General features: G+C 51.3%; 36 protein-coding genes, 1 tRNA gene, 13 pseudogenes and 1 riboswitch (1 of these 51 only partly in view). Of the genes and pseudogenes, 25 read left to right on the plus strand and 25 right to left on the minus strand.

The window, feature by feature from the left end; all coding sequences use genetic code 11:
* Nucleotides 1-204: the 5' end (the start) of a septum site-determining protein MinD gene (minD, locus tag CS369_RS10445; RefSeq protein ID WP_196907031.1), read on the minus strand. 609 nt of this gene lie to the left of the window's left edge; 204 of the gene's 813 nt are visible here — the first part of the coding sequence; the start codon lies at nt 202-204; its stop codon lies beyond the left edge, outside the window.
* Between the two features lie 22 nt (nt 205-226).
* The gene (gene minC, locus CS369_RS10450; protein WP_196907032.1) at nt 227-913 is read right to left on the minus strand and encodes a septum site-determining protein MinC; all 687 of its coding nucleotides are present in this window, start codon (nt 911-913) and stop codon (nt 227-229) included.
* Nucleotides 914-1046: 133 nt separating this feature from the next.
* On the opposite strand from minC, the gene CS369_RS10455 reads away from it, so the two are divergent.
* The 4 genes and pseudogenes from CS369_RS10455 (at nt 1047) to CS369_RS10470 (ending at nt 4429) form a co-directional block, all read left to right on the plus strand.
* Complete coding sequence (locus CS369_RS10455) at nt 1047-1316, plus strand: YcgL domain-containing protein (RefSeq protein ID WP_196907033.1); 270 nt, start codon at nt 1047-1049, stop codon at nt 1314-1316.
* A 278-nt stretch (nt 1317-1594) separates the two neighbouring features.
* Nucleotides 1595-2251 (plus strand): annotated as a pseudogene (locus tag CS369_RS10460) (fumarylacetoacetate hydrolase family protein).
* A 340-nt stretch (nt 2252-2591) separates the two neighbouring features.
* Nucleotides 2592-3038 (plus strand): YcgN family cysteine cluster protein, encoded by a 447-nt coding sequence (locus tag CS369_RS10465; RefSeq protein ID WP_196907034.1) that lies wholly within the window; start codon nt 2592-2594, stop codon nt 3036-3038.
* An 893-nt stretch (nt 3039-3931) separates the two neighbouring features.
* Entirely contained in the window at nt 3932-4429 is a 498-nt protein-coding gene (locus tag CS369_RS10470) for an RICIN domain-containing protein (RefSeq protein ID WP_196907035.1), read from the plus strand.
* 399 nt (nt 4430-4828) lie between these two features.
* On the opposite strand, the gene CS369_RS10475 is transcribed toward CS369_RS10470, so the two are convergent.
* The 3 genes and pseudogenes from CS369_RS10475 to CS369_RS25165 all read right to left on the minus strand — a co-directional run.
* Nucleotides 4829-5299: a hypothetical protein gene (locus CS369_RS10475; RefSeq protein ID WP_196907036.1), complete on the minus strand. Its 471-nt coding sequence runs from the start codon at nt 5297-5299 to the stop codon at nt 4829-4831.
* A 421-nt stretch (nt 5300-5720) separates the two neighbouring features.
* On the minus strand, nt 5721-6206 hold the full coding sequence (locus CS369_RS10480) for a hypothetical protein (protein ID WP_244664931.1): 486 nt from the start codon (nt 6204-6206) through the stop codon (nt 5721-5723).
* A gap of 30 nt (nt 6207-6236) precedes the next feature.
* Nucleotides 6237-6296: pseudogene (locus CS369_RS25165) on the minus strand (leucine-rich repeat domain-containing protein); the annotation flags it as partial.
* 361 nt (nt 6297-6657) lie between these two features.
* Here CS369_RS25165 and CS369_RS23500 point away from each other — a divergent pair.
* A complete protein-coding gene (locus tag CS369_RS23500) occupies nt 6658-6927 on the plus strand; it encodes a hypothetical protein (protein ID WP_244664936.1) in 270 nt (89 codons plus the stop codon).
* 72 nt (nt 6928-6999) lie between these two features.
* Here the strand turns inward: CS369_RS23500 and dsbB are convergent, their stop codons facing one another.
* Nucleotides 7000-7530 carry a disulfide bond formation protein DsbB gene (dsbB, locus tag CS369_RS10485; RefSeq protein ID WP_196907037.1) on the minus strand — a complete coding sequence of 177 codons (531 nt, stop codon included), beginning with the start codon at nt 7528-7530 and terminating at the stop codon, nt 7000-7002.
* 220 nt (nt 7531-7750) lie between these two features.
* Nucleotides 7751-9288 (minus strand): annotated as a pseudogene (nhaB, locus tag CS369_RS10490) (sodium/proton antiporter NhaB).
* Nucleotides 9289-9519: 231 nt separating this feature from the next.
* Between nhaB and fadR the strand changes: the two are divergent.
* On the plus strand, nt 9520-10239 hold the full coding sequence (fadR, locus tag CS369_RS10495; RefSeq protein WP_196907038.1) for a fatty acid metabolism transcriptional regulator FadR: 720 nt from the start codon (nt 9520-9522) through the stop codon (nt 10237-10239).
* Nucleotides 10240-10291: 52 nt separating this feature from the next.
* Here the strand turns inward: fadR and CS369_RS10500 are convergent, their stop codons facing one another.
* Nucleotides 10292-11833 (minus strand): SpoVR family protein, encoded by a 1542-nt coding sequence (locus CS369_RS10500; RefSeq protein ID WP_196907039.1) that lies wholly within the window; start codon nt 11831-11833, stop codon nt 10292-10294.
* 281 nt (nt 11834-12114) lie between these two features.
* Here CS369_RS10500 and CS369_RS10505 point away from each other — a divergent pair.
* Nucleotides 12115-13353: pseudogene (locus CS369_RS10505) on the plus strand (D-amino acid dehydrogenase).
* 2 nt (nt 13354-13355) lie between these two features.
* Here CS369_RS10505 and CS369_RS10510 read toward each other — a convergent pair.
* The 5 genes and pseudogenes from CS369_RS10510 to CS369_RS10530 all read right to left on the minus strand — a co-directional run bounded on the left by CS369_RS10510 (nt 13356) and on the right by CS369_RS10530 (nt 19704).
* The gene (locus CS369_RS10510) at nt 13356-14588 is read right to left on the minus strand and encodes a multidrug effflux MFS transporter (RefSeq protein ID WP_196907064.1); all 1233 of its coding nucleotides are present in this window, start codon (nt 14586-14588) and stop codon (nt 13356-13358) included.
* Between the two features lie 246 nt (nt 14589-14834).
* A pseudogene (locus CS369_RS10515) lies at nt 14835-16575 on the minus strand (ABC transporter permease subunit).
* Nucleotides 16572-18068: pseudogene (locus tag CS369_RS10520) on the minus strand (ABC transporter substrate-binding protein). Before CS369_RS10520 ends, CS369_RS10515 begins: the two co-directional pseudogenes overlap by 4 nt.
* Before the next feature lie 23 nt (nt 18069-18091).
* Nucleotides 18092-18916, minus strand: a complete 825-nt coding sequence (locus tag CS369_RS10525) for an ABC transporter ATP-binding protein (protein WP_196907040.1) — start codon at nt 18914-18916, stop codon at nt 18092-18094.
* Entirely contained in the window at nt 18856-19704 is an 849-nt protein-coding gene (locus tag CS369_RS10530) for an ABC transporter ATP-binding protein (protein ID WP_196907041.1), read from the minus strand. Before CS369_RS10530 ends, CS369_RS10525 begins: the two co-directional genes overlap by 61 nt.
* 204 nt (nt 19705-19908) lie before the next feature.
* Between CS369_RS10530 and CS369_RS10535 the strand changes: the two genes are divergently transcribed.
* Complete coding sequence (locus tag CS369_RS10535; RefSeq protein ID WP_196907042.1) at nt 19909-20451, plus strand: GNAT family N-acetyltransferase; 543 nt, start codon at nt 19909-19911, stop codon at nt 20449-20451.
* Nucleotides 20452-20499: 48 nt separating this feature from the next.
* Here the strand turns inward: CS369_RS10535 and CS369_RS10540 are convergent.
* Nucleotides 20500-21764, minus strand: a pseudogene (locus tag CS369_RS10540) (YeaH/YhbH family protein).
* 36 nt (nt 21765-21800) lie between these two features.
* Nucleotides 21801-23718 (minus strand): annotated as a pseudogene (locus tag CS369_RS10545) (PrkA family serine protein kinase).
* 516 nt (nt 23719-24234) lie between these two features.
* On the opposite strand from CS369_RS10545, the gene CS369_RS10550 reads away from it, so the two are divergent.
* Nucleotides 24235-24984, plus strand: a complete 750-nt coding sequence (locus CS369_RS10550) for a MipA/OmpV family protein (RefSeq protein ID WP_196907043.1) — start codon at nt 24235-24237, stop codon at nt 24982-24984.
* A 121-nt stretch (nt 24985-25105) separates the two neighbouring features.
* Nucleotides 25106-25960 (plus strand): annotated as a pseudogene (locus tag CS369_RS10555) (aldo/keto reductase).
* Between the two features lie 106 nt (nt 25961-26066).
* On the opposite strand, the pseudogene CS369_RS10560 reads toward CS369_RS10555, so the two are convergent.
* Together CS369_RS10560 and gapA are read right to left on the minus strand one after the other, a co-directional pair.
* Nucleotides 26067-26935: pseudogene (locus CS369_RS10560) on the minus strand (D-hexose-6-phosphate mutarotase).
* 107 nt (nt 26936-27042) lie between these two features.
* A complete protein-coding gene (gene gapA, locus CS369_RS10565; protein WP_196907044.1) occupies nt 27043-28038 on the minus strand; it encodes a glyceraldehyde-3-phosphate dehydrogenase in 996 nt (331 codons plus the stop codon).
* A 349-nt stretch (nt 28039-28387) separates the two neighbouring features.
* Here gapA and msrB point away from each other — a divergent pair, with 349 nt between their 5' ends.
* Nucleotides 28388-28807: a peptide-methionine (R)-S-oxide reductase MsrB gene (gene msrB, locus CS369_RS10570; protein WP_244664933.1), complete on the plus strand. Its 420-nt coding sequence runs from the start codon at nt 28388-28390 to the stop codon at nt 28805-28807.
* A gap of 95 nt (nt 28808-28902) precedes the next feature.
* Nucleotides 28903-29184: pseudogene (locus CS369_RS10575) on the plus strand (YeaC family protein).
* Between the two features lie 31 nt (nt 29185-29215).
* Here CS369_RS10575 and pncA read toward each other — a convergent pair.
* From pncA to sppA, 3 genes and pseudogenes are all read right to left on the minus strand, one after another.
* The gene (gene pncA, locus CS369_RS10580; RefSeq protein WP_196907066.1) at nt 29216-29869 is read right to left on the minus strand and encodes a bifunctional nicotinamidase/pyrazinamidase; all 654 of its coding nucleotides are present in this window, start codon (nt 29867-29869) and stop codon (nt 29216-29218) included.
* A gap of 38 nt (nt 29870-29907) precedes the next feature.
* A pseudogene (ansA, locus tag CS369_RS10585) lies at nt 29908-30923 on the minus strand (asparaginase).
* 72 nt (nt 30924-30995) lie between these two features.
* Nucleotides 30996-32846 carry a signal peptide peptidase SppA gene (gene sppA, locus CS369_RS10590; protein ID WP_196907045.1) on the minus strand — a complete coding sequence of 617 codons (1851 nt, stop codon included), beginning with the start codon at nt 32844-32846 and terminating at the stop codon, nt 30996-30998.
* A 630-nt stretch (nt 32847-33476) separates the two neighbouring features.
* Here sppA and CS369_RS10595 point away from each other — a divergent pair.
* The 5 genes from CS369_RS10595 to CS369_RS10615 all read left to right on the plus strand — a co-directional run bounded on the left by CS369_RS10595 (nt 33477) and on the right by CS369_RS10615 (nt 37331).
* Nucleotides 33477-33950 carry a hypothetical protein gene (locus CS369_RS10595; protein WP_196907046.1) on the plus strand — a complete coding sequence of 158 codons (474 nt, stop codon included), beginning with the start codon at nt 33477-33479 and terminating at the stop codon, nt 33948-33950.
* Between the two features lie 31 nt (nt 33951-33981).
* A complete protein-coding gene (locus CS369_RS10600) occupies nt 33982-34269 on the plus strand; it encodes a hypothetical protein (RefSeq protein ID WP_196907047.1) in 288 nt (95 codons plus the stop codon).
* A gap of 265 nt (nt 34270-34534) precedes the next feature.
* Nucleotides 34535-35086 (plus strand): NAD(P)H nitroreductase, encoded by a 552-nt coding sequence (locus CS369_RS10605; RefSeq protein ID WP_196907067.1) that lies wholly within the window; start codon nt 34535-34537, stop codon nt 35084-35086.
* A gap of 2 nt (nt 35087-35088) precedes the next feature.
* Nucleotides 35089-37017, plus strand: a complete 1929-nt coding sequence (locus CS369_RS10610) for a DNA topoisomerase III (protein ID WP_196907048.1) — start codon at nt 35089-35091, stop codon at nt 37015-37017.
* Entirely contained in the window at nt 37014-37331 is a 318-nt protein-coding gene (locus CS369_RS10615; RefSeq protein WP_244664934.1) for a DUF1496 domain-containing protein, read from the plus strand. Before CS369_RS10610 ends, CS369_RS10615 begins: the two co-directional genes overlap by 4 nt.
* A gap of 46 nt (nt 37332-37377) precedes the next feature.
* On the opposite strand, the pseudogene xthA reads toward CS369_RS10615, so the two are convergent.
* Nucleotides 37378-38187: pseudogene (gene xthA, locus CS369_RS10620) on the minus strand (exodeoxyribonuclease III).
* Between the two features lie 233 nt (nt 38188-38420).
* A riboswitch (glycine riboswitch) is annotated at nt 38421-38533 on the plus strand.
* Nucleotides 38534-38554: 21 nt separating this feature from the next.
* On the opposite strand from xthA, the gene CS369_RS10625 reads away from it, so the two are divergent.
* The 3 genes from CS369_RS10625 to CS369_RS10635 all read left to right on the plus strand — a co-directional run bounded on the left by CS369_RS10625 (nt 38555) and on the right by CS369_RS10635 (nt 40490).
* Nucleotides 38555-39181, plus strand: a complete 627-nt coding sequence (locus CS369_RS10625; protein ID WP_196907049.1) for a trimeric intracellular cation channel family protein — start codon at nt 38555-38557, stop codon at nt 39179-39181.
* Nucleotides 39182-39285: 104 nt separating this feature from the next.
* On the plus strand, nt 39286-40311 hold the full coding sequence (locus CS369_RS10630) for an MFS transporter (RefSeq protein ID WP_196907050.1): 1026 nt from the start codon (nt 39286-39288) through the stop codon (nt 40309-40311).
* Nucleotides 40275-40490, plus strand: coding sequence for a hypothetical protein (locus tag CS369_RS10635; RefSeq protein WP_210769487.1), 216 nt, complete (start codon nt 40275-40277; stop codon nt 40488-40490). Before CS369_RS10630 ends, CS369_RS10635 begins: the two co-directional genes overlap by 37 nt.
* 80 nt (nt 40491-40570) lie before the next feature.
* Here the strand turns inward: CS369_RS10635 and CS369_RS10640 are convergent.
* The 3 genes from CS369_RS10640 to CS369_RS10650 form a co-directional block, all read right to left on the minus strand.
* A tRNA-Tyr gene (locus tag CS369_RS10640) sits at nt 40571-40655 on the minus strand.
* A gap of 156 nt (nt 40656-40811) precedes the next feature.
* The gene (gene purU, locus CS369_RS10645; protein WP_196907069.1) at nt 40812-41660 is read right to left on the minus strand and encodes a formyltetrahydrofolate deformylase; all 849 of its coding nucleotides are present in this window, start codon (nt 41658-41660) and stop codon (nt 40812-40814) included.
* 140 nt (nt 41661-41800) lie between these two features.
* On the minus strand, nt 41801-42271 hold the full coding sequence (locus tag CS369_RS10650) for a YchJ family protein (RefSeq protein ID WP_196907052.1): 471 nt from the start codon (nt 42269-42271) through the stop codon (nt 41801-41803).
* Between the two features lie 151 nt (nt 42272-42422).
* Between CS369_RS10650 and rssA the strand changes: the two genes are divergently transcribed.
* From rssA to galU, 3 genes are all read left to right on the plus strand, one after another.
* Nucleotides 42423-43337 (plus strand): patatin-like phospholipase RssA, encoded by a 915-nt coding sequence (gene rssA, locus CS369_RS10655; RefSeq protein WP_196907053.1) that lies wholly within the window; start codon nt 42423-42425, stop codon nt 43335-43337.
* Between the two features lie 110 nt (nt 43338-43447).
* Entirely contained in the window at nt 43448-44464 is a 1017-nt protein-coding gene (gene rssB, locus CS369_RS10660; RefSeq protein ID WP_196907054.1) for a two-component system response regulator RssB, read from the plus strand.
* Nucleotides 44465-44700: 236 nt separating this feature from the next.
* Nucleotides 44701-45603, plus strand: coding sequence for a UTP--glucose-1-phosphate uridylyltransferase GalU (gene galU / locus CS369_RS10665; protein WP_196907055.1), 903 nt, complete (start codon nt 44701-44703; stop codon nt 45601-45603).
* Nucleotides 45604-45718: 115 nt separating this feature from the next.
* Here the strand turns inward: galU and hns are convergent, their stop codons facing one another.
* Nucleotides 45719-46126 (minus strand): histone-like nucleoid-structuring protein H-NS, encoded by a 408-nt coding sequence (gene hns, locus CS369_RS10670; protein ID WP_196907056.1) that lies wholly within the window; start codon nt 46124-46126, stop codon nt 45719-45721.
* 425 nt (nt 46127-46551) lie between these two features.
* Between hns and CS369_RS10675 the strand changes: the two genes are divergently transcribed.
* Both CS369_RS10675 and CS369_RS10680 read left to right on the plus strand, forming a co-directional pair.
* Nucleotides 46552-46812, plus strand: coding sequence for a hypothetical protein (locus CS369_RS10675; protein ID WP_196907070.1), 261 nt, complete (start codon nt 46552-46554; stop codon nt 46810-46812).
* Nucleotides 46739-47347, plus strand: a complete 609-nt coding sequence (locus tag CS369_RS10680; RefSeq protein WP_196907057.1) for a thymidine kinase — start codon at nt 46739-46741, stop codon at nt 47345-47347. Before CS369_RS10675 ends, CS369_RS10680 begins: the two co-directional genes overlap by 74 nt.
* The last annotated feature ends 70 nt before the right edge of the window (nt 47348-47417 follow it).

The following is a 47417-nucleotide window of genomic DNA, read 5'->3' on the forward strand; positions in this document are numbered from 1 at the left end:
GGCATCTCCTTGAATCACATTGACGAAATCGTAGACCACGCGGCGCTCGCATCCCATGATGAGATCGAGGTTACGCAGCCCAATATCGAAGTCGATAACAACCGTCTTTTTACCTTTCTGGGCTAAACCGGTAGCAATGGCCGCGCTTGAAGTAGTCTTACCAACGCCCCCTTTACCCGATGTAACAACAATAATGCGTGCCATAAATAGTTCCTTGTTAAAGGGCTTAGTCTAGAGGTTGTATGGTTAAATCGTTTGCGAGTTGGTCGAGCTTCAGACGCACGGCCTTCCCGAAATGGGCCGCTGGGATCTTGTCACTGAGCCAGTAGAGCCCGGCGATGGATACCAGTTCGGCTGCAAGATGCGTACAGAAGATTTGGCTCTGCACATCACCCGAGACGCCCGCCAGCGCTCGTCCCCGCATCATGCCGTAAATATGGATATTGCCATCGGCGATCACTTCTGCACCTGCGCTGACGCTGCTCAGTACGATTAAGTCGCCCTCTCTGGCATAAATCTGCTGGCCGGAACGAACCGGCGCGGTAATCACTTTGGTTTTGGCTATTGCAGGTGAAACGGGAATAGGTTCAGGTGCCCGAAGCGGCGACTTGCCTTCATTTAACAGCGGCAATCTCGCCTTGATAATGGCTTTTTTAAGTACCTCGTCCTTACATCCGCTCACACCCACCACGTGTAATCCTGTAGAAATAATAGCGTGCTGGATAGATAACCAGTCTATTTCGTCCGTCAGGGCGGCAACATTAATAACCACAGGTGCATTTTTTAAAAATGCGGGAGCCTGCTCGATCTTTTCCTGTAATGCTTTAATAATTACCTCGGGTTGCGACTCATACAAATGAACAACCGATAAGGTAAAATTGCTGCCTTTTAACTCAATTGGCGTTTGTGACATCTATCCTGACTCTGTTTCAGCCTGTTAAATCCCTAGATTTGCATGGTAACATGATATTCCAGAGTGCTGTAAGCATGTTATAGTCACAATTATATATAGGCAAGATGACATTCCCATCTAATCGAGTAAAAAAATGTTTTGTGTGATCTATCGAAGCGCCAAACGCGATCAAACCTACCTCTATGTTGATAAAAAAGACGATTTTTCCCGCGTGCCGGAAGCGCTGATGAAAAGTTTTGGCACTCCGCAGTTGGTGATGCAATTACCGCTTGATGGCAGCAAAAAATTAGCGTCAGCCGACATTGAAAAAGTAAAGCAGGCGCTTAAGGACGAAGGTTTTTATCTGCAAATACCGCCGCCTCCTGAGAATTTGTTATCTGTTCATCACAACGTCAGCAAATAATGTGGCGCCGTGTTTGGGATGAAAATTCGGTTTTTTCTTAACCGGTTGTCGCACCTAATTGCGTCGCTCAGGCGTCGTGCTCGTGCCTAACGGCGCTTAAAAAGTATGATCTGGCGTTGAATTCTTTACTTATATTTTTCCGCATTACCGCCTATAGGCTTGTTTTATCGGCGCAGAGACGTATAAATAAACGCCCTGGCGTAAATGGATACCTACCTGTTTACCTGATGTACTGGGTATCTGAGCGTGATTTTCAACTGACAGGGCAGGAGATATCCATGAACCAACACAGAGACTGGCAGGGCGCACTGCTCGATTTCCCGGTAAATAAAGTGGTTTGTGTCGGCAGTAACTACGCAGACCACATCAAAGAAATGGGAAACTCGGTCGCCCCTGAACCCGTGCTATTTATCAAACCTGAGACCGCACTATGCGATCTGCGCCAACCGGTGGCTATTCCGAAAAACCTGGGCTCGGTGCATCACGAAGTTGAATTGGCGGTGCTGATTGGCACGCCGCTTAAGCAGGCGAATGAAGAGCGCGTGGCGCGCGCGATTGCCGGTTACGGTGTCGTGCTGGATTTGACGCTGCGTGACATTCAGTCCGAATGCAAAAAGGCCGGTCGCCCATGGGAAAAGGCCAAAGGGTTTGATGGCGCTTGCCCGATTTCGGGGTTTATTCCCGTCGTCGAGTTTGGCGATCCGCAGCAGACGGATTTAGGCGTGAAAGTGAATGATTAAATCCGCCAACAGGGCAACACGCGCGATATGATCACGCCCATTATGCCATTGATTGCTTATATGAGCCGCTTTTTCACGCTGCGCGGGGGTGATGTGATCCTGACCGGAACCCCAGCAGGCGTTGGCCCGATTGTATCCGGCGATATGCTGACCATCACCATCAACGATCGCAGTCTCTCCACGCGGATTATCTGATCTTTCTCTGACCCGTTCCCGTTGGGAACGGGTAAAGAGCTTGCTTCACCTCTCTAAATCCGTTATATACCCGTCATACTTTAAGTTGCAAATGCGTTGGCTACGCTCACTCACCCGAATCACTTACTTGAGTAAGCTCATCGGGTTTCCTCACTTGCTGCGTTACGAGACTCATAAATGAGCCTCGCCCTAAAGGGCCAGCGCAAGCGCTGTTCAAAACGTAAACGTTTTGTCCTGCAACTCGAATTATTTAGGGTATACCCCTCCTGCACGTTGCAGGTGTGGTTGGCGGGGCATTTGTGCGTTGCCAGATAACATAAAGATTGATGAGATACTGTGCATGAGCGAACGTGATTTTTGGCAGCAAAAAACCTTGTCTGAAATGTCCGATCAAGAGTGGGAGTCTCTGTGTGATGGCTGCGGTCAGTGCTGTTTGCATAAACTCATTGATGAAGACACGGAAGAACTCTACTTCACCAACGTCGCCTGTAATCAGTTAAACATCAAAACCTGCCAATGCCGCAACTATGAGAGGCGATTTGAGTATAAGCCGGATTGCATCAAACTAACGCGGGAAAACCTGCTCTCATTCGACTGGTTGCCCGCTACCTGCGCTTATCGATTGATTGACGAAGGCAAGGGCCTACCCGACTGGCATCCGCTGCGATCAGGTAACAAAGCGCTGATGCACAGTGAACGCATCTCCGTGCGTCACATTGCGGTGTGTGAAACTGAGGTTGTCGATTGGCAGGATCATATCCTGAATAAACCGGAGTGGGCGCGGTAAGTATTGTTGTGCTGCGTTTTTGATTGTTGTTATTAACAATCTCCAATTCCTGTAAACGCTGCATATCATTTGCGCTGCGGTGAAGGATTCCGGCACGTTTTGAAATCTCGTTCCCTGCTTCACTGAGAGAGCCTGGGGCTTACCCATCGCTTACTTTACCATTCCTCGCCGTCAGCCGCGACATAAAACGATCGGTGCGTATTCTGACAAACTCACGCAGGTGGACATCATTCTGACGCTGTTTACCCATCCCGTATAAGCCCTCTGGCTTTTCAATGTCTGAATCACCGCTTGTGTGAACGTAGTGGCTTCTTTGCCACACTCCGTTATAGGCAGACGTTGCAGGAGTTGAGAGGTGGGTTTGCTTATTATGTCAGTTCATATAATGATCCGACTACCGCCGTGAGAAATAAGAACTATGTCATAAGGAACCATATTTTTTTCTTGATAATAACGATGATGGTTTCTGGATGCGCTGTCGAAAATTTTGATCCGAATAAATCCCGTATCAATCGATCTTCCGGGGTAATGCCTGGTCAATACGAAAAGCTAACTAAATCGCAATGGGCGGCCATCATGTCAGGAGAACGACCTGATTGGGATACGGGATATGAGGGCTCATCGTATTTTCGTTGGTAAATTTCATTTTTGAATCGTATGGTCCGATACGAAAACCCGACAGCAGTGCCGGTTTTAGCGTTTCTGTCTTCGGGCTACATTTCCCCTGCCTGAATCCTATGGCGCATGATTCTAATTACGGGCAGTAATTCGTGGTTCAGTGACTTGTCGTTGTGGTGAATGAAGTATCTTTCTCAATCTAAGACCTGGCGAGCTAGGCCAGCGTCAGGATGGCGCTGTGGTATCAAGACTATTGAATCGACACGAGGAATAGTATGAAAAACGCAAAGGTATGCAGCCGGTTAGCCGTTGTTCTTGCTCTAATGGCCAGTTCAACATCATTGATGGGAGCGGGCAAGAACACAGTCAGTGAGCAGGATCTTGCTCAGGCGTCTGTCATTACGCTGAACGCCACGACGGTTAACGGTTTTGTGAGTATCGCCAGAGGCCGTAATTGTGTAGTTCAGGGGGAAAATGATGTTCCCACCCTGTTACCGTGCCCCGAGGCATCAAAAACTGCACCCATTACTACGACCTTCAATATCATTGAACTCAGTCAGGATTGGTGCCTGGCTGATAACGGGATTGGCCCTGTGGTTAAGCGATGCGATCTTAAGGATCCCGCTCAGCATTGGGATGCGCTGACCGCGGGACCTACCCACGTTAAAAATATTGAGACAAAAAGATGCCTGACGTCAGTGGGACTTGATAAACAACTTAAATTGCAAAGCTGCACGGGTTCTTTTGCGCAGACATGGGCTCTGCCAAAGTAAGCAACTGAGGTCAAGTTTACATTTAGGCTCACTTCGGTGGGCTTTTTCTTTTCCTGTAAATCTAACCACTGCCGGAACGTCGCCAAAGGCGTGGCAGTCAGATGAAAAATAGTGTAGAGCGGTTATTAAAGGAAAAATGTTATTAAAGCCTGTGCGTGCTCATACATAAAAAAATCAAATAAATATATAGCAGTTGGGGTTGTGTAGAACACGTTGTAATCTCTGTATCGTTTGTTCGTTGAGCGGATTTTTTTCAATATGGATTACCGTGTTTCTCGGTAACCATGTAATGCATGCCAGTAATGTTTGTAAGTTGTTATTGCTCAAATCCAAATATTTAATACTTTTTGGTAAATAGTCAGGTAAAGTGATTAATTAATTGTGTCCGAGGTTAAGGTATTAAATGGAGTCAGGGAATTCGCAGGATCTTGATTTCAGTTTGTTATTGTTTAAATTTAGATTCTGAGAAAGTTTTGGTAATTCATCTGGTATTATATCAATTTTATTGTTGCTTAGATCTATGTGGTGAAGGTTGGCAGGAAGGATTCTAACCTCAACTTCTATCTGATTGTAACTAACGTCTAGCCGTGTAATCGACAACGGTAAGTTTTCCGGAAACGCTTTTAAGCTGTTACCAGACAAAATCAAGTCAGACAGGTCTTCAGGAAAATGAGTGGGTAGACGATAGATTTCATTATTACAAGCATGCAGTTGCCGAAGGTTTGTTGGTAAGTGTTTAGGTAACCAGGCAATTTTATTATTATTTAAGGTAAGTACTGTAATGTGTTCAGGGAGAATATCGGGCATTGAGCTGAGGTTAAGGTTGCTCAAGTCAAGGGCGTTAGCATTTATTTCCAAACAATCTTGCATTCTTACCACCGCAATGTCCCTTTGTTCCCCTTCTCCTTGCGCTGCGCCTTTCTCCTATGCTGACCAGATGGTATGGTACTGGTTTTTGCTAGGCGGAATTGATGTAATTTGAGATGTGTGACCTGAATAAATGGGATCAATAGACTGCGTGGGGTCTGATTGTAAAACCGAATGCTGGGGATTACTGCTACTGGCTGGTATCATGATTCACTCTACTATCTAAGGTAGTTAAAGGTGTTATTCGAAGAAAGTAAAAGATTGCTGATTTTTATGTGTTTTTAATAAAAAAACTTAGGGCCGATATGGTTAGTTTTATTGACGGTTTTATTCAGTTTCAGTATGGTTTTTACAGATAAAGGATTTTGGTTGAGATGAATCTCTGTGTCTTTCGACATGTCAAAAATATTTTTTTGCAGCGACTCTAACCAATTTTTTTTAGGTTTATATACTGAATAAATGTCGGCAGTTTTTTTGGTAGTTTAACTATTTTGTTATCATTTAATGAGATGTATTTTATGGAGTGTGGTAAGCGCGTTGATAAACCCTTTAATGCATTTTCACTTAAATCTAAATACACTAGGGACGTGGGCACGTTACTAACTTGACCTTCCATTCCGTTATCACTGATATCCAATTTTGATATATAGGGGGGTAGATTCTGTGGAAATTCTTTTATAACATTATTAGCTAAGAAAAGCTCGGATAGCGTCTCTGGAATATTTCTAGGTAACGTGGTCAACTTATTGTCATGTGCGTATAATTTGTGAAGATTTTTTGGTAAGTTTTCAGGTAACCAATCAATTTTGTTTTTGTCTAAGTGTAACTCCGCAATGTGCTCGGAAATAAAATCTGGTAGCGAACTGAGATTGAGTTTACTTAAGTTAAGGGAGACAGCATTTCTTTCCAAACAATCTTGCATTCTTACAACTGAGATATCTCTTTTTTCTTCTTCGCCATGTGGGGCATTTTTCTCCCATGCTGACCAAACAGTATGATATTCTTCAGGATTTTAAGGTAGTGTTATAGTTTGAGTAGATACGCTTGAATGTGTGGTAGGCATCACTGATGCTGCATTTATCAGCGCTGCTGAACATGAATAGTTGTCATCTTTTATAGTAAACATATTAATTACTCTTTTAAGTGAATTATTTTTATTATGTTCTCCTATAAGGGGGATGCATGATATCAAATAATAGGAATTACGGTATTACGTGTACATGTTGCTGCCTAACCTGAATCGACGCGACCGTGCGCGCTAATGCAGCCAGTGTAGCGTTAATTTATCCTAGTAAACTTGCTGGTATGCGCGAGCGTTAACTACATTTTCAGTTTATGTTATTAACGGTGAGTGAGGCGTGATGCTTTGGTTAGAACAAGGGTTATATCTACGAATTCATGAGTTGGACAATGGCCCTCGACCGCTACCGCTGCAAAGAGGATTTTCGGTGGGGACGGCGTACCGTGTGCTGGGGTGCTTTAATCCTTCTGAAACCTCAGATGCCTATTACATACTGGCAAACGATCGCGATGAAATATGGTTTATTTGCAATCGGCATGTACGCGTTGTGGCGTTGGACGCATCGTATAAAGGTGTCAGGTATCCGCTAGACCTCTCGCTTCACCACTGAGGTCGCACACGGCCGACGCGATCTTAGGCTATTGTGTTGCCAGATGGCGCAGGCCATCTGGCAACAACAGGATTAGCGGCTAAACAGATTGCGACGTTTAGGCTTGAACTGCTGGGCAATCAGCACCAGTACACCCATCACCAGAAACGCACCAAAAATGACCAACATCCACTGCGGCATGACCAGTGACAGGAACTGCCATTGGCGCTCTGCACAGTCACCAGAGGCGACGAAGACCGAGGGCAGCCATTTGTCCAGCGGCAGCCATGACGGGAAGTTGACAAAGAAATCACACACAGCAAACGGTGAAGGATGCAGCATGACATTGGTGTGCTCCCAGGCGAGCTTTAATCCTTCGACAGTGCTGTAGATCCATAGGAAAATTGCTGGATAGCGCAGCAGCGTTGCAGGGGCGATAGCACCCAGCAACCCGGCTCCCATCACGCCGAACAGTGCGCTACGCTGGTAAATACAGAGCACACAAGGTTTGAGCAACATGACATGCTGAAAATAAAGTGCGACCAATTCAAAGGCAAACGCCGTCAAAGCCATTAACAGCCAGGCACCGCGCCCACGTGAGCAGCGGTTAAGAAATCGCAACATAACGAATATTCCATGCTAAAAAAATGATCGATTTGGCGGCAAAGACGGTACAGGCAATGCCGCCATCATTTCACTGAGCAAAACGTAACAATCTATTTATTTGATACTCTATTTATATATCATTTCTGCGATTGCCATCCTTTGACAGATAGCACGCTACGGCTAAGCGTTGTAACCCGTTCACTATACTCGATAGTTGTGCGTAGCGATGCGTCTGTGTTTACAGTTTTAGTAGCGCTATCCACTGCCATTCAGTAAGCAGTTCTGTTGCAGGCACTAACGCGAATGCAACGCATAGCCAGCCTACCAGCGTCATTACTATCGTATAGGGCAGTGCCATAACCACCATTTTGCCATAAGAAAGCCGAATGAGCGGGGCCAGGGCCGAAGTTAGCAAAAAGAGAAAGGCGGCCTGTCCATTGGGCGTTGCGACTTAAGGCAGGTTAGTACCTGTATTGATCGCTACCGCCAACAGCTCAAACTGCTTCTGTGAGATGCGGCCTTGTACAAAGGCCTGATGCGCCTCGTTGATATAAATAGAGCCGACGAACACATTGTCGGAAATAGAAGAGAGCAGGCCGTTAAACAGATAAAACAGCGTAAGCTGGTTTTGCGCCGAACCCTGAAGCACAAACTGAATCAGCGGTGTGAACAGTTGCTGGTCAATAATCACCGCGACGATGGCGAAGAACACGGTAAGCAGTGCCGTAAAAGGCATCGCATCCTGAAAAGCTTTGCCAATGGCGTGTTCTTCGGTGATGCCGCAAAACGACGTAACCAGAATAATAACGCTCAGTCCGATTAAACCCACTTCCGCAAGATGAAACGCCAAGGCTGCAATCAACCAGATGCCAATAACGCCCTGAATCCATAGCATAACGCGTTCTTGCGGTGCTCGTTCGGCACTCGTCTTACGTCCGTAATCCTCCAGTACCTGACGCACAGTGTCCGGCAGTGTGGCACCGTATCCGCAAATTTTTACACGCTCTACCAGAATGCAGGTAGCAATACCGCACAGGAAGACTGGGACGGTAACCGCAGACATACGCAAGAAAAAGCTGGCAAAATCCCAGCCAGCAGTTTTGGCAATAATCAGGTTTTGTGGTTCACCCACCATGGTCATCACGCCGCCGAGGGCCGTGCCCACGCCCGCGTGCATCAACAGACTGCGTAGAAAGGCGCGAAATTGTTCCAACGTTTGTGCATGCTCATTGGTGATGGACCCGGCCTGTTGATCCAACTCGGTAATGTACCGGTGGTAAATATCGTAAAACCCGGTGGCGACGCCAATCACCACAGCAATGACGGTCAAGGCATCCAGAAAAGCCGACAGAAATGCAGCCGCCAGAAAGAAGGCGAGTGAAAGCAAGGTCTTGGATCGGATACGCAGCAACAGTCGCGTGAACACGAACAGTAGCAGCGTCTTCATAAATAGATACCCGCAACCATAAACATCAGCAGCGTGATGACGGGAATATTGCGAGAAACCTCATGCCAGATCTGCTCTAGACTTGTCATGCCGATAAACACCGCTTGCAGAGCCAGTAACCCGCCAGGTTGAAGCGGGTAGCATTTCAGGGCAATGCCCAAAGCGAAAATAAACTCGGCGACCAGTAACCAGCCCGCTAAAAAAGGGCTTACCCAAAAAAACACCAGAGGATTGAGGATGAGGAAACCCAGCAGGGTTAATTTATACCAACCCGGGCATTGCCCCAGAAAATTATTTTGCAGTGCGCGTCTTATCGACATGTTCGTCATTTTCTTTGCGGTTCCCTTATTGTCTAACGGTGTAAGATCTGATTTACCGTTCACTGACGGTAAACGATGTGGTCAATACTAAGCCCAATGCGGTGACTTTTAAATAAATCAGCTTGTGAAGTGTCACAGTTTCTGTCGGAATTCTGTTTTTGTCTCCCTGCCACGCTATGTGATAGCGGACTGCTCTGGTATGATGAGTCCGCTTTTATATCGCAATGGAACATCACACATATGGTTATCAAGGCGCAAAGTCCTGCTGGATTCGCGGAAGAATATATTATCGAAAGCATTTGGAATAATCGTTTTCCTCCCGGTTCTATCTTACCTGCGGAACGTGAATTATCGGAGCTGATCGGGGTAACCCGTACCACGTTACGCGAGGTGTTACAGCGCCTGGCTCGTGATGGCTGGCTGACGATTCAGCATGGTAAACCCACGAAAATTAATAATTTTTGGGAAACATCAGGGCTAAATATCCTGGAAACGCTGGCACGACTCGATCATGACAGCGTGCCGCAACTGATTGATAATCTGCTGGCCGTGCGCACCAACATTGCTGCGATCTTTATTCGTACCGCCCTGCGTCAACACCCTGATAAGAGTCAGGAAGTATTAATACAGCGTGCCAGTGTCGAAGATAACGCCGATGCCTTTGCGCAACTGGATTATGCTGTTTTCCGCGGATTGGCGTTTGTTTCTGGCAACCCGATTTATGGATTAATCCTTAACGGGCTGAAAGGGCTGTATATGCGGGTTGGGCGTTACTACTTCTCCAACCCGGATGCGCGTAAGCTGGCTATTGATTTTTATGCTTGTCTGGAAACAATCGCGAAAGAAGGGCAACACGAGCGTGTGATGGATGCGGTGCGTAGCTACGGAAAAGAGAGCGGTGCTATCTGGCACAGCATGCAAAACCAGATCCCGCGCGATATTGCTGAGGTTCGTCGCTAATTAACGCCGCCACGTGTCGCGCACTGTGTGAGCGCGACACGTGACATGGGCTTCAGTTGACCCCTGGATTACGCGGGGGACAGCGTTCAACCAACTCTACGCTGCCATCTGCATTCTGTTGCTTCAGATAAACATCAAATCCCCACAGTCGGTGTACATGTTTCATCACATCGTGGCTGCTCTTGTCGAGCGGTGCGCGGTGGTGAGGAACATAGCGCAGCGTCAGCGAGCGGTTACCGCGCAGATCCACATTCCAGACCTGAATATTTGGCTCCTGATTGCTGAGGTTATACTGCTCGGACAGCTCCTGACGGATCATCCGGTAGCCTTCCTCATCGTGGATCGCGGCAATTTCCAGATAATTGTTATGGTCATCATCCAGCACGGTAAATAGCCGGAAATCGCGCATCACCTTGGGTGACAAGAACTGGCTGATAAAGCTTTCGTCCTTGAAGTTTTGCATGGCGAAATGCAGAGTTTCCAGCCAGTCCTTGCCTGCTATATCAGGGAACCAGTAGCGGTCCTCTTCCGTTGGTATCTGGCAAATACGCTTGATATCCTGAAACATGGCGAACCCGAGCGCATAAGGGTTAATGCCATTGTAATAAGGGCTGTTGTACGGAGTCTGATAGACCACATTGGTGTGGCTGTGCAGGAACTCCATCATAAAGCGCTCGGTCACTTTCCCTTCATCGTAGAGATGATTGAGAATGGTGTAGTGCCAAAACGTTGCCCAGCCCTCGTTCATGACCTGAGTCTGTTTTTGTGGGTAAAAATATTGACTGACCTTACGCACAATGCGCAGTACTTCGTGCTGCCAGGGTTCCAGTAACGGCGCATTCTTCTCCATAAAATAGAGAATATTTTCCTGCGGCTCGCGCGGGAAACGACGCGCCGCTTCGAGCGAAACCTCGGGATCGCGACGTGGCAGGGTGCGCCACAGTTCATTGACCTGACTTTGCAAATAGGACTCACGGCTTTTCTGACGCAGTTTTTCCTCTTCCAGCGAAATCTTTTGCGGGCGTTTGTAGCGATCGACACCGTAATTCATCAGCGCATGGCAGGAGTCAAGCAGTTGCTCGACCTCTTCTACACCATAACGCTCTTCGCATTGGGCGATGTATTGACGGGCAAAAATCAGGTAGTCAACGATGGAGCCTGTATCGGTCCAACTTCGAAACAAATAGTTACCTTTAAAAAAGGAGTTGTGACCATAACAGGCCTGGGCCATCACCAAGGCTTGCATAGTGATGGTGTTTTCTTCCATAAGATAGGCGATACAGGGATCGGAGTTGATAACGATCTCATAGGCCAGCCCTTGCTGACCGTGCTTATAGCGCTGTTCGGTTTCGATAAACCGCTTACCAAAAGACCAATGGAAATAATTGATGGGCATGCCGATGCTCGAATAGGCATCCATCATTTGCTCAGAGGTGATGACCTCGATTTGATGTGGGTAGGTTTCGAGGCGATAGTGCTTCGTCACCTGATCAATCTCCTCAAGGTAGGTTTGCAGCAAATCGAACGTCCAGTCTGGTCCATCATTCAAACGTGTCTCAGCTTGCGGTACTCGAGTCTTTGTTTTTGTCACCATCAGCGCGCCCCCACAGTGCCTTCTACACGCTTTCGTGCAGACTCTATTAATCGTAGCTCACTCTGATAAAAGTGCCGTGAAAACCAGTGTTTGGCAGAAAAGATTGCGGCGAAAACAGCAGCATAAAACGGCACTTCATCTGCGTAATAATAGATAAATAGTATGTTAGCCAAGCGTGACAACGGTAAATCACGTGTTACATTAGCTTTTTATTTTGGGTAGTGGCGATTCAGGCAGCATATTGCGCGGCAAATGGCGAGTTATCACGGAGATAAGTCAACATGCGGGTTGTAATTTTAGGCAGTGGCGTTATTGGCGTCAGCACGGCGTGGTATTTGTGTCAGGCAGGGCATGACGTCACGGTCGTTGACCGACAGCCTGCACCGGCCTTGGAAACCAGTGCGGGCAACGCTGGGCAAATTTCCCCCCGGTTATTCAGTGCCTTGGGCCGCGCCCGGCATCCCCTTGAAAGCCATAAAGTGGCTATTCCAGCGCCATGCGCCGTTAGCTATCTGGCCCGATTGCTCCAGTGACCAGTTGCGTTGGATGTGGCAGATGCTGATGAACTGCGATTCCGCGCATTATCAGGTCAACAAGGCACGTATAGTGCGCTTGGCAGAATACAGCCTTGACTGTTTACAGGCACTGCGCTCGCACACGTCGATTCAGTACGAATGACGCCAGGGCGGGACGCTGCAACTGTTTCGCAGCGAGCAGAAGTATGACAATGCCAGCCGCGACATTGCCGTTCTGCGTGATGCTGGCGTGCCGTACCAGTTGTTGACCTCGCAGGAACTGGTGACCGTGGAGCCTGCGCTCGCTTCGGTGGCGCATAAGCTCAGCGGTGGGCTGCGTTTACCCCATGATGAAACGGGCGACTGCCAACTGTTTACTCAGCGCCTGGCTGAAATGGCGCAGGCGGCGGGTGTGGTTTTTCGTTTTGGCGAATCCGTCGAACAGTTGCAGGTGGCTGGCGATCGCGTCACTGAGGTGCGCTGTAATGGGCAAACAGTAACCGCTGGTGCCTATGTGGTGGCCTGCTGTTCCTACTCGACGGCGTTGGTACGTCAGTGGATGCACCTGCCGGTCTATCCCCTGAAAGGCTATTCATTAACGCTGCCGCACCGGTTTCAACGATGCTTGATGAGACGTTTAAAGTGGCCGTGACGCGCTTCGACCGTCGTATTCGTGTTGGAGGCATGGCAGAAATCGTTGACTTTGACACAGCCCTCAACCCTAAACGCCGAGAAACGTTGGAAATGGTGGTTCGCGATCTTTACCCTGATGCTGGGCCGGTAGAGCAGGCGACGTTCTGGACCGGGTTGCGCCCGATGACACCTGATGGCACGCCGCTGGTAGGCCGTTCACCGCTCGCCAATCTTTATCTTAATACAGGACACGGTACCTTAGGTTGGACGATAGCGTGCGGTTCAGGGCAACTGCTGGCGGATATCATTTCTGGTAAGACGCCTGACATTGGCCATGACGATTTGTCGATATTTCGTTACGCCAGCGCGTAAATCTACCGGGTTGTCGCGCACGATCGCAGCGCTCGCTGCGAGCAACTGAGCGCCCTAATCGTGCCGCGCGTCTTTGCGCTTAAACGCTGGGCGCGCAGCGCCAACAGCGTCGCGCACAGCATGGCAAGCGCCAGCGTGCTCTGTGGTAAGAGGGGTAGCGCCATCACCGCCAGCCCAACACACGCACCGCCTGCCATTTGCACGAATCCTACCAGCGCCGATGCCGTACCCGCTTCATTCGCATAAGGTTCCAGTGCATAGCTGGTGGCTGGGCCGATGGCAAACGCCAGGCCAGCAAACGCCACCACCACCGGAGCCATAAAGATCCACCAACGTGCCTGTAGCGCCTCGGGCAGCCACAGGATGATGGCGCACAGTAACAAAAAACCGCTATCAATCAATATCACGCTGATCGTCAGGCAAGCGGGGCGGCCAATTTTTACGATCGCGCGTGTCGCCAGCAGGCTCATTGCCATCACCCAAAAGCCGTTTGCGCCGAACACCAGTGGGAACTGTAACGGTGACAAACCGCCATGTACCATCAAGACCACTGATGCCACTGACAGATAGGTCAGGGCCATCCCCATAATGCCCGCATTGCAGCCAGCAAAGCCGATGAAGCGAGGGGTAAAAAGGATTCGCGCGTATTGTTTGATGGGCAAACCCGGCAGGCGCAGGGTGTCAGCCGGGCGGGTTTCTGGCAGATAGCGCAGGGTGAGCAGCAAAACCACGCTGGCATATAGCGTCAAAAACCAGAAGCAGGCTCGCCAACCGAATGCGGCGGACAGTAAGCCGCCAAAAAATGGCGCCAGAGCAGGCATGATATTCAATGTACCGTTAAGAAAACCGAAAGTGCGTGCGGCATCATCACCGTTTAACCGGTCACGCACGGCGCTAAACACCACCACGTCGGTGCAACACACGGCAACGCTTTGCAGTACGCGGGAAGCAATAAACACCGACCTACTGGTCGCCAGCGCTGCCGTGATGGCACCCACAATGTAAATCACGGTCCCGATCAGTGCCATTAGGCGGCGTCCTATGCGGTCAACCAGAGGACCAGCCACCAATTGTCCCCATCCCATAATCATGATAAACAAAGAAATGGTTGATTGAATGGTCGCGTTATCGCTGTTCAGACCTTGTGAGATGGCAGGGATCACCGGAAGGTAAAGATCGATGGCTAATGGGCCGAGCAGCACTAGCATAAATAACAACAGCACAAATCTTTGTATGGTCATGGCAAGGTGAATTCCGTTCCCTGGCAAGTGAATGAATAATGTAGTGCTTGCCTTTGGTCATCGTCAGGAAAGGCGGGTTACATAACCACACTGTAGCGAATGGTACGACACAATGGGCGTGCTTTACCACGATAGAAGCGTTTTTTGGTGTTTTGCGGCGATCCGGTGGCTTACGCTGGGGGTGATCGTAGTGCCACATCCATCGACAGTTTGTCTGGTCAGTGATTTTTAGTGACGCTGTCACTTTAAACCTTTTGCACTATGAGTCATTTGCCCCAATGAGACCGCCAACATTGCCAGCAGCATCAGCGTGGTAACCGGGGTCAGTACCGCCCAGGGAGCGCGTTCAATATACGGCATGCCTTCAGCGACAATCCGTCCCCATTCAGGGTATGGCGGTTGTTGTCCCAATCCGAGAAAACCTAACGTCGTCAATGCCAGGGTGATACCGGGAAAACGCACTAAGGCGTGACGCGTGACGGGGCCAACCAGCGCAGGCAGCACATAGCCCGTGAAGCGATGCCAGCGCCCAACCCCCAGCAGTGGGGTGATGCGCACGTAAGGACGCGCAAGTATCTCTTCAACCAGTGCGGCAGTATGCGCTGCCAGTGGTGCCCAACTTACCAGCATCACCGCCAGTGCTGCACCATAGGTAGAGGGCCCGGTCAGGGCTACAACGATAAGGCCCGCCATCATCGGTGGTAACGCATTGGCTATCTCCATCGGACCAATAAACAGGCGCGGGAAAAGTCCAAACAGAATACCGAGAAGCAAACAGGCAGCGCTGACGCCGGTGGCGGTGATAAGCGTGGCAAACGCACCGTGCGCCACGCGTGCCAGCAGATCGCGCCCGGTGGCATCTGCGCCCAACGGCAACGCGAGGCTGGGGGGTTGTAAGCGAAGGAAATCCGATGCCAGCGGATCGCGGGTCAGTCCGATCGCGATCAGCAGTACCAACGCCAGTGCAATCGTCATTGGGAAGGCATAATGCGGACGCCTCGTTGGGCTGATGCTTGGGGCGGGCAAGGATCCGCTGCGCAGTGCACGTCCCAGTATCAACTGGCGTAGCAGGTTGCCAAGATTACCGCTCAGTGTTGCAATCAACAATAACAGTAGAACGCCGCATTGTAGGGCGGGCAGATCCTGTGCAGCTGAGGCCCCAAGCGTGGCACGCCTCAAACCGGGGATAGCAAAGATCTTTTCTACCGCCACTGCCCCCCCGTCAGCCCTACGGTGATCAAGCCAATCTGTGGCAGTAACGCAGGCAGTGCGCGCCGCAGAACCGCAATGGCGCAATCAAATTGGCTCACGCCCGCCACGCGCCAGGTGATAAGCCACGGCTCGGCGAAGGTGCTGCGCAGTGCATCCGCCAGCAAGCGTGCCAGTAATCCCCCTGCGGGCAGCCCCAACGATAGCGCAGGCAGCACCATATGCTGTATGCTGTGCCAGCCATACGGAGGAAACAGCGGCAGCCAGACTGCCCCGACCATCAGCAGCAGGGACGCCAGCAAATATTCTGGCAAGGTAATGAACGCCATCGCCCAAGCACCGTGGCTGCTGTCCGCCTTACCACTCAGCCCAGTGCGCAGCGTGGAAACGCACAGCAGCGTAGCAACCAGTATGGCCAGCGTTAATGCCGCCCCCATCAGCGTCAGTGATACGCCGGCCGCGTCTAACATGGCGGGCAATATTGGCTTGCCAGAGATCCAGGAGTGCCCGGCATCCCCTGTAATATACCGCGCCACCATTGCCACAGCAGCGCTATCGGGCCTTGGTCGAGACCGAGTTGGCTGCGAATGGCCTGCAACGCCTCGGGGGTTGCCTCTTGTTCGGCGGATTTGGCGCGTAGTACGCTGAGCGCGGGATCGCTGCCGGAAAGCCACGGCAACAAACCAATGAGCGCGATGACCGCAAAGGCGCTCAGGGCACGGGATATCAGCGGAGTGATAACTGCTACGAGGCGTAGGGGAGATGCGATCATGGTTGGTGCATCTGCCCGGTGATGTGTGTTTGTGGCGTAACCAGCATCCGTTCACGCGGATCGCGTGCTGCCTGACGTACACCAGTCGCTTCGCCCTGAATCACCCGTTCGTGCAGCAAGGGGATCGCCGCATCTGTGGAGAGAATACGCTGTTCGGCTGCCATGATTGCCTTACGCCGCACTTCTCCGGCGGGTATAGCGGTCGCGGTGAGCAACGCCTCATCGACAGCTGGGTCGCACAGCTGAGAGAGATTAAACGACCCTTTGCAACTGAAATCGCTGTAGATATAAGCTACCGGATCGCCGGAATCCAGCACCGTGGCGCACTACAGGATAAAGGCATCAAACTTTCCGGCTAACGCATCGGCTTCAATCTGGGCATATTCACGCACTTCTTGTTGAACGGTAAACCCGGCTGCAGTTAACTGTTGTGCCAGATAAACGGCAACTTCCGGTAGCTCCGAACGATCACTGAAGGTAGCCAGTTTGATAACCTCTCCCTGTGGATGGCGTGCGGGGGTCGGCTGGTCTACCGCATGGCGCAGCGCCGGGCCGAGCAACCCGCGGGCGATATCCGCCCGGTTCTCATACACGTTCTTTACCAGCATGTCCCGCTGAACGGCGTCGCGTACAGCGGCACGCAGTCCGGCATCACGCAGTGGGCCGAGGCGGGTGTTGAGATACAGGGTATTAGTGCGCGGCATAGGCACCTCATGGATCAGCGCCGGATCGATCAAGGGCGCTTGCGCCACCGGCACGGCTTCCACAATATCCGCGCTGCCGCTTCGCAGCGCGGCGGCGCGAGCTGTTCCGTCTGGAACGAAATCAACATCAAGACCTGAAGCTTGCGCAGGCGTGCCCCAGTAGCCATCAAAGCGCTCAAGGGTAGCGTGACTGGTGCCCTGAACGACGGTTAACACAAAGGGGCCACTGCCGTGGCGGATCGGGTCAACGCGGCCTTCCTGATACGCATTGGGTGAAAGGATAGCCAATTGTGGGCTAGAGAGCCGCTGGGGCAACAAGGGATCGGGGGTTGCGGTAGTTACCCGCACCGCGTTGTCGCCGTCAGCACTGATGTGTAACGTAACGCCATCCAGAATGCACGGCTTGGGGGCGGCACGCGTCGCCGCACTGAGTGCATTGACCACGGCGGCCGGGGCCAGCGGTTCACCGTCGTGGAAATGCACATCGGGACGCAGGGTGAAGCGCCAGGTGGTGTCGTTTATCGACTGCCAGGACGTCGCCAGCGCTGGCTGTGCATCACCATTCTCATCCAGCGCGATCAGCGTTTCGCTGGTGCTCCACCGCTAAAGCTTAAAGGCGTCATCGCTGAGGGGGGTCAGGCCCGCACGGGGAGGTTGCAGCATCGCGATGCGAATACGATCGCAGGGAACTTCCGGTGTGGTTTTTTCTTCGCTGCCAAAGCAGCCAGTAAGTCCGGCACTGCCAACGACCAACAGTAAAGGGAAGATTCGACGATAGACTAACAACATAACAGCGTCCTTAAAGGGAAAAATTAGCAATAATAATCAGGGTGTGTCGGGATGGCTGCCAGCAGCGCCCGCGTATGAGGATGGGCAGGCGTGGAGAGCAACGCGTTACACGGCCTATCCTCGATAATTTGCCCCTCATGCATGACCAATAGGCGTTGGCACAGGGTCGCCACGGTGGAGATATCATGGGAGACCAATAGCATTCCCATATCGTAGTGCTGGGCGAGTTGGTCAAATAATGCCGTTATCTGCTCGCGTAACGGTAAATCCAAACCGTTTACTGGTTCATCAGCGATCAGGAAAGCCGGTCGCAAGGCCAGAGCACGCGCAATGGCTACCCACTGTGCTTGCCCACCAGAAAGTGTTCCCACGTGTTGGTGCAGCAGTGATGCTGGCAAGGCGACATCGTCAAGGGCGCGTTGCAATGCCGATATCGACGGTGCGCCATAGCCTAAAAAATGCAGTGGCTCGGCAATAGACTGCGCTACGGTTTTATGGGGGGCCAGCGTGGAGGCGGGGTCTTGGGGAACATACTGTACCAACTGACGATACCAGCGCATTGCAGCGGTGGAAGCTGGAAGAACGGGACGGCCCTGACAGCTCACACTTCCTGAATAGGGCGTTTCTAATCCCAATAAAATCTTCAGCAGCGTTGATTTTCCGGCACCCGATGCACCGACTAAGCCAACATGCTCACCTTTGTTAAGTGACAGTGTCATGTTTTCTATTGCGCAATGATACGGCGTGGCTTGCCAGAAGCGTGTGCCTGGTAGCGGATACCGATGTGTTACCTGACGCATCGCCAGAAAAGGGGGCGCTGTGGCTCCGTGCAATGCAGAAGCACACATCTTACCTTACCCCGCAGTGCTAACGTGTTCTGAGATACCTGCTGACGCTGTTGACGTGCAGTCGTCATCAGCGCAACGGTGTAAGGGTGTTGCGGGTGACGCACTAGCGCATCGATGGTGCCTTGTTCAACGATCTTGCCATCGTACAGAATCAACGCCCGCTGGCAAAGCGCAGCGGCCACGGCGATATCGTGGGTAATAAACAGCAAGGCGCGTTCAGGTGCACGGCTGGTATAGGCTTTTAGCGCTTGTAACACCTGAGCCTGGGTGATGACGTCCAGTGCGGTGGTGGGTTCATCCGCAATCAACAAAGCGCTTTGACTGGCGAGTGCCAGCGCGATACAGACCCGCTGACGTTGCCCGCCAGAAAGCTCATCGGGATAGCGATAGGCGATGTGCTCTGGCTGAGAAAATCCGACGGTAGCCAGTAACCTGACTCCCGCCTTCCATGCGGCGCGCGCGGATGTTGCGCCGCTAGCGCGCAGCGTCAGTACCAACTGTTTTCCGACGCCGATCAGCGGATGCAGCGCCGCCGAGGTATCCTGGAAAATGGCGGCAATGCGCGGTTGCTGTGCTACTCTATTTTGCCCAGAAAAATGAATGTCACCACTCATCGTCGAGCCTGCAAGGGGCAGCCCTAACAGGGCGCGTGCATTAAGCGATTTTCCAGAACCCGATGCTCCGAGGAGTGCGACACGCACACCGGGATGCAGGGAAAAACTGATGTTGTCGAGTTTTGTTATGCCATTAAGGGGGAGAGTGAGGTTGTTGACGGTCAGCAACGCCATGCAGGCAGATCCCTGTGGTGCAGTAAAGTTACATTATAATGTATCACATGATATAATATAACGTAACATTTAGTGTGCGCGTTCAGATGAAAAGGCGTAACGCCACGGTCTTTCATTGGTGCTATACGGTTTATTCATGTAGGTGGGTATCAGCCTTGGCGGATTTCACGTAGCCTGTGATCGGTTTATTGTGGGAGTGAAACCGTGGACATTATTGCAGCAGAAGAACAACACATTAGCGCTATTCAGAAAATTTATGCCCATCACGTTATCCATGGGACTGCATCGTTTGAAACAGAGCCACCGGATATCAACGAGATGCGCGCCCGATTGAAGAAAAACCTCGATGCCAGTCTTCCCTGGTTTGTCGCCAGTAAAAATGGCCGCATAACCGGGTATTGTTATCTGTCACGCTACCGTGAGCGCAAGGCTTACCAGTATACGCTTGAAGATTCGATCTATGTTGATCCGCAATGCCAGCAGCAGGGGGTGGGAAAAGCGCTCCTTGCCCACGCTATTGAGTGGGCGGAGCAACGCGGTTTTCGCCAGTTGATCGCGATTGTGGGTAACAGTGAAAACGAGGGTTCGCTGCATTTACACCGTCAGGCCGGTTTCTCACTGGTAGGAACGCTGGCAAGCGTAGGGTTAAAACACGGACGCTGGCTGGACACGGTAATGCTGCAACGTGCGCTGGGTGAAGAAGATTCGACTTTGCCAGAATCTACGCCGCGCTTTGACGCGAATTGATACGGGGCTGGTTTCCGCCAGCGCGAAGGCTGGCGGAAGATTGAGCGGTTAACTGTTAACGGTTTGCTTGCGGAACAATTCGCGAAATACCGGGTAAATATCGTCCTGATCGCGAATATGTTGCATCGCAAAATTGGGGTAGGCATCACGCAGCGCTTCATACTCGCGCCACAGGGTTTGGTGTGAGCGACGCGTGATTTCGATGTAGCTGTAGTAACGCACAAAGGGCAACAGCTGGTTAGCCAGAATATCGTGACACAGCGGTGAGTCATCGGCCCAATTATCGCCATCGGAGGCTTGCGCCGCATAAATATTCCACTGTGACGGGTTATAGCGCGCTTTAACCACTTCCTCCATCAGCTTCAATGCGCTGGACACAATGGTGCCGCCAGTCTCCTGTGAGTAGAAAAACTCCTGTTCATCGACCTTTTTGGCTTGAGTATGGTGGCGAATGTAAACCACGTCCACGTTCTTATAATTCCGGCTCAAAAACAAATAGAGTAAAATATAAAAACGTTTCGCCATGTCCTTGGTGGCCTGATCTATCGAGCCGGAAACGTTCATCAGGCAAAACATCATTGCCTGACTGGACGGTTCGGCCCGGCGTTCATAGTTCTTGAAACGCAGGTCGAAAGTATCGATAAAGGGCACGCGCGCAATCTTCTCGCGCAGCGCCGCAATCTCGTGACGTAACCGATCCTCTTCGAGCAATTGGGCTGGCTCGGTGTGCTCGAGCTCTGCCAGATCTTCCTCGAGTTGGTGCAGTTCGCGTCGTTTCCCTGTCGTCATGGCCATACGCCGCGCCAGAGAGTTTTGCAGCGAGCGTACCACGCTGATGTTGGCGGGCACACCGTTAGCGGTGTAACCCGCACGGTGCGTTTTGTACTCGTTCATTTGGTGCTGCTGGGTCTTTTTCAGGTTAGGCAGCGCCAGATCCTCGAACAGCAGATCGAGATATTCATCCTTGGAGATTTGAAACACAAACTCGTCCTGGCCTTCGCCATCTTTACTGGCGTTGCCCTGGCCGCCACCGCTGCCGCCACCTGCTCGATGCGATCGTTGGTAACAAAATGGTCGTTGCCGGGGTGGACGCGATGCCGCTTCCCGCCGCGCCCCTGATGGAACATCGGTTCGCTAATGTCGCCCTGAGGGATCGATACAGACTCCCCGCTGTCTATGTAGGTTACCGAACGCTTGTTGATGGCCTCGGAAATCGACTGTTTTATTTGCGACTTATAGCGGCGTAAAAAGCGCTGGCGGTTCACCAGGCTTTTGTTCTTGCCGTTCAGCCGTCGATCAATGAAATAGGCCATGATTTCCCCGCATGACGTCGCCAAGCTGCCCGTACGTTATGATGATTTCCTGACACGCAGATACCATTCGCACAGCAAGCGTACCTGATTGCGGGTGTAGCCTTTCTACATCATACGATCGACAAAGTCGTCATGTTTTTTCTGCTCATCTGTCGAGGTTTTGGTGTTGAACGAAATCACCGGTAACAGCTCTTCCGTATTGAAGAACATTTTCTTCTCAATCACAGTGTGCAGTTTTTCGTAACTGGTCCAGTTCGGGTTGTGGCCACTGTAGCTGGCGCGTGCGCGCAGCACAAAGTTGACGATTTCGTTACGGAAATCTTTGGGGTTGCTGATGCCAGCTGGTTTCTCGATTTTCTCCAGTTCGGCATTCAGCGATTCCCTGTCAAACAGTTGACCGGTGTCCGAATCGCGATACTCTTGATCCTAAATCCAGAAATCCGCGTAAGTGACATAGCGATCGAAAATGTTTTGCCCGTACTCGGAGTAGGACTCCAGGTAGGCGGTCTGAATCTCTTTGCCGATAAATTCGGCGTATTTGGGGATCAGATAGCCTTTCAGGTGCTCGACATATTTTTCCGCCGCTTCTTGCGGGAACTGCTCACGTTCGACTTGCTGTTCCAGTACGTAGAACAGGTGCACCGGGTTGGCGGCAACTTCACTGTGGTCGAAGTTGAACACGCGCGAGAGGATCTTGAAGGCGAAACGGGTGGACAAACCGCTCATCCCTTCATCGATGCCCGCGTAATCACGGTACTCCTGATAGGATTTTGCCTTGGGATCGGTATCTTTCAGGCTTTCCCCATCGTACACGCGCATTTTGGAGTGGATGCTGGAGTTTTCCGGATCCTTCAGGCGTGAAAAGATTGAGAAGAGTGCCGGGCGCGCAGGGGACGTGTGACAACTCGCTGTGATCGACCAGTTTTTCGTAAATCTTCACCTCTTCAGAGACGCGCAGGCAGTAGGGCACCTTAACGATGTACACGCGGTCCAAAAAGGCTTCGTTGTTTTTGTTATTGCGGAATTGCACCCATTCTGATTCGTTAGAGTAGGCCAGAATGATACCGTTGAACGGCAGGGCGGCAATGCCTTCGGTGCCGTTATAATTTCCTTCCTGTGTGGCGGTCAACAGGGGATGCAGGACTTTGATCGGGGCTTTGAACATTTCCACAAATTCCATGATGCCCTGGTTGGCACGGCACAGCGCGCCGGAATAGCCGTAGGCATCAGGATCGTTTTGGGCAAAATGCTCCAGTTTGCTGATATCCACTTTCCCGACCAGCGCGGAGATATCCTGATTGTTTTCGTCGCCCGGTTCGGTTTTGGCGATCGCGACCTGCGCCAGAATGGAAGGCCACACTTTGATAACTTTGAATTTGGTGATGTCACCGCCGAAATCGCGCAGGCGTTTGGCTGCCCAGGGCTACATGATCGTGCCCAGATAACGGCGTGGTACCGCGTACTCTTTTTCAAGAATCTCAGCATCTTCCTGCGGGTTGAACAGGCACAGTGGGTGGTCGTTGACCGGGCTACGCTCACCGTTGGCGCTCAGCACATAAATTGGCACGCGTTGCATTAAAGCTTTTAGCCGCTCAGCCAGCGACGATTTCCCGCCGCCCAACGGACCGAGCAGGTAGAGGATCTGTTTCTTCTCTTCCAGCCCTTGAGCGGCGTGTTTCAGGTAAGCGACAATCTGCTCTATGGCATCTTCCATGCCGTAGAACTCTTCAAAGGCCGGATACCGTGCAATCACCCGGTTGGAGAATAAACGGGAAAGGCGATACTCATGGGCAGTTTCTACCATCACAGGTTTACCGATCGCTATTAACAATCGTTCGGCAGCACTCGCATAGGCACTGCGATCCTGCTGACAGATGTTAAGAAATTCCTGCAACGTGAATTCTTCGTCCTTGGCAGCGTCATAACGCTGACGGTAATGATCAAATATGTTCATAGCGATGCCCGTCCTTCGTCGATTAGCACAGATTTAGAGAGCCTGTTAAATAATGTGCGGCGTTATTTATGCGGTCATAGATGTGTAGCCCTCTGGCAGATGATTTCCCTGAATACAGCAACCCTTATGCCAAATTCGCAGCAGTGTGGATGTTATTACACTGACAAGGCGCGTTTTCCTTCACCCACACAGGGTGAGGTCGGAAGGCTGGTGAACGCGCTTACGCTAACCCGCGAACTCAGGAACATTCATCTCCCTGTCATTAAGCGTAGTTGGCATCTGCAAAATTTCCTCATTGGTGAAAACATCTTTTTAAGATATTTCAATAACTCACTCTGCGAAGTATGCCGCTACAATAGCGGTAGCCACTGGGCATTCATGCCTTTGGCTCATCTGGAACGACGATAGGTGCAGCATGTGGTTTAATGCCATGCGGTTTGCACATTTAACGATTATGATTGATATGAACAAAATACGATTTTGATAATTCATATCAGTAATAGGAATAATAACGTTATGAAAAAATCATCTGTGATTTATACCTCTTTGCTGTTGGCAGGGTCGCTGGCGGCAACAACGGCAGTTGCGGCGGATTTCTCATTGGGAGCAGGGGTCTTAGGTTCCATCAGCCCGTATCGCGGGGGCGATAACGCACTGTATCCGGTGCCAATGGTGACCTATGAAAGTGACAACTTTTATTTTCGCGGGCTGGGCGGGGGGTATTACCTGTGGAATGACGGACAAAACCGCCTGTCGGTAACGGCACTCTATTCTCCGCTGGGATTCAAACCGAGTGATAACGACGATGCGCAGATGAAGCAACTGGATAAGCGCCGTGGCACGCTGATGGCGGGTCTGGCCTATTCTCACTCCGCGTCCTGGGGGATTTTGCGCACCTCTGTGGTGGCCGATACTCTGGGCTACAGCGACGGTTATCTGTGGGACAACACCTACCTGTATCGCTTCGAATTGGGTGACTGGTCATTGACGCCGGGCGTCGGTGTGACCTGGAGCAGCGAAAGACTCAACCTCTATTACTTTGGTATCAGTGGCAAAGAAGCATCCCGCTCAGGGTTAGGGGCTTACAGTCCGGATGGTGACTGGTCGCCGTACGCCGAGTTGAGCACCAACTACCGTATCAACGATAGCTGGAGCGCATGGGCCACCGGACGCTATGTGCGCCTGGCGGATGAAGTGAAAGAGAGCCCGATGGTCGATCGCAGCTATAACATGGTGTTTGGCGCGGGTGTGAGCTATCGCTTCTAACACCTGATGCGCTAAAACAGGGCAAGTGCCGCACAATAATGGGGTGATTTCACCCCATTTGCACGTTTAGGGCGCGCGACGGCTCAGCTATGGTATTAAACAGGATGCAAGGAGGATAGCGATGGCAACCCGACAGATTCGATTTCCTGATGGTTCAACGCTGCCCGCTGTTGGGCAGGGCACGTGGTTTATGGGGGAAGCGGCCAGTGAGAAGGCACGTTAAATAAAAGCCTTGCAGGCGGGGCTTGATCTCGGACTTAGGCTTATCGATACCGCAGAAATGTACGCCGACGGCGGTGTGGAGAGCGTGGTGGGTGCAGCACTGCGCGGGCGGCGCGACGAAGCATTTCTGGTCTCCAAGGTTTATCCCCACAATGCGGGCGGCACGCGTGCGATTGAAGCCTGTGAACGCAGCCTGAAACGGTTGCAAACCGAAGTGTTGGATTTATACCTGCTGCACTGGCGCGGCGGTATCCCGTTGGAAGAGACCATCACGGCGATGGAAGCGCTGCAACAGGCAGGCAAGACTCGTCAGTGGGGTGTGTCCAATTTGGACGTGGCGGACATGAATGAACTCTGGTCCTTGTCAGGCGGTGAGCGCTGCATGACTAATCAGGTGCTTTATCACGTTGCTTCGCGCGGTATCGAGTTTGATTTGCTGCCCTGGTGTCAGGCACGCGCTGTGCTGGTGATGGCTTACTGTCCATTAGCACAAGCAGGTACGCTGCGCCGCAACCTGTTTTCTCATCCGGTGATAATGCGCATGGCGGACAAATACCAGGCGACGTCCGCACAAATTATGCTAGCATGGGTATTGCGACAACCCGGCGTGATTGCGATTCCGAAAGCGAGTTCGGTAGCCCACGTTGAAGAAAACGCACGCGCGCTCACGTTGGAATTGGATAGTGGTGATATCGCTGCGCTGGATGCCGCTTTTCCCGCACCGACCAGTAAGCAGCCGTTGGATGTTGTGTAGAGGGATAGGGCAGTTAAGTATTACGGGTTAGCGCTATGTGGTTAGCGCCGCCCGCAAGCCTGCGAGCGGCGATTTCGGATCTATCGAGGCAACCCCGTTTCGCTGATCAATGTTTTACGCTAATCACCGTGGTCAAACGCGCTGGTGCGGCGGGGGTGGCAACAAACGGCTGAGTCACACGAGCCGTTTCCACGCAGACAAAGGTTTTATAACCGTCATCCGGCATGTCGGCGATGGTTTTAGACAGTTCCGCCGCCGGGTTCCAGGAAACCGCATCGCTGTGGTGCGTGTGGTGCACGTCGATAGTGCGTTTCAGCGTTGGGTCCACGATGTTGCTCACTGCTTCTGGATGCGTATAGATGCGGTCGGTGCGTTCAGTGAACGTCAGATCGCCACCTTGCGTCGTCAACTTGCCTTGATTGACCTTATCGATAAAGGTATCGCACAAACCGCTAACGCGGATATGGTCAATGTCACCAATCTGGAAGTAGGTGTGCAGGGCGCTGGTGATGCTGTAATCACCCTGCGCTTCTAACTCGATTGTGCAGGTTTTACCCAGTTTATAGCGTGCGGTCAGCGTAAAAGCGTGTGGCCAGCTTGCCAGCGTCTCCGGCGTATCACGCAGGGTGAAGGTCAATTCAACGCCGTCGGCACTTCACGGTGCGCGGTGAATTCCCACGGCAGTAAACGGGCAAAACCGTGGTTAGGTTCCGCGAATGGGCCAAACCACGGGAAGCAGATCGGTACACCACCGCGGATGGCGACGCCTTCTGCGAACGGCGTGTTGTCGCTCAACCACAGCACGGGGGCTTCCCCTTGAGGCTGCCAGTGCAGCAGATGGGCGCCTTGCCGCGTGACGGCTGCGCATACCTGCGGATGATCAACGACAATAACTGGCAGTTGGTCTACCTGGCGTTGACTGAGCGTGAATGAAATTTCAGATTTGATGAGAAGTAAAAAATTTTTATCGTTCATGATGTTATCTTGTTTTATTTGTATTTCGTGTTTGCATCATGGCGGAACGCCGCTAATAAAAAGGGCGACATCATGTCGCCCCTTGCATCGCTTATCGCACCGTCGCCTTATTTGGAGATGTGGGCGATCAGGTCCAGTACTTTGTTGGAGTAGCCGGTTTCGTTGTCATACCAGGAAACCAGTTTCACAAAGTTGTCGTTCAGCGCGATACCAGCTTTGGCATCGAACACAGACGTCAGAATTTCGCCGTTGAAATCGGTGGAAACCACGTCATCTTCAACGTAGCCCAGAACGCCTTTCAGCTCACCTTCATAAGCGGCTTTGATGGCTTTCTTGATTTCTTCGTAAGTTGCTGCTTTTTCCAGACGAACAGTCAGGTCAACCACAGAAACGTTCGGGGTCGGAACACGGAACGCCATACCGGTCAGTTTACCGTTCAGTTCTGGCAGAACTTTACCTACAGCCTTGGCTGCGCCAGTAGAGGACGGGATGATGTTCTGACATGCGCCGCGGCCGCCGCGCCAGTCTTTGTGAGACGGGCCATCAACAGTTTTCTGGGTAGCAGTAGTGGCGTGAACAGTGGTCATCAGACCTTCGATGATGCCGAAGTTGTCGTTGATCACTTTTGCCAGCGGTGCCAGGCAGTTAGTGGTGCAAGATGCGTTGGAAACGATATCTTGTCCGGCATATTTGTCAAAGTTGGCACCACGAACGAACATCGGGGTGTTGTCTTTGGACGGGCCAGTCAGAACCACTTTTTTCGCGCCAGCGGTGATGTGCTTACGTGCAGTTTCGTCAGTCAGGAAGATACCGGTTGCTTCTGCAACCACGTCAACACCAACTTCGTCCCACTTCAGGTTAGCCGGATCTCTTTCTGCGGTAACGCGGATTTTTTTGCCGTTAACAATCAGCTGACCGCCTTTCACTTCAACGGTGCCGTCAAAACGGCCGTGAGTTGAGTCGTATTTCAGCATGTAAGCCATGTAGTCAGCGTCCAACAGGTCGTTGATTGCAACGATCTCAATGTCAGAACGTTTCTGAGCAGCACGGAAAACAATGCGGCCGATGCGGCCAAAACCGTTGATACCTACTTTGATCGTCATATATTCCACCAGCTATGGTTTGTGAATAATGGTTAGTGAATAAAGGTTGGTTGTAAAATTACAAAAACCTTGCTGAGCGTCAAGCGGAATCGTGTCAATAGTTGCGGCAAGTCAAATCTGATGCACAAAGGTTGCACGAAAAAGCGTCGTAATGAAACTTAGGAACATCTTTCCCTTAAATGGGAGCGTTTGCACCAATATAAAGCCCGCAGGCCCGATAAATGTGATGGGTATCACAATTGCTAGGGGCTTGGTCGGTTACTCATCATTTTAGTCGGAAAAAAACGTTATGAGGATGTTAATTCTTGTTAAACTAAGTCATGTCAAACAAAAATGTGACGAGACAATCATGGATAAGCCAGCTTCAACGTCTGCAATGGCAGGCAAGGGAACGTTGACGGAGATGCAACAATACGTGACGCAGCAGTGCGGCACTGAGCCTGCCTATTCAGGCAAACTGTTGCATAATAAACGCACTGGGGTATATCACTGCCTGTGCTGCCAAAGAGCGCTGTTTTACTCCGACAACAAATATGACTCTGGATGCGGTTGGCCCAGCTTTGATCGGCCCGTGGCGAAGGGCGCAATCCGCTATCTGGAAGATTTTTCGCATAACATGCACCGTATCGAAATTCGCTGCGGTAAATGCGATGCCCATTTGGGGCATGTGTTCCCCGATGGTCCGCAAACCACCGGCGAGCGTTACTGTGTTAACTCGGCCTCGTTAAGCTTTATCGATGGCAGCGACGGTGAGAAAGTGGATGGTTGACGGTTAAGAATAATAACTGTAGCTAAAACGTTTCAGCCTGCTGGGTTTTGATGAAAATAGCAATGGCAAATAGCAATGACAGGATGGCAACGACGATGCTTGACAAACAGCTTGATTACGTTGTGACGGCGCTGACGCCTGATATATACCAACGCCTGGCAACCGCCGTGGAACTGGGAAAATGACCTGATGGCGTGCCATTGACGCCGGAGCAAAAAGAAAATTGCCTGCAACTGGTGATGTTATGGCAATCACGCCACAATGTCGATGCGGAACACATGACCATCAATACCGACGGAGAGTTGGTGATGAAAAGTAAGCAAGAGCTGAAGCAGGCGTTTGCCATCGACAACCTGATTCAGCGAGAACGCCAGTAACCGAGGCTCCTCAATGCACTGGGGCTCGGTGTTATACGGGATGGTGTGCTGATACCGCGATAAAGTTGGCCAGGCCAATACGGCGTGCTCCGTGAACCACCATGTCGGCCAGCGTTGCTTCGCTATCATCTGGTTGGAGATTCACCCCACGACAGCCCTCTTCAACGATCTGCACGTCATACCCGAGTTCCAATGCATCTAGCACGGTAAATTTTACGCAGTAGTCCGTTGCCAGCCCCATGATGGTCAAACGCGTGATGCCACGTTGGTGTAACAGGCTATCCAGTGTGGTGGCGGCGCGTTTGCCGTTGTTGAAAAAAGCGCTGTAGCTGTCAATGTCATGCTGAGTGCCTTTCTGTATCACCGCATCAAACGCCTCACGATTAAGGCGCGGGTGAAACTCCGCACCTCGCGTGCCCTGTACGCAGTGCACTGGCCACCATGTTTGCGCTAATCCGGCCAGTTCACTACGCTCTCCCACGACAGCGTCCGAGTTATTGGCGGCGAAGCTCAGATGATTGGCCGGGTGCCAGTCCTGGCTGGCGATGACGGGTATCCCAGCTTTCTGTGCTGCCGCTATTGCTACGTTGTCAACATCGATGGTGACATCGCCCTGTGCGACAGGCAGTGCGCCGTTCGGACAAAAATCATTCTGCAAATAAACCAACAGCAGGGCATGGTTTATGACAGTATGGTTCATGGCAACTCGCTCCAGCATCCGGGTTATGCGTCCTGGGTCAATTCGCCGCGCAGGTCTTGTTGCATTAGCTGGCGAATGATATCAGGGGTTAAATCAGGTTGGCTCAGAAGATAATGCAGTTTAGTCAGCTCGGCTTCCACTGTCATATCAAAACCACTGATCACGCCAGCCTGCGCCAGCGCATTGCCGGTGGCGTAGCCCTCCATATTCACCCGTCCGGAAATACACTGGGTGAGGTTAACCACCACAATACCCCGCTCCGATGCCTGACGCAGTTCGTCCAGTAGCGCTGGGCTTTGCGGGGAGTTACCCACACCATAAGAACGCAATATCAGCGCCTTGACCGGCTGGCGCAGGAAGTTACGCACTACATCCGCTGAAATCCCTGGATAGACGGTGATCACACCGATCGGTTGTGGGGTAATCGGATGTACGATCAGCGATGCGCTGGGGGTTTCCGACTGCGCTGGCACCAGGCGGCGTATATGAATACCGGCTTCCAGCAGCGTCGGGAAGTTGGGGGAGGCGAACGCATCAAAACCGTCGGCATGGGCTTTTGTGGTTCGATTGCCGCGCAGCCGTTTGTTATTGAAAAACAGGCTGACTTCATTCACCGGGTGATTAGCCGCGACATAGAGCGCATTAAGCAGGTTGGTTTGCCCATCAGAACGCAATTCGGCCAACGGAATTTGTGACCCTGTAACAATGAGCGGTTTTGCCAAATTCTCCATAAGGAGAGGGCAGATGCCGTGAAGGCCATGGTATCGGAGCCGTGCAGAATCACGAAGCCGTCATACTCATCGTAATGTTGTTGAATATCCTTAGCGATGGCCTGCCAATCGGCTGGGGTCATGTCGGAGGAATCAATCAGCGGGACATATTCATGGATGGTAAAATCTGGCATCTCCGGGCGATGAAATTCCGGCATGTTAGCCAGTTGTTGTTGCAGGTGACCCGAAACCGGAATGCAACCGTTGGCGGAACGTTGCATACCTATCGTACCGCCGGTATACGCGACATAAATGGATTTCTTTTGCATGCTGTTCTTATTAAAAAGATGAAAAACAGCCCGACATAAGCCGGGCTGAGGGAAAATCCTGTGTGACGATGTTTATTTCACTTCACCGCAGGCCATGCAAAGGGCATAGCGATGCTGCGGATCGTTAAACGTATTGAACAAGGCAGGTTGTGCTTGCACCACTTCAGCCAACTGCGCTACCGTAGCAGGTAACATGGTCTGAAGCCGGGCCGGTAACCAGGCATGGGTGGCGGCGTTGACGCGGTTTAGCATCATATCCAGCAGGCTTGGCTGCTCTTCAAACCAGTTGAGCTGGTATTGGCCCAGCTTGGCCAGTTCAGCGGCTTTTTTGACTGCATCGTCAAAGTCACCCAACTGATCGACCAACCCGTTGGTCTTGGCGTCGTCACCGGTCCATACGTGCCCCTGGGCGATTTTATCAATCTCTTCCGGGCTTTTCTTACGTGATTGCGCGACCAGATCGACGAAGTTTTTATAACCACGATCGATGCTGATTTGCATCATCTGAGAAAACTCGGGCGGCAGTGTTTTGGTGATGCTGAGATCTGCCAACGGGGAGGTTGCCACACCATCGGTATGTACGCCGATAGCGCCAAGGGTATTTTCAAACGTGGTGATCACGCCAAATATACCAATCGAACCCGTCAGGGTGCTCGAACTGGCGATGATGGCGTTAGCTGACGTGGAGATCCAGTAGCCGCCGGACGCGGCCATACCGCCCATGGATACCACGATCGGTTTGCCAGCCAGACGTACTGCCATCAACTCAGAGCGAATCTTCTCCGAAGCGGTTACGCTGCCTCCGGGACTATTAACGCGCAGCACGATCGCCTTGATTTTAGGATCCAGTCTGGCCTGACGAATTTGAGCCGCCGTGGTATCACCACCGACCACCCCCGGGGTTTCCGGACCATCAACAATAGCGCCACTGGCAAAGATCACCGCAATTTCTGCGCAGCTTTGAGTGGTCGGTTTTTCGGTGTAGTCGTAAATGCTGGTGTAGTTGAAGCTCTGATTTTTGGTGTCCCAGCCGAAGGTTTTTACCAGCTTCTGTTCAATGACCGAACGTGATGCCACTTCGTCCACCAGTTTGTTTTCCCGCGCATAGCGTGCCGGATCGCCTTGCACAGCCTGAAGGCCGGCAATAATCGCGCTGGCACCGGGGAACAGTTGTTGAGGTGTAATTTGTCGGTTTACTGCAACCGTATTCAGGTAGTTTTGCCACAATCCACCGACCCAGCGCATATCAGCTTCGCGCGCTTCGGAGGACATATCGTCACGCAGGAAAGGCTCTACCGCAGATTTGTAGGTACCGACGCGGAATACATGACTGGTTACATCCAGCTTTTCCAACAGCGATTTGTAATAGAGGCCATTGGTGGCGAAACCGCGCAGATCAATGTTACCCTGCGGGGTGAGTGAAATGCTTGTCGCGAAACTGGCCAGATAGTATTGCGTTTGGCTGTAACTGTCGCCGATCGCAAAAATGGGCTTACCGCTGTCGCGGAATTCACGCAATGCCTTGCCGATATATTGCAGAGAGGGCTGGTCGGCACCGACGAAATCGCTCAGATCGAGCACCATACCGGTAATATTGCTGTCGGTTTTGGCCTGACGAATCGTATTAACAATATCAAACAGCGAATTTTCCTGACGGCGATTGCTGGAAGCACCAAAAAATTCTCTGCCCAACTGACGCAGTTTATTATTGACCGTCGGTTTATCGACGACAACGCCGGTGAGATCAACGAGCAGCGCGCCTTGAGGTGTTTGGGCTGGTGCATTTTTAAACTGCACATAAATACCGACACCCCCCAGAATTAACACAATCAGAAACAGGTTAAGAATAAACTCGCGGGTGAAATTGAGCAGACGCCAAGTCCACTTGAAGAGTCCGCTAAAGATTCGCCACAGTGTGCGCATGTTATCTCCAAAAACGCCAAACATAATACCTGCTCGCTGTTCCTTTTGATGGCAAAGCGAGCAGTAAAGGGTTGCCCCGCGACATTCACGCTAATAAGAGCGAACTTACTCTCTATCCTAATGAGCGCATAGGAAAATGCCAACTTCATTAGTATCCTTCGTTGATAAAAATGTGTCTATTTTGTAAAGAAAAGCGATTGCTTACGAGGCGACCTTTTTCGTGCGGCGTGATGTGGCGATAACCGGAGGAGGAATACTGAAGCGCGCGGCAGAGATGAATAATAAAAAGCGGAATCTAGTAACGGCATTGCAGAGAAAAAACGCTCGTCCCTGGAAAATAATACTTTTACAATTATCACGTTGCCTGAAGTCGTCAGGTGAAGTGTATTCTTATCAATGGAGTGAACCATGTCTTTTTTAACGCACGTCCGTGTGTTGTTCCTTTTGCTATTGACCCCTCTGTCATTCCCCGCTTTGGCCGATCCGGCTTCTGGCTTGATCTGTGGTATTTATAAAGAGCCAAGAAGCCAGATTCGCGTGTTAAATCACGAGTTGCTACAATAATCGTTTGCTACTGAGACCACGTTACATCATTAACGTTTAGAGGGAAGTAAACTCAAACGGGTCACGTTGAAAGAATTGGTCGACACCACCATGGACGTGTCTGCTGACGGTAAAACCATCACTGATCCGATGTTCAAATTCAATTATGTGCTCAAGGAGGAGCAACCTTGTCTGACCAACCTGCCGCAGCCGAAAACTGAAGTGGGTAAAACCTGTTGGAATGACCTCCGTGCCTGCAAAAAAATGATGTATGAGATTGATACCGCACAGTTAAATCAACTGTGCGAAGATCACATTGATTCAGCGTGCAGCCGTTGGGAAGCGCGCGCCTCTGCGGAAAAGTCGGGTCAGTCGCTGTTCGCAACCGTGACGGGCATCCCGGCGGCACCAGCACAAGAATATACCGATACCATGGCAGCGCTATGCCGCAGCGGTGTCTCGGCCAAACTGTGCACCGAAGCGGCCAAAGCTCAGTGGTGTAGTGGACAATATCTGGCTGTCCGTGACCTTTTGCAGGTTGCCTGCGCCGCGCCGATTTAATGATGGTGCATCGTGCCAGAAAGTTACCAATTTGGCCTCATTGACAGAGCAGGACATCGCGTCGCCGGCATCAGGGATTCCCGTAGGAGCCTTTGCCCTGCGCGAAACGGGCGATCCTGATATCACTATTGCCGAAGACGGTATGGTGAACATGCGCGGCATTGTCCCAGTAAAAGCGCAAGAAGAACAAGGCATTATCCGTATCGGGCACAATAAAGGCGGTGCGTTCCCCTTTCGTCGTGCAGGAAATGACACGCTGATTGGCCTCGATTTCTGGAATCAGTTAAAGGTGTATCACTTGCGTCAAGACGCAGAGTGATCGCGACGCGGCATTGAGCGTGTTGCTGGTCACTGTTTGGATGCGCAGGCAAACGTTCTGTGCTTGCGCACCATCATAGGTCAACCGACTGAACAAGGCCGATAACATTCAGAATCTCGCCGCATTATTACCGGTATCCACTATGATAGGATTGCCATAAAACCGTTACTGACGCACCGCGAGTTGTGATACCGTGGCGCGCAATGACAGGCGATGGCAACGCTTGGCGCTATTTTTCATGCAGGCCGTTAACAGGAGAAAAATGATGGATGCACTGGACTTGTTACTCAATCACCGTTCTGCCTCGCGTTTGGCTGCTCCGGCACCGCAAGGCGACGCGTTAGCCAACATTATTCACGCTGGTATGCGCGCGCCAGATCACGGCACTCTGCAACCGTGGCGTTTCGTGATTGCACAGGATGAGGGGTTGGCCCGCCTGAGTGACGTTTTACACGCCGCTGCCCAACAGGAAGGACTGGACACTGCTGCACAATATAAAGCCCGTCAGGTACCGTTTCGCGCTCCAATGGTCATCACTGTGATCGCACACTGCGAAGAAAATCCCAAGGTGCCTAAATGGGAGCAGGTGGTTTCCGCGGGCTGCGCGGTGCAAGCGATGCAAATGGCAGCATTGGCTCAGGGTTTCAACGGCATCTGGCCCAGTGGGCTGTGGACAGAGCACGAACAGGTGCGTGAAGCCTTCGGTTGCCGAGAACAAGATGAAATTGTCGGGTTTCTCTATTTGGGAACACCGCAACTGAAAGCGTCCACCACGGTTGTGCCGTTGGACAAGGAAAAATTTGTCCGTTATTTCTGATAATGCGCCTGTTTATTGCTGAAAAACCCAGCCTCGCCAGGGCGATAGCTGATGTCTTGCCCAAACCGCATCGGCGCGGCGACGGCTACATTGCCTGCGGTTCGCAGGATGTCGTCACCTGGTGCGTCGGACATCTGCTCGAGCAGGCTCAGCCCGATGCCTATGACGCCCGCTATGCGCGCTGGTCGTTGGCCGATCTGCCGATTGTCCCCGAAAAATGGCTATTAATGCCGCGCCCGTCGGTGAGCAAGCAACTGAATTCCATCAAGACGCTGCTGGGGGAGGCGACGGAGGTGATCCACGCCGGTGACCCGGATCGCGAAGGGCAACTGCTGGTGGATGAAGTGCTGGAGTATCTGGCGCTGGCACCGGAAAAACGCCAGCAGGTGCGGCGCTGCCTGATCAACGATCTCAACCCGCAGGCGGTGACGCGTGCGGTCGAACGCCTGCGCGATAACCGCGACTTTGTGCCGCTGTGCGTCTCGGCACTGGCGCGTTCGCGCGCTGACTGGCTCTACGGCATAAACATGACCCGCGCCTACACGCTATTGGGGCGCAATGCCGGTTATGACGGCGTGCTCTCCGTCGGCCGGGTGCAAACGCCGGTGCTGGGGCTGGTGGTGCGCCGCGATGAAGAGATCGAAAACTTCGTCTCCAAGGATTACTTTGAGGTTAAGGCGCATATTGTCACGCCTGCTGATGAACGCTTTGTGGCGCTGTGGCAACCGAGCGAATCCTGTGAACCCTATCAGGATGAAGAAGGGCGTCTGCTGCACCGTTCTTTGGCTGAACATGTGGTCAAGCGCATTTCAGGGCAGCCTGTTACCGTCACGGATTACAGCGATAAGCGCGAGTCGGAAACGGCACCGCTGCCTTATTCTCTCTCTGCATTGCAAATTGAAGCCGCGAAACGCTTTGGCCTGAGTGCACAACTGGTGCTGGACACCTGCCAGCGCTTGTATGAAACCCATAAGCTGATTACCTATCCGCGTTCGGACTGCCGTTACCTGCCTGAAGAGCATTTTGCCGGGCGTCACGCGGTTATCAATGCGATTACGGTGCATGCCTCCGGGTTATTGCCGCAATCGGTCGTCGATATTGAACGCCGCAATCGTTGCTGGGATGACAGCAAAATCGATGCTCACCATGCGATTATTCCCACTGCGCGCAGCGCCAGCGTCTCGCTAAGCGAGAACGAGCGTCAGGTGTACGGGCTGATTGCCCGACAGTATCTGATGCAGTTTTGCCCTGATGCGGTGTTTCGGAAATGCGTTATTACTCTCGATATCGCTGGGGGGAAATTTATTGCCAAAGCCCGTTTTCTGGCCTATGCGGGCTGGCGTGCGCTGTTGGGGGCCAAGGAGCGCGACGACGAAAACGACGGCTTGCCGCTTCCAGTGGTGGCCAAAGGGGATGTGCTGCTGTGTGAAAAAGGTGAAGTGGTGGAGCGGCAAACCCAGCCTCCACGTCCGTTTACCGATGCCACGTTGCTTTCCGCCATGACCGGTATTGCCCGTTTTGTGCAAGACAAAACGTTGAAGAAGATATTGCGTGAAACCGATGGCCTCGGTACCGAAGCCACGCGTGCAAGCATTATTGAGCTACTCTTTAAACGAAGCTTTCTGTTTAAAAAAGGGCGTTACATTCATGCTAGCGAAGCGGGGCGGGCGCTGATTCATGCACTACCACCTAGCGCTGCGTTGCCGGATATGACCGCCAATTGGGAAGCCACGTTAACGTTGATCAGTGAAAAACAGAGCCATTACCAGGATTTTATGCAACCGCTCACTCAAACCTTGAGTGGATTGATCGAACAAGCACGACAGAACCGGTCCGCATCGGCGTTTCGCGGGCTGCAAGCACCACAAAAAATGCAGAAGAAAACACGTAAATCCACCGCGAAAAAGGCCGCGAAGGAGCAGAACGGATGAAATCATCACAGGTGATGTTGTTTGTCGGCGCGCTGGTCTCTCTGCCCGTGTGGGTGCAATCCACAGCGGTTACCACGCCCTCGCGGGGGAATACGGATATCGTGGTTGGCGTACCGCACAGTGTGATTTTGGGCGATAACAACGGTTCGACGCGACGAGAGCCGCAAAACAACTGTATGCGTTGCTGCGTGTTCGAGAATCGTAATTACACTGAAGGCGCTGTGGTGAGAACGGAAGGCGTGTTGTTGCAGTGTGTACGCGACAGGCAGACGCTGGGGACGAATAATCTGATCTGGCAGGTGCTTAAACAGTAACGGTTTCCAAGGTGGAGCAGCCGCATGCGGCTGCCATCACAAGGTGTTACAGCCCGGAGAACGTGGCCCAAATCGGCGCGTGGTCGGACGGTTTTTCCATGCCGCGGATGTCGTAATCGATATCGCTCGCCGTGCAGTGCGCCGCCAATGCCTGACTGGCGAGGATCACATCAATTCGCAGGCCGCGATTGTCGTCAAAACCGGCAGAGCGGTAGTCAAACCAGGAATAACGATCGGTAATATCTGGTGCCAGTGCGCGGAAGGTATCGACCAATCCCCATCCAAGCAAGCGCGCCATCCATTCACGCTCTTCAGGTAAAAACGAACACTTACCGGTGCGCAGCCAGCGCTTACGGTTTTCTTCACCAATGCCAATATCCAGATCCGTCGGGCTGATATTGATATCCCCCATGACAATCAGCGGTTGCTCCGGGGTGTGATGCTGCGTCAGATAGGTCTGCAAGTCTGCATAAAAGCGCGTTTTGGCCGGGAATTTTACCGGATGGTCGCGACTCTCTCCCTGCGGGAAATAGCCATTGATAATGGTCAACGTTCCTGCGGGCGTGGCGAAATCTGCCATGATGATGCGTCGCTGCGCATCGGGTTCATCTGTGGGAAAGCCGTAGCGCACGGCAATCGGTGTCTCTTTACACAGCAACGCGACGCCATAATGGCCTTTTTGCCCTTAATAGTAGACCTGATAGCCGAGCTTGCGTATCTCTTCGAAGGGAAACATATCATCGTGCACTTTGGTTTCCTGCAAGCCAATGATATCCGGCTGATGCTGGGCGATGATGGCGGCCAGTTGGTGAGAGCGGGCACGCAGCCCATTGATATTAAAAGAAACAAATTTCATCGTCACTGCCATGTCAGGAAATTGTGACGCTGATGGTATCAGAAAAAACAGGCAAAGGTCACGCCAGAGGCGCACGGTGGATGATATCGCGGTCTGCCGATCGAACGGAAGGTTGAAGTAGCGATAGTAAGCCCTTATACTTCGCAGCTCGCAGGAGAGAGGACCGCGCAACGCGCGACCCGCCAAAGGCGCAAACTCCCATAATCGCTCAGGCCACCTTACTGCACTTTGTTGATACGCCGACTGGAGAGAGGTGTGCACGTTGTTTATCGGCGTAGCCACCCACCGAAGGGGCAAGCGGCGTGAGCTGCATAAACTCTCAGGTAAAACGGACAGGGGGAGAGGCACATTTCACAGGAAAACTTGTGTGCTTACTTACATCTATCTGATCGCAATTACCGCAGAAGGGATGTCTGGCGCATTGGCCGCCGGACCCAGGAACATGGATATTTTCGGTGTGGCGATGATCGCTTTTATCACCGCGCTGGGCGGTGGCACCGTCCGTGATATCCTGCTCGGCAACTATCCCATTGGCTGGACGCAACACTCCGGTTACATCTATCTGACAATTGGTGCAGGCCTGTTCACTATCGTGATTGCCCGCATCATGCATCACCTGCATCGACTGTTCCTGATCCTTGACGCCATGGGGCTGATCGCCTTTACCATTATTGACTGCAATGTGGCGCAGAAGCTGAACTACTCCTTTACCGTGGTCATTATGGCCGGGATTGTCACCGGGATCTTCGGTGGTATTCTGCGTGACATCTTTTGTAACCGCACGCCGATGGTGCTCAGAAAGGAGCTCTATGCCAGCGTATCACTGCTGGTGGCGCTGCTTTATCTCGGACTGAAAGCGTTGCAGATCAACCACGATATTAATCTGCTGGTGTCGTTTACCTTGGGGTTTTCGCTGCGTCTGGCGGCGATCCGGTGGTCATGGCAACTGCCGGTGTTTTCTTACTCGCCGGGCAGTTGGAAAGGAAAAGCCTGAGAGATGTGGTGAACCGCACCGTAATCGGGAATAAAATGGTGTAACGTTGCTTCTTCATGACAATGTGGCGGACGGATCTGATCGTCTTCAGCTATTAGGATAATATGAAGAACAACTTTAACGTTTTTGTCGCGAGTTCTGCGTTTTCACTGCTGGGAATCGAGATTTACCATATCACGCTACCTTTGCTGGCATTGAGTCTCAACCTCGACCCTGTGCAGATTAGCTGGTGTGTGTTTGCTTTTTATTGTCCGGTGATTTTTATCAAAATAATATCATCACCGTTCATAGAGAAATCAAATAAGATCAATGTGCTAAAGTGTAGTGAGTGTGGACGCATTCTCTGTTTGGCGCTATTTATCCTGTTGCTCACCTTGTTGCGCGATGCAAGTTTCCTGTGGATTATGGCGTTTTCACTCGCTTACGGCGTATTTACCGTGCTTACTGAAGTGACTGAGCCCGTGGTAATCAAGGAACTGATTCAGGGGCACGCCTCCACATCGGCCTTGTCAACCTATGAGATCAGAACCCGAGCGGTTCAGCTTGTTGCGCCTGCGTTGTGTGGGTATCTGATCTCCGTGAATTTTTTCTTTCCCTATTCTGTCAACCTGCTCTTTTCGCTGTTAGCCGTGTTCTTGCTGTTCCTGATTCGTATCGATGTCCCACAGACAGCAAGCCCCGCTCACTCCACGATGGGCGCGGATATTCAACAGGCATTTCGCTGGTTGCGAGACAATAAACTGTTTAGCGTCATCGTTGCTCTGACAGCGCTTAACAATTTTTTGCATCCGATTCTCTATCTGACCGTGATATGGAGCCTGAAAGCACAAAATACCGCCTTTGAAATTGAAATAACCGGCCTGGTGCTTTCTGGTCTAGGGGCGGGCGGTCTTATCGGCAGCTTTATTTCACGTAAAGTGATTAATATATTGTCGCTCAGGCAGTTAGTTCTCTTTGTAAACCTGGCCCTAGTGCTGGTTTTCTTTGGATTTCTCGTTTTCACCGATCCTGTTTCGATCTTTGTGCTGTTTGTTTTTAAAGCCATTATGGGGGGATATGGAATGTCAGTTGTAACGTATTCACCCTTCAGGAGATGTCGCTCAAACTGGCGGCAAGGATTTCTGCGGTGAGCGGGACGTTGGTGAAAATCAGTGCCGGTGTTGGTAGCCTGGTGGCCGGGTATTCTCTAGGATTCATGGGGGCAGAGCTGACGCTGGTTACACTGGCCGTGCTGACCTTGTTCATGCTGTCCGGCTCTTTTGTCTGTAAAAAAGAGTACGGTAAATACCATGAGCAAAAAGCGTTATAAGGGTAACAGGGAAAATTCAGGTGTCAGTTGGGAAGCAAAATGAACAGTGAAAACAAGATGGTGAAATGGGTGCTGCGAGATGGTGGTGGGGGAAGGATTCGAACCTTCGAAGTCTGTGACGGCAGATTTACAGTCTGCTCCCTTTGGCCGCTCGGGAACCCCACCATGGCCTAACTGATTGTGCGCTTTCTTGGTAAGCGGGGCGCATCATATCAAATGCGACGCCCCTGTAAAGCATGAACGCAAAAAAACGCGTTTGTTTGTCGTTTTTTCACACGCCTTGCGGGTTTTCCACTCAACGTTGAGTGGAAAAACAGCGACTTAAAGAATAATGGTGCGATTACCGTAAACGAAAACCCGTTGTGCCAGCACACGGTACAGAGCGCGGCTCAGCACGTTTTTCTCTACGTCGCGGCCTGCACGCATCATATCATCGGCGGTATAGGTGTGATCGACGTTGATCACATCCTGCATGATGATCGGACCCTCATCCAGGTTGTCGTTCACGTAGTGGGCGGTCGCACCGATGATCTTCACACCGCGCTCATAGGACTGATTGTATGGACGTGCACCGATGAACGCGGGCAGGAACGAGTGGTGGATGTTAATCACCTGATTCGGATAGTGCTGCACAAAAGCAGGCGTCAAAATGCGCATGTATTTGGCCAATACCACGTAATCCGGTTTGTACGCATCAATCTGCTCAATCATCAACTGGTCATGCGCTTCTCGTGAGAGCCCTTCATGGCTCACCAGATGGAACGGGATATCAAAACGTTCTACCAGCGTCTGCAACGTATCGTGGTTACCAATCACGGCGGCAATCTTCACATCCAGGCCACCGTAGGCACTCTTCATCAGCAAATCGCCCAGACAATGCGCTTCTTTAGTGACCAGAACCACGATACGGCGGCGGCCTGCATCACTCAGTTCGCGCACGGAGCCTTCCGGCAGCGCGCCGTCTAAATCGGCCAGCAGCCTAGTATCATTGAATATCCCTTCTAATTCGGTACGCATGAAAAAGCGCCCGGTGCGGTGATCGACAAATTCATTGTTCTGCACAATGTTTAATTCGTGTTTGTAGCAGATGTTGGTAATTTTTGCGATAAGCCCCTTTGCATCGGGGCAAATGGTACGCAACACTTTTCGTTGTATTGCCTGAGATTGCATCGTTTGGGATTGCATGGAAATAAGAACCCTGTCCAAAATCGTCTGTCATCATCCCCGAAAGCCGGCTCGTTCGTGCGATTTATCGCCGCGATAAGGGGAAGCATGCCACCGGGTTACATTTTTTGCCTTACACTACGCGCCTATCCACGCCGGCAGCACTGTTTGTATTTTTTGTCCGAACCGCACGGACAGCGATCGTTTCTGCCAGTTTGCAGATGTACGCCGTCTACATAGTACCAGCGATCGAGGCGGCGAAGGAAGCGTGAGCGCTCGCGCATCAGCGATCTGCGCTCTGGCTGCGAGGTGTCGGTATAGCGCGCAGCGAATTCGACATAACCTTCATCCGTATCGAGTCCTGGGCTGGTAACCAGCACATTCAATCGTTGCCACTGCGTATCCTGAGCGCTTTCGGTGATTGAAGCACGCCATTTTTCAGGATGAAGCGCAGGATCCCAGGTAGCGATAAGATAATCAACATCATGGGCTACGTAAGCACAATAGCGTGAACGCATTAATGCTTCTGGTGTTGGTGCAATGTCGGTGCGTTGCAGATAGGGAAGGCAGCATGCGGTATACTGCTTACCACTCCCGCAGGGACAGCTTTGCAGCACGGTAACTCCTGGATGTATGACTAACAGTAAAAAAAATTAAAAAATATCGATATTTGCGTGAAAATAACTCAACGTCGTGGCGATATGTTACCTAACAATCTCGGTGAGTGGCAATGTGCGCTAAAATGAATAGCGAGATGAGAAGGATATCATGAAGCAAAGAAAGATTGGTTTGGCGCTGGGATCGGGCGCGGCGAAAGGATGGGCACATATTGGTGTCATTCAGGCATTGACTGAAATGGGCATTGTGGTCGATGTGGTAGCGGGCTGTTCGGTGGGAGCCTTGGTGGGTGCAGCGTATGCCTCCAATCGCTTGAATTCCATGGCGCGCTGGGTGAGTGGGTTTCATCATTGGGATGTGATTCGCCTGATGGATCTCTCCTGGCAGCGTGGCGGGTTATTGCGCGGCGATCGGGTATTTAACCAGGTGCGACACATCTTGCGTACCCAGCAGATCGACGAGTGTGCTATCAAGTTCGGGGCAGTGGCCACCAACCTGACAACGGCGCGAGAACTGTGGCTTACCGAGGGCGATCTGCACCATGCGATCCGCGCCTCATGCAGTATGCCGGGGTTGCTTGCGCCCGTGCGACACAATGCCTATTGGCTGGTTGATGGTGCTGTGGTGAACCCGGTGCCGGTTTCTCTTGCTCGCGCATTGGGCGCTGACGTGGTGATTGCTGTGGATTTGCAGCATAACGCGACGCTGGGACATGACGACATGCTGTCCGTGGCCGCGATGGCTGAAGAGACGCATGCGGATTCTACGCGGCTCAACTGGCAGCACAAGCTCCGGCAGCGCTTGTCCATGGGGTTGCAGCGTCAGCGTGCCAACCGTGCACCTTCAGCGATGGATATCATGACGGCCTCCATTCAGGTGCTGGAAAACCGTTTAAAAATGCATCGTATGGCTGGCGATCCGCCTGATGTGGTGGTGCAGCCCTATTGTCCACAAATTGCCACGCTGGATTTTCACCGTGCGCAAGAGGCGATTGCCGCAGGGCGACTGGCCGTGGAGAAAAAGCAAGATGAATTACAACTGCTGGTAAACCGAGACGCAGGTTAGTGGAGTAGCAGCGCCTGTTAAGTATCAACAAGGGTAAAAGTTTAGAGTGGCAGGGGTTTAGGCCGAACAACGCGAGGGAATATGCATGAAGTTGACGTATGAGGTCATCAATGGGTCAGCCATTAACAGATAAGCACATTTTGATTGTTGAAGATGAGGCGGTATTTCGTTCCGTGATCGCTGGCTATCTGACATCGCTGGGTACGTCTGTGCGTGAAGCTGTCAATGGGGTGGATGCATTAGCCATAATGCAAAGCTATCGCCCTGATTTGATCGTGTGCGATTTGGAAATGCCGCTAATGGGGTGCATTGAGTTCGTTGAAACGCTCAGGTTGCAAGATAATCGCACGCCCATTCTGGTAGTGTCTGCCACCAGTCAGATGGGTGATGTTGCCAAAGTGCTGCGCCTGGGCGTGCAGGACGTGATGCTTAAACCTATCCGCGATTATGCACGCTTGCGTGAAGCCGTGATGACCTGCATGTATCCCGATATGTTTACTTCTCAACTGAGCGAAGTTGAGCAGTTGATGGAGGATATGGATTCACTCAATCAATCGCCAGATGCGGTCAATAAACTGCTGGCGCAGCTACAGCCTCCAGTGCAACAAAAAATGGCAGGTTGCAACGTGCGTTACCGCCAATTGACGTCATTGGAGCAACCGGGGCTGGTGCTGGATATTGCCGCGTTGTCTGATGATGATTTAGCGTTCTATTGTCTTGATGTGACGCAATCTGTGAACAATAACGGCACGCTGGCAGCTCTGCTGCTGCGCACACTGTTTAACGGGTTGTTACAAGAGTATCTGGCTAATCAGCAACACCGTCTACCCGAATTGCCTGTGTTATTGCGACAGGTCAACCAATTGCTGCGTCAGGCTAATCTTAATGGGCGTTTCCCGCTGCTGGTGGGTTACTATCACCGAGGATTGCAACGACTCATCCTTATTTCAGCCGGTTTACATGCCATGCTGAACGCAGGAGAGGAACAGTTGGTTTTAAACAATGGTATTCCGCTCGGCACCCTCGATGGAGCATATCTTAACCAATTAAACTATGAGTGCGCCACTTTTGAATGTCAGGTTTGGGGGCGCGGTGGGCGCTTACGACTGATGTTATCAGCAGATTGAGGGCTTGCGCAGTGTGATGAGGCCTACGGAATAGTCTGATAGGCGTTCATCATGCAATTTGTTGCATACTCTTCGCTTTCGTAATTAATTTTTATTTCCTACTATATAAAGCGTTGTTTTATTTTTATCATAGCCATCGCGTTTACCGGGTGTTGTCTCTGGCCGAGCAGGCTAGTGTACCCCGAATTAAACCCGGCAATAAAGTTCATTATTTGAACGGTATATCAGAGGTTTTTATGTCAACGGTGAATAAAAAAGTTAAAAAAGCGGTCATCCCCGTCGCAGGGCTAGGGACTCGGATGCTGCCGGCAACAAAAGCGATTCCAAAAGAAATGTTGCCGCTGGTTGATAAGCCGCTCATTCAATACGTCGTCAATGAGTGTATTGCCGCAGGCTTGAACGAAATCATTTTAGTTACACACTCATCCAAGAATTCCATTGAAAACCACTTCGATACCAGTTTTGAGCTGGAAGCGATGCTGGAAAAGCGCGTTAAGCGTCAACTGTTGGAAGAAGTTCAGTCTATTTGCCCGAAACATGTCACCATCATGCAAGTGCGTCAGGGGCTGGCAAAAGGATTGGGGCACGCTGTCATGTGTGCACACCCTTTAGTGGGGGATGAACCCGTCGCTGTTATTTTGCCCGACGTTATCATTGATGAATTTGAATCTAATCTGAAGAAAGACAACCTGAGTGAAATGCTGGCACGTTTTTCTGAAACGGGTCACAGCCAAATTATGGTTGAACCGGTTGAAGAAGTCAGCAGCTATGGTGTTGTTGATTGCAAAGGGCAAACATTACAGCCTGGCGACAGTGCACCGATGGTGGGTGTAGTGGAAAAACCCAAGGCGTCAGAGTCACCTTCTAATTTGGCTATTGTCGGTCGCTATGTACTTTCGGCTGATATTTGGTCTCTGCTGGAAAAAACACTGCCGGGAGCGGGTAATGAAATCCAGTTAACGGATGCCATTACCATGTTGATGGAAAAAGAAACCGTGGAAGCGTACCACCTTAAAGGTGTAAGTCATGACTGCGGAAACAAATTGGGTTACATGCGTGCATTTGTAGAATACGGCCTGCGTCACAATACGCTGGGTAATGATTTTGCCGCATGGCTTAATGAAAATGATGTGAAATAACCTGATTCGATGGCGCTTTGCCTTGTGGTTCGCGGGGCGTCACGAAAAATGGATATAAAAAACCCCGTTAAACGGGGTTTTTTTGTTAAATAAACACAACCATTCCGATTGGGAATTACAGCAGGAAATCGTCCAGAGATTTACCTTGCTCTTCAATAGCTTTCTTGATCACGGCAGGGGTGCGGCCTTGGCCAGTCCAGGTTCTTGCTTCGCCGTTTTCATCAGTATATTGATATTTTGCCGGGCGTGCAGCGCGTTTGCTTTTGCCCGGCGTTTTTGCTGCGCCCAAAGATTGCAACAGTTCATTCGGGTCAATGCCATCAGCAATCAACATGTCACAATATTGCTGTAATTTACGGGTACGTTCTTCGATTTCTGCCTGAGCCTGATTATCTTCGTCACGACGCTCATTGACAACGACTTCCAGTTTTTCCAGCATTTCTTCCAAAGTATCCAGGCTGCATTCTCTCGCTTGGGCGCGCAGAGTACGGATGTTGTTTAGAACCTTTAGTGCTTCGCTCATTGTGATAATCTCAAATAATATTATTGGTGGCGTATGTAGGGTGATAATAGATGGCTATTTTATTTTCTGCAATAGTCAAATTTGTAAGATTGTTAAAAAATAGCGTTTTTAAAACCGATATCACGTTGCTGCCAAGGTAAATAAAAGCACATCATTAACAAATGAAATACCTGTTACTTGAGTATTACTCCGCACGCTGCGTTAAAACGGTTAGCGTCGATACTGACAGGATGCGATATAAGCATTTTTTATACCCGAAATGTTTACCTTTTGTCAGCGTTGATAAACACAAATCAAGTTACTCGTTTTCTTACTCAGAAGAGGGCGATTTCACGTCGTTTTGGTCTGTATCATACAACGCTAATTATTTACGCTAAATATCGCTCATGCAGTTAATGTTTTTCTATGTATAGGAATTTTCGCAATTGCCGATTGCTTTATATACGTTGATTACCGACGCCATTGTGGCGGTGATGGCGTCACTATCCCGACGTGTTGTCTCTCATGGAGCGTGGGGCAGCATAGGCAAGCGGGCACGCTGGTTATTTCAAAATATGATACAATGCGCCGCCGCGCGTTGCGCGGGTAAAGCGCTCTTTTGGGGTTATAAACATGGCACAACTTTATTTTTATTACTCGGCAATGAACGCGGGAAAGTCTACCGCATTATTACAGTCCTCTTATAACTATCAGGAACGGGGGATGAGGACGCTGATTTTAACGGCTGAAATAGACCACCGTGATGGTATCGGGCGGGTCAGCTCGCGTATTGGACTTTCCGCCCCAGCGTTGGTGTTTAATTTACAAACTGACTTGTTTACCTTGTTGGTTAATGCGCAACATGAGCAGCCTGTGCACTGTATATTAATCGATGAGTGTCAGTTTCTAACCCGCGAGCAGGTGAACCAACTGTCAGACATTGTCGATGAATTGGATATTCCGGTGCTGTGTTACGGCCTACGTACTGATTTTCAGGGCGAATTATTCTCCGGCAGCCAGTATTTGCTCGCCTGGGCGGATAAGCTGATCGAGTTGAAAACGGTCTGTTATTGCGGGTGCAAAGCGAATAGAGTGCTGCGGCTTGACGCGCATGGCAATCCGCTGCGTGAAGGTGAACAGGTGGTGATCGGCGGCAATGAGCGCTATGTGTCAGTCTGCCGCAAACACTACAAAAGCGCATTGGGATTAACCCATGCGTCACTATCGGCAGATAGACAATAGGCAGATAAAAATCTATGGTCACCCCCGCTTTTGCAACACTGATTTTCGATTGATGTTGGGCTTGCTTAAA

This window comes from Candidatus Symbiopectobacterium sp. 'North America' (assembly GCF_015762685.1).
Classification (GTDB): domain Bacteria; phylum Pseudomonadota; class Gammaproteobacteria; order Enterobacterales; family Enterobacteriaceae; genus Symbiopectobacterium.

What these genes read in the sequence shown, in the direction of transcription:
- CS369_RS10470 (WP_196907035.1), top strand. Translation starts at nt 3,932, where the DNA reads ATGAAAAACGCAAAGGTATGCAGCCGGTTAGCCGTTGTTCTTGCTCTA.
- purU (WP_196907069.1), bottom strand. Translation starts at nt 41,660, where the DNA reads ATGCAATCTCAGGCAATACAACGAAAAGTGTTGCGTACCATTTGCCCC.
- msrB (WP_244664933.1), top strand. Translation starts at nt 28,388, where the DNA reads ATGGATAAGCCAGCTTCAACGTCTGCAATGGCAGGCAAGGGAACGTTG.
- sppA (WP_196907045.1), bottom strand. Translation starts at nt 32,846, where the DNA reads ATGCGCACACTGTGGCGAATCTTTAGCGGACTCTTCAAGTGGACTTGG.
- CS369_RS23500 (WP_244664936.1), top strand. Translation starts at nt 6,658, where the DNA reads ATGCTTTGGTTAGAACAAGGGTTATATCTACGAATTCATGAGTTGGAC.
- CS369_RS10525 (WP_196907040.1), bottom strand. Translation starts at nt 18,916, where the DNA reads ATGTGTGCTTCTGCATTGCACGGAGCCACAGCGCCCCCTTTTCTGGCG.
- CS369_RS10605 (WP_196907067.1), top strand. Translation starts at nt 34,535, where the DNA reads ATGGATGCACTGGACTTGTTACTCAATCACCGTTCTGCCTCGCGTTTG.
- CS369_RS10635 (WP_210769487.1), top strand. Translation starts at nt 40,275, where the DNA reads ATGTCGCTCAAACTGGCGGCAAGGATTTCTGCGGTGAGCGGGACGTTG.
- CS369_RS10630 (WP_196907050.1), top strand. Translation starts at nt 39,286, where the DNA reads ATGAAGAACAACTTTAACGTTTTTGTCGCGAGTTCTGCGTTTTCACTG.
- CS369_RS10610 (WP_196907048.1), top strand. Translation starts at nt 35,089, where the DNA reads ATGCGCCTGTTTATTGCTGAAAAACCCAGCCTCGCCAGGGCGATAGCT.
- CS369_RS10615 (WP_244664934.1), top strand. Translation starts at nt 37,014, where the DNA reads ATGAAATCATCACAGGTGATGTTGTTTGTCGGCGCGCTGGTCTCTCTG.
- galU (WP_196907055.1), top strand. Translation starts at nt 44,701, where the DNA reads ATGTCAACGGTGAATAAAAAAGTTAAAAAAGCGGTCATCCCCGTCGCA.
- CS369_RS10550 (WP_196907043.1), top strand. Translation starts at nt 24,235, where the DNA reads ATGAAAAAATCATCTGTGATTTATACCTCTTTGCTGTTGGCAGGGTCG.
- CS369_RS10475 (WP_196907036.1), bottom strand. Translation starts at nt 5,299, where the DNA reads ATGCAAGATTGTTTGGAAATAAATGCTAACGCCCTTGACTTGAGCAAC.
- fadR (WP_196907038.1), top strand. Translation starts at nt 9,520, where the DNA reads ATGGTTATCAAGGCGCAAAGTCCTGCTGGATTCGCGGAAGAATATATT.
- gapA (WP_196907044.1), bottom strand. Translation starts at nt 28,038, where the DNA reads ATGACGATCAAAGTAGGTATCAACGGTTTTGGCCGCATCGGCCGCATT.
- CS369_RS10455 (WP_196907033.1), top strand. Translation starts at nt 1,047, where the DNA reads ATGTTTTGTGTGATCTATCGAAGCGCCAAACGCGATCAAACCTACCTC.
- minC (WP_196907032.1), bottom strand. Translation starts at nt 913, where the DNA reads ATGTCACAAACGCCAATTGAGTTAAAAGGCAGCAATTTTACCTTATCG.
- CS369_RS10680 (WP_196907057.1), top strand. Translation starts at nt 46,739, where the DNA reads ATGGCACAACTTTATTTTTATTACTCGGCAATGAACGCGGGAAAGTCT.
- CS369_RS10465 (WP_196907034.1), top strand. Translation starts at nt 2,592, where the DNA reads ATGAGCGAACGTGATTTTTGGCAGCAAAAAACCTTGTCTGAAATGTCC.
- hns (WP_196907056.1), bottom strand. Translation starts at nt 46,126, where the DNA reads ATGAGCGAAGCACTAAAGGTTCTAAACAACATCCGTACTCTGCGCGCC.
- CS369_RS10500 (WP_196907039.1), bottom strand. Translation starts at nt 11,833, where the DNA reads ATGGTGACAAAAACAAAGACTCGAGTACCGCAAGCTGAGACACGTTTG.
- rssB (WP_196907054.1), top strand. Translation starts at nt 43,448, where the DNA reads ATGGGTCAGCCATTAACAGATAAGCACATTTTGATTGTTGAAGATGAG.
- rssA (WP_196907053.1), top strand. Translation starts at nt 42,423, where the DNA reads ATGAAGCAAAGAAAGATTGGTTTGGCGCTGGGATCGGGCGCGGCGAAA.
- CS369_RS10530 (WP_196907041.1), bottom strand. Translation starts at nt 19,704, where the DNA reads ATGGCGTTGCTGACCGTCAACAACCTCACTCTCCCCCTTAATGGCATA.
- dsbB (WP_196907037.1), bottom strand. Translation starts at nt 7,530, where the DNA reads ATGTTGCGATTTCTTAACCGCTGCTCACGTGGGCGCGGTGCCTGGCTG.